The 57,671-nt window shown below is 67.5% G+C and carries 52 protein-coding genes and 2 tRNA genes (1 of these 54 only partly in view); 35 read left to right on the forward strand and 19 right to left on the reverse strand.

Annotation, left to right across the window (positions count from 1 at the left end):
* Window positions 1–131 precede the first annotated feature (131 nt).
* Window positions 132–1,586, reverse strand: coding sequence for a CCA tRNA nucleotidyltransferase (locus tag PV766_RS14105; protein ID WP_064064237.1), 1,455 nt, complete (start codon window positions 1,584–1,586; stop codon window positions 132–134).
* 75 nt (window positions 1,587–1,661) lie between these two features.
* Between PV766_RS14105 and PV766_RS14110 the strand changes: the two genes are divergently transcribed.
* The 5 genes from PV766_RS14110 (at window position 1,662) to PV766_RS14130 (ending at window position 10,069) form a co-directional block, all read left to right on the forward strand.
* Window positions 1,662–2,267, forward strand: coding sequence for an NUDIX hydrolase (locus PV766_RS14110; RefSeq protein ID WP_064064238.1), 606 nt, complete (start codon window positions 1,662–1,664; stop codon window positions 2,265–2,267).
* Window positions 2,264–4,744, forward strand: a complete 2,481-nt coding sequence (locus PV766_RS14115) for a glycoprotein (RefSeq protein WP_421097250.1) — start codon at window positions 2,264–2,266, stop codon at window positions 4,742–4,744. Before PV766_RS14110 ends, PV766_RS14115 begins: the two co-directional genes overlap by 4 nt.
* The gene (gene murJ, locus PV766_RS14120) at window positions 4,741–8,583 is read left to right on the forward strand and encodes a murein biosynthesis integral membrane protein MurJ (RefSeq protein WP_129975079.1); all 3,843 of its coding nucleotides are present in this window, start codon (window positions 4,741–4,743) and stop codon (window positions 8,581–8,583) included. Before PV766_RS14115 ends, murJ begins: the two co-directional genes overlap by 4 nt.
* Before the next feature lie 157 nt (window positions 8,584–8,740).
* A complete protein-coding gene (gene sigM, locus PV766_RS14125; RefSeq protein WP_064064269.1) occupies window positions 8,741–9,289 on the forward strand; it encodes an RNA polymerase sigma factor SigM in 549 nt (182 codons plus the stop codon).
* A 54-nt stretch (window positions 9,290–9,343) separates the two neighbouring features.
* Window positions 9,344–10,069 carry a hypothetical protein gene (locus tag PV766_RS14130; protein WP_242496595.1) on the forward strand — a complete coding sequence of 242 codons (726 nt, stop codon included), beginning with the start codon at window positions 9,344–9,346 and terminating at the stop codon, window positions 10,067–10,069.
* A 17-nt stretch (window positions 10,070–10,086) separates the two neighbouring features.
* Here PV766_RS14130 and PV766_RS14135 read toward each other — a convergent pair whose 3' ends face one another.
* Window positions 10,087–10,644, reverse strand: coding sequence for a TetR family transcriptional regulator (locus tag PV766_RS14135; RefSeq protein WP_016931538.1), 558 nt, complete (start codon window positions 10,642–10,644; stop codon window positions 10,087–10,089).
* Between the two features lie 107 nt (window positions 10,645–10,751).
* Between PV766_RS14135 and PV766_RS14140 the strand changes: the two genes are divergently transcribed.
* The 4 genes from PV766_RS14140 (at window position 10,752) to PV766_RS14155 (ending at window position 14,798) form a co-directional block, all read left to right on the forward strand.
* A complete protein-coding gene (locus PV766_RS14140) occupies window positions 10,752–11,951 on the forward strand; it encodes an NADH:flavin oxidoreductase (RefSeq protein ID WP_129975075.1) in 1,200 nt (399 codons plus the stop codon).
* A 189-nt stretch (window positions 11,952–12,140) separates the two neighbouring features.
* Window positions 12,141–13,106, forward strand: coding sequence for a thioredoxin-disulfide reductase (gene trxB, locus PV766_RS14145; RefSeq protein ID WP_016931536.1), 966 nt, complete (start codon window positions 12,141–12,143; stop codon window positions 13,104–13,106).
* A gap of 44 nt (window positions 13,107–13,150) precedes the next feature.
* Window positions 13,151–13,486, forward strand: a complete 336-nt coding sequence (trxA, locus tag PV766_RS14150) for a thioredoxin (RefSeq protein ID WP_016931535.1) — start codon at window positions 13,151–13,153, stop codon at window positions 13,484–13,486.
* A gap of 133 nt (window positions 13,487–13,619) precedes the next feature.
* Window positions 13,620–14,798: an N-acetylmuramoyl-L-alanine amidase gene (locus PV766_RS14155; protein WP_016931534.1), complete on the forward strand. Its 1,179-nt coding sequence runs from the start codon at window positions 13,620–13,622 to the stop codon at window positions 14,796–14,798.
* Window positions 14,799–14,892: 94 nt separating this feature from the next.
* Here PV766_RS14155 and PV766_RS14160 read toward each other — a convergent pair whose 3' ends face one another.
* The 9 genes from PV766_RS14160 to rpmH form a co-directional block, all read right to left on the reverse strand.
* Complete coding sequence (locus tag PV766_RS14160) at window positions 14,893–15,582, reverse strand: GNAT family N-acetyltransferase (protein WP_207213455.1); 690 nt, start codon at window positions 15,580–15,582, stop codon at window positions 14,893–14,895.
* 58 nt (window positions 15,583–15,640) lie between these two features.
* Window positions 15,641–16,858, reverse strand: a complete 1,218-nt coding sequence (locus tag PV766_RS14165) for a ParB/RepB/Spo0J family partition protein (protein ID WP_242496594.1) — start codon at window positions 16,856–16,858, stop codon at window positions 15,641–15,643.
* Entirely contained in the window at window positions 16,855–17,826 is a 972-nt protein-coding gene (locus PV766_RS14170; protein ID WP_064064242.1) for a ParA family protein, read from the reverse strand. Before PV766_RS14170 ends, PV766_RS14165 begins: the two co-directional genes overlap by 4 nt.
* A 606-nt stretch (window positions 17,827–18,432) precedes the next feature.
* On the reverse strand, window positions 18,433–19,113 hold the full coding sequence (rsmG, locus tag PV766_RS14175) for a 16S rRNA (guanine(527)-N(7))-methyltransferase RsmG (RefSeq protein ID WP_129975071.1): 681 nt from the start codon (window positions 19,111–19,113) through the stop codon (window positions 18,433–18,435).
* Window positions 19,114–19,221: 108 nt separating this feature from the next.
* Window positions 19,222–19,770, reverse strand: coding sequence for a protein jag (locus PV766_RS14180; RefSeq protein ID WP_129975069.1), 549 nt, complete (start codon window positions 19,768–19,770; stop codon window positions 19,222–19,224).
* A 22-nt stretch (window positions 19,771–19,792) separates the two neighbouring features.
* Window positions 19,793–20,890, reverse strand: a complete 1,098-nt coding sequence (gene yidC / locus PV766_RS14185; protein ID WP_421097251.1) for a membrane protein insertase YidC — start codon at window positions 20,888–20,890, stop codon at window positions 19,793–19,795.
* Window positions 20,891–20,959: 69 nt separating this feature from the next.
* Window positions 20,960–21,250: a membrane protein insertion efficiency factor YidD gene (gene yidD, locus PV766_RS14190; RefSeq protein ID WP_129975065.1), complete on the reverse strand. Its 291-nt coding sequence runs from the start codon at window positions 21,248–21,250 to the stop codon at window positions 20,960–20,962.
* Complete coding sequence (rnpA, locus tag PV766_RS14195) at window positions 21,247–21,642, reverse strand: ribonuclease P protein component (RefSeq protein ID WP_084421784.1); 396 nt, start codon at window positions 21,640–21,642, stop codon at window positions 21,247–21,249. The genes yidD and rnpA overlap by 4 nt, the downstream gene beginning before the upstream one ends.
* 20 nt (window positions 21,643–21,662) lie before the next feature.
* Complete coding sequence (gene rpmH, locus PV766_RS14200; protein WP_006550910.1) at window positions 21,663–21,806, reverse strand: 50S ribosomal protein L34; 144 nt, start codon at window positions 21,804–21,806, stop codon at window positions 21,663–21,665.
* 640 nt (window positions 21,807–22,446) lie between these two features.
* Between rpmH and dnaA the strand changes: the two genes are divergently transcribed.
* From dnaA to PV766_RS14285, 17 genes are all read left to right on the forward strand, one after another.
* Entirely contained in the window at window positions 22,447–24,126 is a 1,680-nt protein-coding gene (dnaA, locus tag PV766_RS14205) for a chromosomal replication initiator protein DnaA (protein ID WP_421097285.1), read from the forward strand.
* 499 nt (window positions 24,127–24,625) lie between these two features.
* Window positions 24,626–25,810, forward strand: a complete 1,185-nt coding sequence (gene dnaN, locus PV766_RS14210; protein WP_026002735.1) for a DNA polymerase III subunit beta — start codon at window positions 24,626–24,628, stop codon at window positions 25,808–25,810.
* A 22-nt stretch (window positions 25,811–25,832) separates the two neighbouring features.
* Entirely contained in the window at window positions 25,833–27,065 is a 1,233-nt protein-coding gene (recF, locus tag PV766_RS14215; RefSeq protein WP_421097252.1) for a DNA replication/repair protein RecF, read from the forward strand.
* Window positions 27,062–27,616 carry a DUF721 family protein gene (locus PV766_RS14220; protein WP_064064249.1) on the forward strand — a complete coding sequence of 185 codons (555 nt, stop codon included), beginning with the start codon at window positions 27,062–27,064 and terminating at the stop codon, window positions 27,614–27,616. The genes recF and PV766_RS14220 overlap by 4 nt, the downstream gene beginning before the upstream one ends.
* A gap of 214 nt (window positions 27,617–27,830) precedes the next feature.
* Entirely contained in the window at window positions 27,831–29,867 is a 2,037-nt protein-coding gene (gene gyrB, locus PV766_RS14225) for a DNA topoisomerase (ATP-hydrolyzing) subunit B (protein ID WP_016931521.1), read from the forward strand.
* 350 nt (window positions 29,868–30,217) lie between these two features.
* A complete protein-coding gene (locus PV766_RS14230; RefSeq protein ID WP_129975061.1) occupies window positions 30,218–33,772 on the forward strand; it encodes a sensor histidine kinase in 3,555 nt (1,184 codons plus the stop codon).
* Window positions 33,769–34,185: a roadblock/LC7 domain-containing protein gene (locus tag PV766_RS14235; RefSeq protein WP_006550917.1), complete on the forward strand. Its 417-nt coding sequence runs from the start codon at window positions 33,769–33,771 to the stop codon at window positions 34,183–34,185. Before PV766_RS14230 ends, PV766_RS14235 begins: the two co-directional genes overlap by 4 nt.
* Window positions 34,186–34,198: 13 nt before the next feature.
* Window positions 34,199–34,573, forward strand: coding sequence for a DUF742 domain-containing protein (locus PV766_RS14240; RefSeq protein ID WP_016931519.1), 375 nt, complete (start codon window positions 34,199–34,201; stop codon window positions 34,571–34,573).
* Between the two features lie 13 nt (window positions 34,574–34,586).
* Entirely contained in the window at window positions 34,587–35,141 is a 555-nt protein-coding gene (locus PV766_RS14245) for a GTP-binding protein (protein WP_016691076.1), read from the forward strand.
* On the forward strand, window positions 35,141–35,953 hold the full coding sequence (locus PV766_RS14250; RefSeq protein ID WP_064064251.1) for an MHYT domain-containing protein: 813 nt from the start codon (window positions 35,141–35,143) through the stop codon (window positions 35,951–35,953). Before PV766_RS14245 ends, PV766_RS14250 begins: the two co-directional genes overlap by 1 nt.
* A gap of 146 nt (window positions 35,954–36,099) precedes the next feature.
* A complete protein-coding gene (locus PV766_RS14255; protein ID WP_129975059.1) occupies window positions 36,100–36,939 on the forward strand; it encodes an MHYT domain-containing protein in 840 nt (279 codons plus the stop codon).
* Between the two features lie 132 nt (window positions 36,940–37,071).
* On the forward strand, window positions 37,072–37,905 hold the full coding sequence (locus PV766_RS14260) for an MHYT domain-containing protein (protein ID WP_242496592.1): 834 nt from the start codon (window positions 37,072–37,074) through the stop codon (window positions 37,903–37,905).
* A 149-nt stretch (window positions 37,906–38,054) separates the two neighbouring features.
* Entirely contained in the window at window positions 38,055–40,559 is a 2,505-nt protein-coding gene (gyrA, locus tag PV766_RS14265; RefSeq protein ID WP_421097253.1) for a DNA gyrase subunit A, read from the forward strand.
* Entirely contained in the window at window positions 40,560–41,786 is a 1,227-nt protein-coding gene (locus PV766_RS14270; protein ID WP_255161937.1) for a DUF3566 domain-containing protein, read from the forward strand.
* A 75-nt stretch (window positions 41,787–41,861) separates the two neighbouring features.
* A tRNA-Ile gene (locus tag PV766_RS14275) sits at window positions 41,862–41,935 on the forward strand.
* A gap of 137 nt (window positions 41,936–42,072) precedes the next feature.
* Window positions 42,073–42,145 (forward strand) — tRNA-Ala (locus PV766_RS14280).
* A gap of 97 nt (window positions 42,146–42,242) precedes the next feature.
* Window positions 42,243–42,680 carry a class I SAM-dependent methyltransferase gene (locus tag PV766_RS14285; protein ID WP_129975055.1) on the forward strand — a complete coding sequence of 146 codons (438 nt, stop codon included), beginning with the start codon at window positions 42,243–42,245 and terminating at the stop codon, window positions 42,678–42,680.
* A 36-nt stretch (window positions 42,681–42,716) separates the two neighbouring features.
* Here PV766_RS14285 and PV766_RS14290 read toward each other — a convergent pair whose 3' ends face one another.
* Genes PV766_RS14290 through PV766_RS14300 form a run of 3 tightly spaced genes read right to left on the reverse strand, consistent with a single transcriptional unit; the run spans window position 42,717 to window position 45,128 of the window.
* The gene (locus tag PV766_RS14290; RefSeq protein WP_129975053.1) at window positions 42,717–43,289 is read right to left on the reverse strand and encodes a TetR/AcrR family transcriptional regulator; all 573 of its coding nucleotides are present in this window, start codon (window positions 43,287–43,289) and stop codon (window positions 42,717–42,719) included.
* A gap of 31 nt (window positions 43,290–43,320) precedes the next feature.
* Entirely contained in the window at window positions 43,321–44,001 is a 681-nt protein-coding gene (locus PV766_RS14295; protein WP_006550926.1) for an ABC transporter ATP-binding protein, read from the reverse strand.
* On the reverse strand, window positions 43,998–45,128 hold the full coding sequence (locus tag PV766_RS14300; RefSeq protein ID WP_064064257.1) for an FtsX-like permease family protein: 1,131 nt from the start codon (window positions 45,126–45,128) through the stop codon (window positions 43,998–44,000). Before PV766_RS14300 ends, PV766_RS14295 begins: the two co-directional genes overlap by 4 nt.
* 142 nt (window positions 45,129–45,270) lie before the next feature.
* On the opposite strand from PV766_RS14300, the gene PV766_RS14305 reads away from it, so the two are divergent.
* The 4 genes from PV766_RS14305 to PV766_RS14320 all read left to right on the forward strand — a co-directional run bounded on the left by PV766_RS14305 (window position 45,271) and on the right by PV766_RS14320 (window position 48,546).
* A complete protein-coding gene (locus PV766_RS14305; RefSeq protein WP_064064258.1) occupies window positions 45,271–45,771 on the forward strand; it encodes a hypothetical protein in 501 nt (166 codons plus the stop codon).
* A gap of 77 nt (window positions 45,772–45,848) precedes the next feature.
* Window positions 45,849–46,355 (forward strand): copper chaperone PCu(A)C, encoded by a 507-nt coding sequence (locus PV766_RS14310; RefSeq protein ID WP_024102556.1) that lies wholly within the window; start codon window positions 45,849–45,851, stop codon window positions 46,353–46,355.
* Window positions 46,348–47,523, forward strand: coding sequence for a Dyp-type peroxidase (locus tag PV766_RS14315; RefSeq protein WP_255161938.1), 1,176 nt, complete (start codon window positions 46,348–46,350; stop codon window positions 47,521–47,523). The genes PV766_RS14310 and PV766_RS14315 overlap by 8 nt, the downstream gene beginning before the upstream one ends.
* Window positions 47,524–47,568: 45 nt before the next feature.
* A complete protein-coding gene (locus PV766_RS14320) occupies window positions 47,569–48,546 on the forward strand; it encodes a R2-like ligand-binding oxidase (RefSeq protein WP_064064261.1) in 978 nt (325 codons plus the stop codon).
* A gap of 28 nt (window positions 48,547–48,574) precedes the next feature.
* On the opposite strand, the gene PV766_RS14325 is transcribed toward PV766_RS14320, so the two are convergent.
* Window positions 48,575–49,681, reverse strand: coding sequence for a hypothetical protein (locus tag PV766_RS14325; protein WP_129975049.1), 1,107 nt, complete (start codon window positions 49,679–49,681; stop codon window positions 48,575–48,577).
* 214 nt (window positions 49,682–49,895) lie between these two features.
* Here PV766_RS14325 and PV766_RS14330 point away from each other — a divergent pair, with 214 nt between their 5' ends.
* The gene (locus PV766_RS14330) at window positions 49,896–51,188 is read left to right on the forward strand and encodes a lipase family protein (RefSeq protein WP_084421788.1); all 1,293 of its coding nucleotides are present in this window, start codon (window positions 49,896–49,898) and stop codon (window positions 51,186–51,188) included.
* A gap of 72 nt (window positions 51,189–51,260) precedes the next feature.
* Here the strand turns inward: PV766_RS14330 and PV766_RS14335 are convergent, their stop codons facing one another.
* Both PV766_RS14335 and PV766_RS14340 read right to left on the reverse strand, forming a co-directional pair.
* Window positions 51,261–53,216 (reverse strand): acyl-CoA dehydrogenase family protein, encoded by a 1,956-nt coding sequence (locus PV766_RS14335; RefSeq protein ID WP_421097254.1) that lies wholly within the window; start codon window positions 53,214–53,216, stop codon window positions 51,261–51,263.
* A gap of 371 nt (window positions 53,217–53,587) precedes the next feature.
* Window positions 53,588–54,040 (reverse strand): hypothetical protein, encoded by a 453-nt coding sequence (locus tag PV766_RS14340; protein WP_084421790.1) that lies wholly within the window; start codon window positions 54,038–54,040, stop codon window positions 53,588–53,590.
* Between the two features lie 102 nt (window positions 54,041–54,142).
* On the opposite strand from PV766_RS14340, the gene PV766_RS14345 reads away from it, so the two are divergent.
* Together PV766_RS14345 and PV766_RS14350 are read left to right on the forward strand one after the other, a co-directional pair.
* Entirely contained in the window at window positions 54,143–54,670 is a 528-nt protein-coding gene (locus tag PV766_RS14345) for a peptidylprolyl isomerase (RefSeq protein ID WP_016931501.1), read from the forward strand.
* Between the two features lie 10 nt (window positions 54,671–54,680).
* Window positions 54,681–55,607, forward strand: a complete 927-nt coding sequence (locus PV766_RS14350) for a rhomboid family intramembrane serine protease (RefSeq protein ID WP_421097255.1) — start codon at window positions 54,681–54,683, stop codon at window positions 55,605–55,607.
* Here the strand turns inward: PV766_RS14350 and PV766_RS14355 are convergent.
* Both PV766_RS14355 and crgA read right to left on the reverse strand, forming a co-directional pair.
* On the reverse strand, window positions 55,592–56,050 hold the full coding sequence (locus PV766_RS14355; protein WP_371053427.1) for a PH domain-containing protein: 459 nt from the start codon (window positions 56,048–56,050) through the stop codon (window positions 55,592–55,594). The two genes, PV766_RS14350 and PV766_RS14355, sit on opposite strands and share 16 nt — an antisense overlap.
* A 104-nt stretch (window positions 56,051–56,154) precedes the next feature.
* Entirely contained in the window at window positions 56,155–56,418 is a 264-nt protein-coding gene (crgA, locus tag PV766_RS14360; RefSeq protein WP_421097256.1) for a cell division protein CrgA, read from the reverse strand.
* A gap of 103 nt (window positions 56,419–56,521) precedes the next feature.
* On the opposite strand from crgA, the gene PV766_RS14365 reads away from it, so the two are divergent.
* Both PV766_RS14365 and PV766_RS14370 read left to right on the forward strand, forming a co-directional pair.
* Entirely contained in the window at window positions 56,522–57,247 is a 726-nt protein-coding gene (locus PV766_RS14365; RefSeq protein WP_255161942.1) for a DUF881 domain-containing protein, read from the forward strand.
* Between the two features lie 75 nt (window positions 57,248–57,322).
* Window positions 57,323–57,671, forward strand: partial view of an aminodeoxychorismate/anthranilate synthase component II gene (locus PV766_RS14370; protein ID WP_255161944.1) — the 5' portion only. Its footprint extends 314 nt past the window's final position; 349 of the gene's 663 nt are visible here — the first part of the coding sequence; its start codon is at window positions 57,323–57,325; the stop codon falls past the right edge of the window.

Raw genomic sequence — 57,671 nt, forward strand, 5'->3', positions numbered from 1 at the left:
TCTCGACTACGCCGGTGTCCATGCTGGAGAACAGGTGTTGCCGTGGCGTCACCCGCGGTGAGCACACGGTGACATCTGGCTCACCTCGCCGTCACGGCGGTGTGAGATGACGCCGTCACGGCGGTGTGAGGTCAGGCCTTCTGCTGGTGCGCCCACCACTCGAGCAGGGCGGCCTCGGCCTCGTCGCGCTCGAGCGGACCGCGATCGAGCCGGAGCTCCTTGAGATAGGTCCACGCCTTGCCGACCGTCGGGCCTGCGGGGATCCCGAGAAGCTCCATGATCGCGTTGCCGTCGAGATCGGGCCGCACCTTGGCGAGATCCTCTTCGGCGGCGATCCGCTCGATCCGTTCCTCGAGTCCGTCGTAGGTGGACCGCAGGGCAGCGGCACGACGCTTGTTGCGGGTCGTGCAGTCGGCGCGCACGAGCTTGTGGAGCTTCGGCAGCAGCGGCCCGGCATCGTGCACGTATCGGCGGACCGCCGAATCCGTCCACTGGCCCTTGCCGTATCCGTGGAAGCGCAGGTGCAGGAACACCAGGCGGCTCACGTCCTCGATCATCTGCTTCGAGTACTTGAGCGCGCGCATGCGCTTGCGCACGAGTTTCGCGCCGACCACCTCGTGATGATGGAAGCTGACGCCGCCGTGCGGCTCGTTGCGCTTGGTGCCGGGCTTGCCGATGTCGTGCAGCAGCGCGGCCCATCGTAGGACGAGATCGGGGTCGCCGTCCTCGAGGTCGATGGCCTGCTTCAGCACGGTCAGCGAATGCCAGTAGACGTCCTTGTGCTGGTGGTGCTCGTCGATCTCGAGTTTCATCGCGGGGATCTCGGGGATCACCCGCTGCGCGAGCCCCGTCTCGACCATCGTGTCGATGCCTTCGATCGGGTAGTCGCCGAGGATCAGCTTGTCGAGCTCGGCCTGCACCCGTTCCGCGCTGATCCGCAGGATCTCGTCGGCCATGGCGACGATCGCGGTGTGCACGCGCTCGGTGAGGGCGAATCCGAGCTGGGAGACGAAGCGCGCCGCACGGAGCATGCGCAACGGGTCGTCGTGGAAGGAGTCCTCGGGCTTCGCGGGGGTGTCGAGCACGCCGGCGAGCAAGGCGTCCATGCCGCCGAGGGGGTCGACGAACTCGCCCGCGCCGTCCGCTCCGATGCGCACGGCCATCGCGTTGACGGTGAAGTCGCGGCGCACGAGATCGTCCTCGAGACTCGTGCCGTACTTCACGATGGGGTGGCGCGTGACACGGTCGTAGGCGTCGCTGCGGAAGGTGGTGATCTCGAGTTGCTCGAGTCCCTTCACCGCACTGATCGTGCCGAAGTCGATGCCGGTGTCCCACTGATGGTCGACGAATCCGCGCAGCAGCTCCTGCACGACCTCCGGACGCGCGTCGGTGGTGAAGTCGAGATCGGTGCCGAGGCGACCGAGCAGCGCGTCGCGCACGCTGCCACCGACGAGATACAGCTCGTGTCCGGCGTCGGCGAACCGCGCACCCAGCGGGGCGAGGATGTCGGACAGATCACGCAGAGTGGCCTCGGCTCCGGCGAGCAGCCGGGTACGACGGTCGGTGTCCGCGGTGGGGGAGTTCACGTCTTTGCACCTTACCGAGCAGCACGTTCGTGTGGTTGAGCCGGGACCGACGTCGGTCCATCTACTATCTATGAGGTGTCGCCCGCCGAACGTGCCAACCGTAACCGCCGCAGCTCGCGGCGGCGTGGCGCGGGCACCAAGAAGACCGCTCACGGCGCTTCACCCGGTTCGTCCGCTTCGCCCGGACCCCGCATGCGGACCGTCCGCGAGACCTCCGCGGGAGGTCTGGTGGTCGACGGACTCGGCGGTCCGCCCGAGAAACTCTGTGCCGCGCTGATCGGCCGCACCGACCGCCGGGGCCGCCTGCTGTGGTCGTTGCCGAAGGGTCACATCGAGCAGGGTGAGACCGCCGAGGAAACCGCGATGCGCGAGGTCCACGAGGAGACCGGGGTGCGCAGTACGGTCCTGGCCGAGCTGGGCAGCATCGACTACTGGTTCGTCACCGAGGGGCGCCGGGTCCACAAGACCGTGCACCACTACCTGCTGCGCTATCTGGGCGGAGAACTCTCCGACGCGGACGTCGAGGTCACCGAGGTGGCGTGGGTGCCGCTGCGGGAACTGCGGAACCGTCTGGCATACGCCGACGAGCGCAAACTCGCGGACATCGCCGATCGGCTCATCGCCGAGATGGATCAGAAGCGACTTCCCGACGTCGACGAACCGGGGGCCCCACGCGGATGACGGTGGTGGTGTCCCGGGCGGGCGCCGCGGTGCTCGCCGTGCTCGTACTCGTCCTCACAACGGCAGGCGTGACGCCTTTCCTGCCGGCGGCTCTTCTCCCGACGGCGACGGCGGATCCGGCGGCGGCGCAGACCGACCCCGACCAGCCGCGTTTCCTCGAGCTGAGCATCGACGAGGTGACGCCGCAGACCGTCACGCTCACGAGTGGGTCCGTCGTCAGGGTCCGCGGCACGGTGACGAACATCGGCGACCGGGACGTCGAGGACGTCTGGGTGCGGCTGCAGCGCGCACCGGTGATCTCGGATTCTGCGGCCCTGCGCACCTCGCTGTCCCTCGACCAGGCCGGATTCGACACCGTCGGCGAGTTCGAGGAGGTCGCCGACCGGCTGGAACAAGGTGAGCGCACCGACTTCGAACTCGAACTGCCGCTGCGCTCCGACCTGGTTCCCTCGCTCGACATCGACACTCCCGGCGTCTACCCGCTGCTGGTGAACGTCAACGGGGTCCCCGAGTACGGCGGCGCGGCCCGGCTCGACGATGCACGCTTCCTGCTGCCCGTCCTCGCGGTTCCCGCGAGCGACGAGATCGCCGAGGAGACCGAAACAGGGAACGGCGGGTCGCGGGGCACGACCCGCTCGTCCGACGGCGGTCTGCTCGACAGCGACGAGAAGTCGTTCCCCGCCGTGCCTCCCGATGTGTCCCGCCCCGCCGCGGTCACGATGCTGTGGCCGTTGGCCGACCGGCCCCGGCTCGCCGCCGGCGTGGCCGGTTCCGGCGCCGAACCTGTACGGCTGATCGACGACGACCTCGCGGTCTCGCTCGCCGAGGGCGGGCGGCTGGACGGCCTGCTGCGCGCCGTCGAAGACACCGCTCGCACCGAGCCCCGCGTCCTCGAGGGACTGTGCCTGGCCGTCGATCCGGATCTCCTCGTGACCGTGGCGAACATGACACGCGACTATCTGGTGGTCGACGACCCGAGCGAACCGACCGGCGACGCACGGCCGGGAACGGGCACGGACGCCGCGGTCGCCTGGCTCGGGCGGTTGCGCGCCCTCGCTGCGACGACCTGCACGATGGCGGTGCCGTTCGCCCAGGCCGATCTCACCGCCCTCGCCGATCTCGCCGACTCGTCGCTCACCGAATCGGCGCTCGGGTCACCGGCAGCGATCGTCGATTCGATCCTCGGCATCACCTCCACCCCGGGCGTGGTGTGGCCCGACGCCGGTGTCCTCACCGAGAAGACCGGATCGATGCTCACCGCCGACGGCCCGGTGACCGCCCTGCTGTCCGACAACGCCGTCGAAGGCGGTCGCGCCCTGCTCGCCGGCACCACATCGGCGTCCACCGCGCCGGGTGGCAACGGCTTCCGGATCTCCGGTGTCTCCGGCCTCACCGCCGCCCTGTTCGACTCGTCCGGTTCCGCGGCGCTGGCGGGAATGGGCACCGACCCGCAGACACCCTCCTTCGTTCCCGCCGCGGCGCGCTACGACCTGACCCGCGATTCCTCCACGGCCCGCCTGCAGGATTCCCTCGGGGCGCTGGCCTGGCCCGCCCTGGTGCCGACGGTCAGCGAGGCCACCGGGGAGGCACCGCCGGCCGCGGGCCGATCGGTGCTGTTCGCGCCGCCGCAGAACTGGTCGGCGTCACCGGACGACGCCGCCGCCGTGCTGTCCATGCTCTCCACGCTCGTCCGGTCGGGTCTGACCACGCCCCGCCCCTTCGCCGCGCTCGTCGACGCGGCCGCGAGCACCGCGAACGATCCGACCGCCTCGCTGCTCGTCTATCCCGAGCAGGCGATCACCGACGGTGCCTCGGCTGCCGTCGTGTCCGAGGCCGAGGAACAGATCCACCGCCTCGACGCGATCCAGACCGCGCTGGTCGAGGACCCGCAGGCCCAGCTCACCCCGCAGCAGTTCACCGCCCCGCTGCGCGAGGACCTGCTGCGCGCGATGACCCTGGCCGGTCGTCGCGGCGACGACGCCGACGGCGCCTATGCGACCGGCGAGCACCGTGCCGCCGAGGTGCGCGAGGCCGTCGACGACATCTACGACGCCGTGACGGTGATCTCCACCGGCGGTGTCTACACCCTCACGTCCGAACAGAGTCCGCTGCTGCTGACGGCCCGCAACGACCTGCCCGTGGGCATCACCGTGCGCCTGCAGGTGGACGTGCCCGCCGCGGTGGACGTCACCGATATCGGGCCCACCCAGCTCCCGCCGCGCGGCAGCCGCACCCTCACCGTGCCGGCGCAGATCAGCGACTCGCGGAAACTCGAACTGGAGTTCGCGCTCACCACCGAGTCCGGCCTGCCGCTCGGCAGCCCGACGACGGTGACGGTACGTTCCAATGCGTACGGCCGGATCCTCGCCGTCGTCACGGGGTGTGCAGGAGCGCTTCTGCTGTTCCTGGCGGGCAGGCGACTTCTGCACCGGTTCCGGGGAGAGCCGGACCCAGCCGACGAAGGGTATGAGAAATGACCGGGAACTCCACACGGGACGACGTGGAGACACACCCGAACCCGGGGCCACCCGACTCGCCCACCACGTCACCGGACGTCACGGGTGCCGGTGCGGGTCGCCGCAAGCCGCAGAGTCTGCTGGCGGCGACCGGCTCCATCGCCGTCGCGACCCTGGTCAGCCGTATCACCGGCTTCCTCAAGCAGCTGCTCGTCCTCACCCTGCTCGGTGCGAGCGTCGCGTCGTCCTTCACCGTGGCGCACCAGATCCCCAACATGATCTCCGAGCTGGTACTCGGTGCCGTCCTGACCTCGATCGTCGTTCCGGTGCTGGTGCGGGCCGAGAGGGAGGACCCCGACGGCGGTGAGGCCTTCGTCCGCCGGTTGTTCACCGCGGCGCTCGTGCTGCTCGGTACCGCCACGGTTCTCGCCGTGGCCGCGGCACCGGTCCTCACCACCCACGTCTTCCTCGACGAGTCCGGCAAGGTGTCGACGTCGCTGACCACGGCGCTGTCGTACCTGCTCCTGCCCGCGATCATGTTCTACGGGTTGTCGGGCCTGTTCACGGGCATCCTCAACACCCGGCAGGTGTTCAAGCCGGGCGCGTGGGCCCCGGTGTGCAACAACCTCGTGGTGCTCACCGTGCTGGTGATCTACTACCTGATGCCGGGTGAGATCACCCTCGATCCGGTCCGGATGAGCGATCCGAAACTGCTCGTCCTCGGTGTCGGTGTGCTGCTCGGCGTGATGACGCAGGCGATGTGCCTGGTACCCGCGCTCCGCCGCGAGGGCATCGATCTCAGGCCGCTGTGGGGTCTCGACGACCGGCTCCGGCAGTTCGGTGGCATGGCCGCCGCGATCGTGCTGTACGTGCTGATCAGCCAGGCCGGCATGGTCTTCGCGACCCGCGTGTCGTCGGGCGCCGACGAAGCCGGTCCCGCGATCTACAACAACGCGTGGCTGCTGCTGCAGCTGCCCTACGGCGTCCTCGGTGTCACCGTGCTCACCGCGATCATGCCGCGGCTGAGCCGCAACGCCGCCGCGGACGACACCCCGGCCGTCGTCGACGACCTGTCCGTCGCGACCCGTCTCACCATGATCTCGCTCATCCCGATCGTCACCTTCCTGACGATCGCGGGCTCGCAGGTCGGCGCCGCGCTGTACGGCTACGGCAACTTCGGCGGCAGCAACGCCGAACGTCTCGGCCAGGCGGTGAGCTGGTCGGCGTTCACCCTCATCCCGTACGCCCTGGTCCTCATCCACCTGCGCGTGTTCTACGCACGTGAACAGGCCTGGACCCCCACCTGGATCATCCTCGGCATCACCGCCGTCAAGATCGGTCTGTCCGCACTGGCGCCCGTCGTGGCGGCGAACGACGAACAGGTGGTGCTGCTCCTCGGCGCGGCCACCGGCATCGCGTTCACCGTCGGAGCGTTCATCGGCGGCTATCTGCTGCACCGCACGCTCGGCGACCTGCAGATGGCGAACGTCGGCCGGACGGTCTGGCATGTCGTGCTCGCGTCGCTGGCCGCGGCGATCGTGGTCCTGATGACCGACCGTCTCCTACAGCTCGACGCACTCGCCGACCGCTTCGGGGGCATCGGCTCACTGGTGCGGGTCGGGCTCGACGGTGTGCTGATGGTGCTCGTCGCCCTGGTCGGGATGTACCTGCTCAAGGTGCCGGAGATCCTCGCGATCGAGGCCGCCGTCCGCCGGAAGGTCGCGGCGCTGCGCGGTACCGCCCCGGCCGAGGAGGCACCGGCCGAACCCGACACCGGAACGACCGCCGGCGAAGCACCCGCCCGCGTCCCGCGCCCGCGCTACCCCGAATCGGATGCCGAGAAGACCGTCGTCCTGCCGCGTATCGACTACGGCGAGTACGGCGTCGGACCTTATGACGCCATCACAGAGGTCATGCCCGTCATCAGGGACGTGCCCGGTCGCAGCAATGCACACGGACAACTCCCGTACCCTGATCAGCAGCAGGTACGGTCCGGGAGCCGGCGACCACGGTTCTTCGCGGCCCCCAGCGGCGACCCGCGTCTGCACACCGGAAGTGGACGAGTCGACAACGAAGGAGTGAGGGTGAGCGACGACCACGCTGCCGGCAAGTCCACCATCGATGCCGCCACGCGGCAGACACCTGCCGATGCCGCCGCACGGCAGAAACCTGCCGGCAAGGACGGTGGCCGTCCGCCGCGCGATCCGAACCTCGACACGGGTGTCATCCCGGTCGGATCCCCGCAGCTCCCGCCGATGCGCGTCACGGGTCCGGCCTCCCAGCCGCGCCGCCCGATGCGCGGCCCCGACCTCATCGCCGGCGCCTCGGTCGCCGGTGGTCGCTACCGGCTTCTCGCGCCGCACGGCGGAGCGCGCGGCCTGCGCTTCTGGCAGGCACTCGACGTCAAGCTCGACCGTGAGGTAGCGCTGACCTTCGTCGACGCCGAACAGCGTGCAGCCGACGGCACCGGCCCCGATTCCCCGCAGGCCGTGCTCTCGCGCACCCTGCGTCTCGGCCGGATCAACTCGCCCGGCCTCGCCCGCGTCCTCGACGTGGTGCGCGGCAGCTCCGGCGGCATCGTCGTCTCGGAGTGGACCCCCGGCCGGTCGTTGAAGGAGATGTCCACCACCGAGCCGTCGCCGATCGGTGCGGCCCGCGCGATCCGCGCACTCGCGGCCGCGGCCGAGGCGACGCACCGTGCGGGCAGCGCCCTGTCGATCGACCACCCGGACCGTATCCGGATCAGCGTCGCCGGCGACGCCGTGCTGGCCTTCCCCGCGACGTTCTCCGATGCCGACGCGATGGCCGACGTCCGCGGACTGGGTGCGAGCCTCTACGGACTCATGACCGGGCGGTGGCCGCTGGGTGAGCCGACGGCTCCGGGCGGTGCCCCCGCCCCGCACCACAGCGGTGCCACCATCGGCGGGATGCCGGAGGCCGACCGCAACGCGGACGGTGTCCCTGTGGAACCGCGCATCCTGCGTCCCGATGTCCCGTTCGAGATCTCGGCGGTCGCGGTGCGCGCCCTGTCCGAGGACGGCGGCATCCGTACCGCCGCCACCGTGCAGCACATCCTCGATCAGGCCTCGGTCGTCGACCAGAAGACCGAGATGATCCCGGCGCTGCGGATCGGGCAGCGCGCTGCCGCCGCCGAGTCCCATGCGCTCGCGGATCCCGAGGCGCTGGAACAGAAGAAGAAGCACTCCCAGCGGATGCTCATCGCGCTCGCCGCGCTCGGTGTCACGACGGTGCTGCTGCTCGCGCTCATCGGATGGTGGATCGCGAACCTGCTCGCCGGCGACGCCGACGATGCCCCGCTGACGAGTCAGGAGTTCGGCCTGACCTCCACGGCCGAGGCACCCGCAGAGGACGGGCCGGGTGACGGGCAGGCCGAGGCTGCGCCGCCGCGGCCCGCCGCGACCGCTCCGGTCTCGGCGCGCTCCGTGTCGGTGTTCTCCCCGCAGGGCACACCCGACTCGCCGGCCACCGCGTCGCAGGCGATCGACGGCGATCCGTCCACCTCGTGGAGCACCGACGCCTATTTCGATCCGTTTCCGTCGCTGAAGAACGGTGTCGGACTTCTGTTCACGCTCGCCGACGCATCGGAACTCTCCTCGGTGACCGTGACCACCGACATGCCGGGCACCGTTCTCGAGGTCCGCAGCGCTCCCTCCGAGTCGACGTCGCTCGATCAGACGCAGGTGATCGGTTCGGGCACACTGGCTTCCGGTGAGACCACCATCCCGGTCGAGTCGGACGGGCAGACCTCGCACGTGCTGCTGTGGATCACCGATCTGAGCTCGAGCGGCGGAAGCAACAAGAGTTCCATCTCCGAAGTGGAATTCACCACCGCAGGCTGACCGCGGACAGCCGGGCGGAACCGTCCGGATCGGCTACCATCCGCGCGTGCGAATTTTCGGGGGGATCGCAAAACTCGCCGTGCCCGACGGGGGTATGAACGACGGCTGTGCTGTGCCGGACGGGGTGTCGGCGGACGGGGTGGCGTCCGATCGTGTGGTGTCGGATGTCGAACTGCTCGCAGCACACGTCGCGGGCGACCGGCACGCCTTCTCCACCTTGCTGGCACGACATCACGACCATCTGTGGCAGGTCGCGCGGCGGACCAGTTACTCGAACGAGGACGCAGCCGACGCCTTGCAGGAGGCGCTGCTGGCGGCGCATCGGCGGGCGTCGAGCTTCCGGGAGGACGCCGCGGTACGCAGCTGGTTGCATTCGATCGTCGTCAACGCGTGCCTCGATCGCATCCGCCGCAATCGCGTACGCGTGACGGTCCCGCTGTTCGAGGACGATTCGCACGACCTGCGTACGGCCCGCGACCCCATCCGCGACGCCGAGGTCGCACTCGACATCGAGTCCGCCCTGTTCGCACTGCCACCCGAGCAACGAGCGGCTGTCGTCGCGGTCGACGTCGAAGGTTTCTCCGTCCGGGAGGCCGCGCGGCGCCTCGGCATCCCGGAGGGCACGGTGAAGAGCCGGTGCGCCCGCGCGCGGAGCCGGCTCGCGGTCCTTCTCGACGACCTTCGCGCCGACGGGAACCGATTGTGATCCGCCTCCGTCTTACTCTGGTGAGAGATGCCGAGCCGCGGAGGAGAGTCGCGCATGAACGAGGACGATATGCGCCCGTCGTACTCGGCCGAGGTGCCTCCGTCGTACTCTGCCGGGATGCGTCCGCCGTTCTCCGCCGAGTTGCTCGCCGATCTGCATGCGGGTGTCCTCGAGGAGGCGTTCGCGGACCGGTTGTGGCCGCTCGTACGTCGCGATCCCCAGGCCGTCGCGTATCTGGCGCGGCTCGATGCGACGCAGGCGCGGTTGTCGGCCCTGCGCGACGCTCCGTCGAAGGGAGCGATTCCGCCCGAGATCGCCGCGCGGATCGAGTCGGCGCTCGCGGAAGACCGGCCCACCCCGTCCCGGACGCTCGCGCAGCGTCGAGGGTGGGCGATGGCCGGTGTGGGGGTGGCTGCCGCGGTGGCGGTGATGCTCGTGATGGTCGTGCGCGGAACTGTTCTCGGCAACGATGATCCGGCCCGGATTCCCGTCGCGGCCGCGGAGGACGAGACCCTGCTCGAGCCCTCCGCTCTGCGGACGATGATCGGTGAGACCGAGCCCGGTCTTCTCGGCGGCCCCGATCGTCTCCGGGAATGTCTGGACGCGAACGGTTTTTCCGGGCAGGCACCTCTCGGTTCACGCACCGTGCGGTTCGGGGACGACGATGCCGTCCTCGTCCTGATGAGCGGCGCCGACGCTCCGGCATTGACGGCGCTGGTGGTCGGAACCGACTGCGACGCAGACAATCCCGCAACGTTGGCCCGGAAGACGATCGGCTGACGGCGCACCGCCTCCGGTCAGCGTTCCGCCACCGTGGAGAGCAGTTCCAGGATCCGGGTGCGCAGGGCGGGCGTGTCGTCCTCCGCGGCGATGAGCCCGGCGAACAGCGCCGACCCCGCCGCCATCACGAGCACTGCCTTGGCATCGATCTCGACGTCCGAATCCTCACCGTCGACGAACAGGGCGGTACTGGGCCCGCTGAACGTGCGCCAGAGCGTGTTGCGGAGGTCGTCGTGGTCGCGCAGTGCCGCGAGGAGCCCTGGCAGCGCTGCGCGGACCTCCGCTCGTGAGAACAGCTCGATGCTCCCGGCGACCACCCATTCGATCCAGCCCTTGCGATCGATGCCGTCGTAGGGCGTCAGGTCGGGTGCGGATCCGAGCAGCGCGTCGAGCACCAGGTGGGCCTTGGTCGGCCATCGGCGGGTGAGAGCGGCGCGGCCGACACCGGCGCGGGCGGCGATGGCACGCAGGCTCAGTCCGTCCCAGCCGTGACTGCGGAGCATGTCGCGGGTGACGGTGAGGACGTCGTTGTCTATTCGGGGGTCGCGAGGACGCCCGGGAGTGGTGGTCGGCATGGGATCCGTGATGTCGCAGGGCTGAGTGGGAATCGATCTGGCGCAGACTGTGACGAGCGTTATAGTCGAAACGTAATTACGGTACCACTGGCATCGAAAGTAGGGGCATGTCTTCGCCGCGACCCACCGTGTTCGAGCCGGCCCGACTCGGGCCGCTCACCCTCCGCAACCGCATCGTGAAGGCAGCGACCTTCGAAGGTGTGATGCCCCGCGGAACCATCACCGACGAACTCGTCGAGTTCCACGCCGAGGTCGCCCGCGGCGGTACCGCCCTCACGACCGTGGCGTACTGCTCGGTCTCCCACGACGGCCGCGTCCACCGCGACACCCTCGTGCTCGACGCCGACGCCGTGCCCGGCCTGACCCGGCTCACCGACGCCGTGCACTCCGCCGGCGGTCTGGCGTCCGCGCAGATCGGCCACGCCGGACTCGTCGCCAACCAGATCTCCAACAAGATGAAGACGCTCGCACCGTCCACGCGCATCAGTGCCCCCGCCATGGGGCTCGTCCGCGGCGCGACACTCGAGCAGCTCGACCGGGTGGTCGAGAACTACGCCCGCGCCGCGCGCTTCGCCGTCGAGGCCGGATTCGATGCCGTCGAGGTCCACCTCGGCCACAACTATCTGCTGAGCTCTTTCATGAGCCCGAATCTCAACAAGCGCTCCGACCAGTACGGCGGCAGCATCGCCAACCGCACCGCCTTCCCGCGTCGTGTGCTCGAGGCCGTCCGCACGGCAGTGGGGGAGAGGGTGGCCGTCATCGCGAAGTTCAACATGACCGACGGCGTACCCCAGGGTCTGTGGCTCGACGAGTCGCTGCCCATGGCCAAGCTCATCGAGTCCGACGGCACCATCGACGCCATGCAGCTCACGGGCGGCAGCTCGCTGCTCAACGGGATGTACTTCTTCCGCGGCGACGTGCCGATGAAGGAGTTCCAGGAGTCGCAGCCGAAGGTCGTCGGCTGGGGACTCAGGGTCTACGGACCGAAGATCTTCCCGAAGCTCCCGTTCGAGGAGGCCTTCTTCCTGCCGATGGCACGTCAGTTCCGGTCCGAGCTGTCCCTGCCACTGATCCTGCTCGGCGGCATCAACCGACTCGACACCATCGAGACGGCACTCGACGAGGGATTCGAGTTCGTCGCCATGGGCCGCGCGCTGCTGCGTGATCCGTATCTCGTGCGCAAGTTCGAGGACAACTCGGCCCGGGAAGGTCTGTGCATCCACTGCAACAAGTGCATGCCGACGATCTACACCGGTACGCACTGTGTGATCCGCGAGACGCTGCGGGACGTACCCGACGCGGTCTGAGCGAGCGGCGGTCGCATCGAGCGCGACCGTCCGAGCTCCGTACAGGACGTCTGTGGCGGGACGCACGGTCGGAGGGGAACAACACCGTTTACCCTGGTGTTGACAGTATCTGTAGGCTGCCGTCCGGTTTCGGCCGGACCGCCGGCAGTTCTTGCGCCCCCGAATCACCCAACCGGAAGGCTTCGCCGCATGACGACCTCGCCCACGATTCACGACCTCATCATCGTCGGTTCGGGACCGGCCGGATACACCGCCGCGGTCTACGCGGCCCGCGCCGAACTCTCCCCGCTCGTCTTCGAGGGAACCCAGTTCGGTGGGGAGCTCATGACCACCACCGAGGTCGAGAACTTCCCGGGTTTCAAGGACGGGATCATGGGCCCGGAGCTCATGGATCAGATGCGCGAGCAGGCACTGCGTTTCGGCGCCGATCTGCGCACCGAGGACGTCGACGAGATGGACCTCACGGGCTCGGTCAAGACGGTCGTTGCCAACGGCGAGACCTACCGCAGCCACGCCGTCATCCTCGCGATGGGTGCCGAACCGCGTTATCTCGGCGTGCCCGGTGAGTCGCAGCTGCTCGGCCGCGGCGTCTCCGCCTGCGCCACCTGCGACGGCTTCTTCTTCCGCGACCAGGACATCGCCGTCGTCGGCGGTGGCGACTCCGCGATGGAGGAAGCGACCTTCCTGACGCGCTTCGCCCGCAGCGTCACCCTCATCCACCGCCGCGAGGAGTTCCGCGCGTCGAAGATCATGCTCGAGCGCGCCCGTGCCAACGAGAAGATCCGCTTCGTCACCAACGCGAGGGTCGCCGAGGTGCAGGGCGAGAACAGCGTCACGAACCTCGTCCTCGAGGACACGGTCACCGGCGAGCGCAGCGACCTCCCGGTCACCGGCCTGTTCGTCGCCGTCGGCCACGACCCGCGCAGCTCGCTCGTCAAGGGTCAGGTCGACCTCGACGACGAGGGCTATGTGAAGGTCTCGGCGCCGTCCACCGCGACGTCCGTGCCGGGTGTCTTCGCCGCCGGCGACCTCGTCGACCACACCTATCGTCAAGCGATCACCGCCGCCGGCACCGGATGCTCGGCGTCCATCGACGCAGAGCGTTGGCTGGTCGCGAATCGCGAGGTCGCCGCCCCCACGCTCGCCGAAGCCTGATCCACCCCCGTTCCACATTCCATCCCCAGATTCAGGAGACCTACGTGGCCGACAACAACGCCAACACCGTCACCATCACCGACTCGTCGTTCGTCGAAGACGTACTGCAGTCCGAGAAGCCCGTCCTTGTCGACTTCTGGGCCACCTGGTGCGGTCCGTGCAAGATGGTCGCTCCGGTTCTCGAGGAGATCGCGGCCGAGCACGGCGACAAGCTGACCGTCGCCAAGCTCGACATCGACGCCAACCCGTCGGCCGCCCGCGACTACCAGGTCATGTCGATCCCTACGATGATCCTCTTCTCCGGCGGCAAGCCCACGAAGACGATCGTGGGGGCCAAGGGTAAGGCGGCGTTGCTTCGGGACCTCGCGGACGTCCTGTAGTACCGTCCCAGGATCAACGCTCGGATGTGCCCGTGAGTCCGTTTGCACGGGCACATCCTTCATCCACCCCCGTTCGATGCTGCCCAGCCCTCATGCCGGGCACCGATCCGGTCAGCACGGAAAGGCCCGATACATGCGCCCTCTTCGTCACGGCGACCACGGTCCGGCTGTCGCCGAGATCCGGAGCACCTTGGCCGGCCTGGGATTCCTTCACAACGAGCCCGAGGAGTCGGGCGACTGGATGGGATCGGACGTCCCGTTCGATCGTGAACTCGACGGAGCTGTGCGTGCATTCCAGCAGCAGCGCGGTCTGCTCGTCGACGGGATCGTCGGACCCGCGACCTATCGCTCGTTGAAGGAAGCGGCGTACAAACTCGGTGCGCGCACCCTGATGTATCAGCTCTCCGCTCCGCTCTACGGAGACGATGTCGCCGCCCTGCAGACCCGTCTGCAAGATCTCGGCTTCTACGTCGACCGCGTGGACGGTTACTTCGGTCCGAAGACCCACGAAGGGCTGTGTTCCTTCCAGCGCGAGATCGGCCTCGCCTCCGACGGCATCTGCGGTGCCGAGACCCTGCGCGCGCTCGAACTGCTCGGCACCCGCGTGTCGGGTGGTTCGCCCCACGCGATCAGCGAGGAAGAAATCGTCCGCCGCTCCGGGCCACAGCTCAGCGGCAAGCGCATCGTCATCGACCCCGGTCTCGGAGGCAACACCCACGGCATCATCGTGCCGAGCCCTCACGGCCCCATTTCGGAGGCCGACATCCTGTGGGATCTCGCGCGGCGACTCGAGGGCCGGATGGCGGCGACGGGCATGGAGACCTTCCTGTCGCGGCCGTACCACGTGAATCCGACCGACGTCGAACGCGCGGGCACGTCCAACGCCTTCGGCGCCGACCTCATGCTTTCGCTGCGCTGCGATGCGAGTCGCAGCCCCGCCGCGAACGGAATCGCGAGCTTCCATTACGGCAACTCGCACGGTTCCGAATCGATGATCGGCCAGGTGCTCTCCGGCTACATCCAGCGCGAGATCGTCGCCCGCACGACCCTGCAGGACTGCCGTAGCCACGGCCGCACCTGGGACCTGCTGCGCCTGACCAACATGCCCACGGTCCAGATCGACCTCGGTTACCTCACCAACGAGCACGACGCCACGTTGCTCGCCGATCCGCGCAGCCGCGACATCATCGCCGAGGCGATCCTCATCGCGGTGAAGCGGCTGTACCTGCTCGGCCAGGACGACCAGCCGACCGGCACCTACACCTTCGCCGAGTTGCTCGCCGAAGAGCTCTCCATCTCGGACAGTCGCTGACCGGACCACACACGAGAAAAGGACCGCTCCGCAGACGCTGCGGAGCGGTCCTTTTCCTCTGTGTCCCGGAGGGCGATCGATGTCCCGGAGGACGTCAGTGGGCGCCCACCGGCGACCCTGCGGTCAGATCCGCGATGGTGAGAGAGGACTCCTCGAGGAGCCTGTCGAGCGCGGCCTCCACGGCGATCTTCCATTCGTGGTCGCGGTCGAGTTCGAGACGCAGACGCGGATATCGGTGGTGCGGTGCGACGACCTCGAAGCCCATGTCCTCGAGGAAGTCGGCGTCGATCATGCACTCCGTGTCGGAGCATCCGAGTGCGGCCGTCGCATGCGGCACATCGCCGGCCTCGGCGTCGGCGCCGTGCCGGATTCCGAAGGCCTCGATGGCACGAACATTGCGCCGAACGAGATCGGCGACGACACCCCGAACAAGGTCGGCACCGACGTTCAGGTCGGCGGCGTGCGGCTCGGTCCGCATCGACGTCAGTAGGATCGCGTCGGCGCTGACGGGTGCGGTGGGGAAGGCCTGTGAGCGGGGAACCATGCCCGGGGGAGCGTAGAGCGCGCACCCCGCGGCCTTGTCGCCGATCGTCGCGATCTGGCCGCACGACCCCCATTCGAGAAGGACCATGGACAGCCATGCTTCCTTCTCGAACTCGGGGTCGGCGAAGTGTTGCAGGTCGGGTGACGCGGTGGGATCGATCTCCCAGAACACGCATCGCCGCGCATGAGCAGGCAACTGCTCGATCGCACTCAGCGTGAGCGGTGACACTCGAGTCGACACGGGATAGTTCGCCTCCACGTCTTTCGTCTACAGACTGTTGTCCTGCCCCGACGAGGAGTCAAGAAAGGTCGGTCTGCGACTCCATCATCTTCACGATGCGTTCGAGGTCGTCGACCGAACCGAACTCCACCACGATCTTGCCCTTGCGCTTGCCGAGACTCACGGTGACGCGCGTATCGAAGGAGTTCGACAGCCGCTCCGCGACATCCTGCAGTCCGGGCATCTGGATGGGTTTCCGGCGCTTCTGCTGCGGAGCGTCGGGGGTGTCGTTGCGGTTGGCGAGCACGACGGCTTCTTCCGTCGCACGCACGGACAGACCCTCGGCGACAATGCGTGCGGCGAGTGCTTCCTGGGCGTCGGCACCGGCCTCGAGCGCCAGCAGGGCGCGCGCATGCCCGGCCGACAGCACCCCGGCCGCCACTCGCCGTTGCACCGCGACCGGCAGCTTGAGCAAGCGGATCATGTTCGTGATGACCGGTCGCGATCGACCGAGCCGGCCGGCAAGTTCCTCGTGGGTGACCTCGAACTCCTCGAGCAACTGCTGATATGCCGCTGCCTCTTCGAGGGGGTTGAGTTGCACCCGGTGGATGTTCTCCAGCAGCGCGTCGCGCAACAGCGACTCGTCCTCGGTGTCGCGAACGATCGCGGGGATCGTGTCGAGCCCGGCTTCCTGGACGGCACGCCAGCGACGTTCGCCCATCACGAGTTGGAAGCGGTCGCCGTCGAGACGGCGGACCACGACCGGTTGCATGAGCCCGAACTCACGGATGGAGTGGACGAGCTCCGCGAGTGCTTCCTCGTCGAAGACCTGACGCGGCTGCTTCGGATTGGGTTCGATCCGGCCGATCGGGATCTCGAGGTATACCGCTCCGGCGGGGGAGGGGAGGGGTTCACTCTCGATGGTCGCTGTGGACGACTCCGCCGAGTCGTCGGACGGCCGGGCCGCCTCGTTCCGGAACACCGGTGTCGTCGGCTTGCCGTCGCCGATGATGACGTCGGCGGCGGCCGTGCCCAGACCGGACGACGGCAGGTTCAGGACCGACGACGCTGCGCGACGCGCAGCGGCCGACTTGGTGGGCTGCCCGCCCCCAGCAGGCTTCGCAGGTGCGGACGCTGCGGGCTTGGTGGACGCAGGGGCAACCGGGTCCGGCTCGGCCGGGGCGGTGGCCGTAGTGGTGGTAGCGGGGGCCGGCTTCTGCTCTGCGTCCACCGGCGGTCCGGTAGGGATGAGAGCTGCCAGACCTCGACCGAGCCCGCCCTTGCGTGTCGCGCTCATCCGTTCCCCTGATTCTCGTGTGCCCCGCGTGCCGCCAACTCGCGCCCGGCGTCGAGGTAGCTCATCGCGCCGCGCGATCCAGGATCGTAGTCGAGAACTGTCATCCCGTAACCGGGAGCTTCGGAGACTTTTACGCTACGGGGGATGACGGCACGCAGCACCGCGCTGCCGAAGTGGGCACGTACCTCTGCAGCGACCTGATCGGCCAGTTTGGTTCGCCCGTCGTACATCGTCAGGAGAACGGTCGAGACGTGCAGTTCGGGGTTGAGATGGGATTGGACGAGCTCGATGTTGCGCAGGAGCTGCCCGACGCCCTCGAGTGCGTAGTACTCGCACTGGATGGGGATGAGGACTTCCTTCGCGGCAACGAGAGCGTTGACCGTGAGCAAGCCGAGCGAGGGCGGGCAGTCGATGATCACGTAGTCGAAGTCGCGATCGCCGAGAGCTTCCTTCGTGAGGGCGTTCCGGAGACGGTTCTCTCGGGCGACCATCGAGACGAGTTCGATTTCGGCGCCCGCGAGGTCGATGGTGGCGGGGATGCAGAAGAGGCGTTCGTTGTGAGGGCTCTGTTGCACGGCCTCGGCGGCACTGATCTCCCCGAGGAGGATCTCGTAGCTCGAGGGAATGCCGGAGTAGTGCGGCACGCCCAATGCGGTGCTCGCATTGCCCTGCGGATCGAGGTCGACGACGAGAACGGAGAGACCCTGGACGGCGAGAGCGGAGGCGATATTCACCGCCGTGGTGGTCTTACCCACCCCGCCCTTCTGATTGGCGATCGTGAAGACGCGACGCTCGCGAGGCTTGGGTAGGGAGTTGGCTTCGCTCGGATGCAGGACCTGGGTGGCGCGATGAGCGGCCGCGCCGATAGGCGTGTCGATAGCGGAGAAACCGTCGAAGGGCACAGGGGAGAAGTCGTCCTCGACGCCTCCGGTTTCACGTGAAACAGCGGATTCAGATCCACCCGTCATCGAACACTCCTTACACGTAGATCCGCTCGGTTCGCACGCTACATCTTCGTCGCTTCCCGGTCCCGGCTTCGAAGCGGGCCGAGGCGCCGACGAGAGAATGCGAGCCCCTGGCCCGGAGCTGTCCCGGCTTCCCGAGCACGCGCACGCATTCTCGGTTGGTCCAGTATTCCATCCGCATTCCAGGTTCCGTCGACGACATGGCCGGGCGCCGTTTCACGTGAAACGACGCGGCGGTTGTTTCACGTGAAACACAGCGAAAGGAATCGCCATGTTTCACGTGAAACGTCGACAGCGGTCAGCGAAGGGGAGAGGACGATAGAAGGAGGAAAATGAATTGCTGTGCATTGCAACAACAGTCATGGCACTCATCTCGAAATTCATTGCGTAGAAGCACTTTCGGAAAATCCTACGCTCGCAGTCGAGCCAAACATCACAGTGACGAAACTACCTGGGGTGAATGGGTCTGGTGTGACAACGATGGAAATGGCCCTTTCATCCCGGAAAAGCACTCGAGTAGATTCCTCGAGTCGTCCCGAAAAGACAACACCCTCCCGACCCGGTGGGGGAGGGAGGGTGATGAGGGGTTGCCGAACGCTCGATCCTGCGTCAGCGCTTCTTGCGACGTCTCGCCGGACGCGGGATCCGCTCGGCCTTGACGACGAGTGTAGGAACGGGAAGAAGATCACCTCCGCACTCGAGCACCTCGAGATTGCCGGCGCCCAAGCGAGTGAGTTCGTCGCGATCCCGCTCGATCTCCTCTCGAGCGGATGAGCCCTTCAATGCCAGCATCCGTCCTCCCTCATGGACGAGGGGCAGTGACCACTTGGCGAGTTTGGCGAGGGGTGCGACTGCACGCGAGGTGACGACATCCGCACCGCCGGCTTCCTGGAGCACGCTCGGCTGCTCGGCTCGGCCGCGGACCACGAGGACATTCTCGATCCCGTTGGATTCCACGAATTCCGCCAGATAGACGGTGCGACGCAGAAGCGGCTCGACGAGAGTGACCTGGAGGTCGGGACGGGCGAGCGCGAGAGGAATACCCGGCAGGCCGGCGCCACTGCCCACGTCGACGACCGTCTCACCCTCCTGGATGAGTTCACCCACCACAGCGCAATTGAGAATGTGCCGCTCCCACAGGCGCGGTACCTCGCGCGGCCCGATGAGTCCCCGCTCGACACCCGCCGTCGACAACGACTGGTGGTATCGCTCGGCAAGGTCGATTCGATCCCCGAACACCTGCTGTGCGATCGCCGACAGTTCCGCCTCGTGCTGTTCCACGTGAAACATCCTTTCCTGTGGACCCACCCGAGACAACATCGGGGCCCACAGCATCGATACGAAAAACGAAGAGGGACCCTGGCGACGCAGAGTCCCTCTTCGGTCGGCGCGGCCGACTCAATCCTTGACGATCACCACACGGCGGTTCGGCTCCGCACCCTCGCTCTCGCTGGACACACCGTCGATCTTCGCCACGGCGTCGTGCACGATCTTGCGCTCGAACGGCGTCATCGGCTCCAGCTCTTCACGCTTACCGGACTCGAGCACGCGCTTCGCGGCCGACGCACCCAGCGAGGACAGTTCGTTACGTTTACCCGCGCGCCACCCCGCGATATCGAGCATGAGCTTGCTGCGCTCACCCGTCGCCTGCTGCACGGCGAGGCGGGTGAGTTCCTGGAGAGCGTCGAGAACCTCACCGTTGCGACCCACCAGCTTGGTGAGATCCTTGCCGCCATCGATACTCACGACAGCGCGGTCGCCCTCGACGTCGAGGTCGATGTCGCCGTCGAAATCGAGAACGTCGAGCAACTGCTCCAGGTAGTCGCCGGCGATTTCGCCTTCCTCGATGAGGTAATCGTCGTCATCGAGATCGGCGTCCGCCGCGGGGTCGCTCTCCTCGGGTGCCACCGCGAGGTCCTCTTCCACCTTGTCCAGGTCACTGGCCATGTTCAGCTCTCTTCTACTTCGGTCAGCGCCGCTTGCGCTTGGAGTTCTTGGGGCGGCTGCCCGGCTTGGGAGCGGTCGCACCGGGCTTCGGAGCCGATGCTGCCGTGTCCGCGTCACCCGCGGAGTCCTTCTGCAGCGACACTTCGCCGGTCTCGTCGACCGGGGCGTCACCGGCATCGGACACTGCCGCTGCGGCCGTGCCCTTCTTCTTGGACTTGTCTGGTCGGGCACCCGGCTTCGGTGCGTTCTCGTTCCGGCGTGCCAGGGCGGCAGCCTTCTTCTCCTCTTCCTCCTTGTCGATACGTCGGAAGACGAGGTGCTGCTGTCCGTAGGTCCAGATGTTGTTACTGACCCAGTAGAGGATGACGGCGATCGGGAGGAACGGGCCACCGACGAGCACACCCAGCGGGAAGACGTACAGGGCCAACTTGTTCATGATCGCGGCCTGCGGATTCGCGGCGGCCTGAGCACTCTGGCGGGCGACGGAGGCGCGCGCATTGAAGTGCGTGGCGATACCGGCGACGACCATCAACGGCACTGCGACGGCGGCGATCTCCCAGCGCGTCGGAATGCCGCCGAACGGCGCGAAGGCTTCGAGCGACGCCATCGGCTGCGTGATCCACGACGAGATCGGAGCACCGAACAGACGGGCACTCAGGAAGGACTGGACGTCTTCCGGGCTGAACGCGTAGTTGCCGAGCTGCGCGTTCTGTTCGGGGCTCAGACCGAGCTGGCCGACACCCGTGCCGGTGCGGTTGAACGAACGCAGCACGTGGAACAGGCCGATGAAGACAGGAACCTGGAGCAGGACGGGCAGGCATCCCATCAGAGGATTGAAGCCGTGCTCCTTCTGGAGCTTCTGCATCTCCAGCGCCTGGCGCTGCCGATCCTTCGAGTACTTCTTCTGGAGCGCCTTGATCTGCGGCTGCAGTTCCTGCATCTGACGCGTCGTGCGGACCTGCTTCACGAACGGCTTGTAGAGGATCGCACGCAGCGTGAACACGAGGAACACCACCGACAGCGCCCATGCCCAGCCGCTGTCGGGCGCCAGCACGAACGAGAACACTTTGTGCCAGACCCACAGGATCCAGGACACGGGATAGTAGATGAAGTCGAGCACGGCTCTATGTACTCCTCTGGTCGTCCATGATCGCCACGAAGAGGCGTCGGTCTCGGGTCTCGGCTCCGGTCAGGTACCCACTGGGGACGACCGAGGTTTCCGTTCGGGTACCGGATCCCACCCACCAGGGTGCCAGGGGCCGCACTTGAGCAGTCTCACCGATGCCAGGACCGAACCGACGACGACACCCCGCGTGCGCAGCGCCTCCACGGCGTACTCGCTACAGGTCGGGGTGAAGCGGCAGGTCGGCATCCGCGTGGGCGACACATAGGTGCGATAGAGCTCGATGCAGAAGATCAGTGCCCGGGCCGGGGCGGACCGCAGCGATCGCCACCACGACCTCGGCTCCGCCTCGTTCATGCGCGGGCACTCCCACTCGGGACCGGAGCAGCGGGGTCGAGCAGCCCGAGGCGAGCGAGACCCGATCGCACCTGCTTGTCGAGTTCGCGGGATTCCGCGGTGGCGGCGCCGGGTAGCGCGCGCAACACGATGTCGGTCTCGGAGGGCAGAGCCTCGACGAGGCCTGCACAGATATGACGAAGCCGGCGTGCGACTCGATGTCGAATCACCGCCGGCCCGACAGCCTTGCTCACGACCAGTCCGAAACGCGGACCGCCGACACTCACCAAGGACTCGGTGCGATCGCGTTCGAGAACGTGAACGACCAGATCCCGCCGCCCCTGACGACGCCCTCGGCGGACGGTGTCCGAGAAGTCCGAGTGGCGCCGCAGTCGATACGGCTCAGGTAACACCCCGAGCTCCGGTTAGGGAATCAGGCGGTGAGAGAAGCGCGGCCCTTACGGCGACGCGCCGAAACGATTGCGCGACCCGCACGGGTCCGCATCCGGAGACGGAAGCCGTGAACGCGCGCGCGGCGTCGGTTGTTCGGCTGGAACGTCCGCTTGCCCTTGGCCACGGTCGACACTCCTCGATAATTCTGCGACGGCACGGGTGAGCGCCGTCGTTCCAACGTGTACGTGAATTCGCAGGATCCGATTGCCCGGAAGAGCAGGACGAACCCATCACCTCAGTATGAGTGACTGTTCGAGGCTACTCGGACGCGGGCGCGAAATCAAACCGCGACCATCACCGGCAATCAACGCGACACGCCGGACGCGTCGACGAAAACTACACCCCGAGAAGGTATGTGATCCAGGGCACAGCTCGGGTACGCTGTGGGCCATGTCTTCGACGGCGCATCGCGACTACCTGTGCAGTCCCGCGTCACGCTCCGTTCGACGACGATGTGCCGGCCGGTGACGGCCCGCTGCCCCGCGCCTGCACGGGCGCCCTCGCGCAGCTTCTCCGGGCGCATTCGCGGCGTACGAGCCCGGATCGCATCGCACCGTGTGTCACACTGATCCCCGCAGACCGCCCGGGCCCACGAACCCGCTGAGCGAATACACAACCTCCCATCCACATATCCACCGGGTGATTCCCCCGGTTGTCCACACCTGTGGATAATCGTGTGGAAAACCGGTGATCAAAGGGAGGGAAGCTGCGTGAGCGACGAGCCGAACGCGCTGGCCGATGTGTGGACGGACGTCGTATCCGAGCTGACCATCGACGACGGATTGTTGACGAAGAGCCAGAAGGCATGGCTCGCGCTCGTCAAACCGATCACGCTCGCACAGGGATTCGCCCTGCTCTCGGTGCCTTCCACGCTCGCCCAGCAGTCGATCGAACGCGATCTGCGCGAACCCATCCTCCGCACCCTCAACCGGCACCTCGGCCACCGGGTCGAGGGTCTCGGTGTGCGCGTCGAGCCGCGGGAACGTGTGGATGATCCTGCCGAGGATCCCTACGCCGAACCTCGCGACACACTGCCCCTCGAAGGCCTGCCGGTCGATGCACAGCCTGTGAATCCGCGCACCGCGGAGACACGCAGCCGTGATCTGCGCCGGGAGGCTCCGATACCCCGCGATGCCGGCGGTCCGCGCGACGGGGCGATGCCTCGGGACGGCGCCGTGTCCAGGGACGGCGTCGGACCGAGGGACGGGGAATTCACGCGCGACGGCATGCTTCCCGGTGAAGGTGCCGCCTATCGGCGACGCCTGATCTCCTCGCGTGAGCACGACATGCTCGAGGCCGACCACGGCGAACTCGAGGAGGTCGACGACGACCGGGAGGCGATGACCGCCGTGCGCGAGTCGTGGCCGTCCTACTTCACCCAGCCCCCACCGCCCGAGACGCCGCCCATGGGCAGCAGCAGCCTCAACGCGAAGTACACCTTCGACACCTTCGTGATCGGTGCGTCGAACAGGTTCGCGCACGCCGCAGCGGTGGCGATCGCCGAAGCACCGGCACGGGCCTACAACCCGCTCTTCATCTGGGGTGCGTCGGGCCTGGGCAAGACGCATCTGCTGCACGCCGCCGGCCACTATGCCCAGCGGCTCTTCCCGGGGATGCGGGTGAAGTACGTCTCCACCGAGGAGTTCACGAACGACTTCATCAACAGCCTCCGCGACGACCGCAAGGTCGCGTTCAAGCGGCGCTACCGCGAGACCGACATCCTGCTCGTCGACGACATCCAGTTCATCGAGGGCAAGGAAGGTATCCAGGAGGAGTTCTTCCACACTTTCAACACCCTCCACAACGCCAACAAGCAGATCGTCGTCTCGTCCGATCGCCCGCCCAAGCAGCTCGCGACGCTCGAGGAACGACTGCGGACCCGGTTCGAGTGGGGCCTGATCACCGACGTCCAGCCGCCGGAACTCGAGACGCGCATCGCGATCCTGTCGAAGAAGGCGCGCATGGACGGCCTGAACGTGCCGCACGACGTGCTCGAGCTGATCGCGAGCCGGATCGAACGCAACATCCGCGAACTCGAGGGTGCCCTGATCCGCGTGACGGCCTTCGCGTCGCTCAACAGGCAACCACTCGATCTCACCCTCGCCGAGGTGGTGCTGCGGGATCTGATGCCGGACTCGTCCGCGCTCGAGATCAACGCAGCCACGATCATGGCCGTGACCGCGGAGTACTTCGGCACGTCGATCGACGACCTGTGCGGCCCCGGGAAGGCACGCCCGCTCGCGCAGGCACGCCAGATCTCGATGTATCTGTGCCGCGAGCTCACCGATCTGTCGTTGCCGAAGATCGGGCAGACCTTCGGTCGCGACCACACCACGGTCATGTACGCGGACAAGAAGATTCGCAAGGAGATGACCGAGCGTCGCAAGGTCTACGACCAGGTGCAGGAGCTCACCGCGCGCATCAAGCAGCGGTCCAAGCGCTGATCCTCGAGCCTCGAGTATCCATCCACAGGGAGCGTCCACAGGGCGCTCCCTGTCCCGTATCTCGAGAAATTTCGGCTTCCCACACCTGTGGACAAGGGTGTGCAGAACGTGGGATCTTTGTGGACGAACGGTGGACAAAGGATGAACAGTCTCGAGGAATCCACATTCATCCTCGAGAACTCCTCGAGTTCATCCTCGAGTTCGTACCCCTCGAGAACATCGCCCACCAGCCTAGACGGTCGTTCGTCCACAGATTCCACAGGCCCTATTACTACTTCTGTGAGTTCTCTTCAGAAATCTTCTTTCAAAACAGGTGTGTGGAGAGCTTCGGTCCACAGGCCCTCGAGTGAGGGTCACGCCTCGAGCCTCCCGGCTTTCCAAGCAGCGACGGAAGGCATAACGTGGACCCGCATCCCCCGGCTCCGCCTCATCGGTGTCGGGGTTCTGTGACAGACTTCGTAGACTTGTCGAGACCACGATCGAAGGGATCCACCGGGCGATGGAGCTGGGAAGTATGAAGTTTCGTGTGCCTCGCGAGGACTTCGCCGATTCCGTTGCATGGGTTGCCCGAAGCCTTCCGTCGCGACCCCCCGTTCCGGTTCTGGGCGGTGTCCTGCTCGGTGCCGACGAACGCGGGCTGACGGTCTCTGGCTTCGATTACGAGGTATCCGCGCAGGTCCACGTCTCGGCCGAGGTCATCACTCCGGGCCGGGTGCTGGTGTCCGGCAAACTGCTCGCCGACATCACCCGCGCGTTGCCTCACAAGCCTGTGGATGTCGTGCTCGACGGCACCCGCGTGCTCATCACGTGCGGTAGCGCCAAGTTCTCACTTCCCACCATGCCTGTGGAGGACTACCCGCAGCTGCCCGAGCTCCCGCAGCAGACCGGTGCGCTGTCCGGCGATCTGTTCGCCGAGGCCATCAGCCAGGTCGCCGTCGCAGCCGGCAAGGACGACACGCTCCCCATGCTCACGGGCATCCGGGTGGAGATCGAGGGCACCGACATGGTGCTCGCGGCCACCGACCGGTTCCGTCTCGCGGTGCGGAAGCTCGAGTGGATGCCCACCGCGGAATCCACGAGTTCGGCCGTGCTCGTACCCGCCAAGACCCTCTCCGAGGCCGCGAAAACCGTTGGCGGGTCCTCGAACTCCCCGGTCCAGCTGGCTCTCGGCAGCGGGTCGTCGGTGGGTGCCGAGGGTCTGCTCGGCATCGTCGCCGAAGGTCGCCGCACCACGACGCGCCTGCTCGACGCCGAATTCCCCAAGTTCCGCCAGTTGCTCCCCAACGAGCACACCGCGATGGCGACCGTCGAGATCGCACCGCTCGTCGACGCGATCAAGCGCGTGGCGCTGGTCGCCGAGCGCGGCGCGCAGGTCCGACTCGAGTTCACGGAGGGTAGCGTGCTGCTCTCGGCTGGTGGCGACGACGCGGGCCGGGCCGAGGAATCCCATCCCGCCGAGTTCTTCGGGGAGCCGCTGATCATCGCGTTCAACCCGGGCTACCTGCTCGACGGACTGACGTCGCTGCACACCGACAAGGTCTCGTTCGGGTTCACCACCTCGAGTCGGCCCGCCGTGCTGCGCCCCGCGCTCGACGAGGAACCCGTGCCGGACTCGTCGGGCACCTTCGCCGCTCCGGACAGCGATTACACCTATCTGCTGATGCCGGTGCGCCTGCCGGGCTGACCGGCCCCGAGACTGGACCCCCGTGTACGTTCGCACCTTCTCGCTGCGCGACTTCCGTTCGTGGAGAACGGTTTCCGTCGACCTCACTCCGGGGGCGACGGTCTTCGTCGGGCGCAACGGACACGGGAAGACCAATCTGCTCGAGGCCCTCGGATATCTGTCGACGCTGTCGTCGCACCGGGTGTCCTCCGACGGTCCGTTGCTGCGGGCCGGCGCATCACGGGCGTTCGCCGGGGCTCTGGTCGTCAACAACGGCCGTGAACTCGGCATCGACATCGAGATCAACGAGGGCAAGCAGAACCGGGCGCGGATCAACCAGTCGCCGGCCCGCCGGCCCCGTGAGATCCTCGGCATCCTCCGCACGGTGCTCTTCGCACCGGAGGATCTCTCCCTCGTCCGCGGCGACCCGGGCGATCGCCGCCGGTTCCTCGACGAACTGCTCAGCACGCGATTCCCGCGGATGAGTGGGGTCCGCGCCGACTACGACAAGGTGTTGCGCCAGCGGTCCGCGCTGCTCAAGACGGCGGGTGGGGCGCTGCGGCGGGGAAACCGCTCCGACGACGGGGCGAGCGCTCTGGCCACCCTCGACGTGTGGGACGGCCACCTCGCGGCCCACGGGGCCGAACTGCTCGCGGCGCGCATCGCGTTGCTGCACGAACTGGCCCCGCATGTATCCGAAGCGTACCGATCGATCGCACCCGAGTCGCGTCCGGCGAGTCTGTGCTACCGCAGCAGCCTCGGTGACGCGCTGCCACCGGAGTTCTCCGATCCGGCCCGGATGCCTGCACGGGACGATCGCGAGTTTCTCGAGACCGTCTTCCTCCACCGGCTCGCGGAGATGCGGTCCAGGGAGATCGAACGCGGAGTCTGCCTCGTCGGACCGCACCGCGACGATCTCGAGCTGATGCTCGGCGCCGAGCCGGCGAAAGGTTATGCGAGCCACGGCGAATCGTGGTCGTTCGCGCTCGCGTTACGGCTCGGGGCGTTCGCCCTGCTGCGCACCGACGGCACCGATCCGGTTCTCATGCTCGACGACGTCTTCGCCGAACTCGATCGTCGCCGGCGGTCCGCGCTCGCCGAGGTCGCCACGACGGCCGAGCAGGTGCTGATCACGGCGGCCGTGCCGGAGGACGTGCCCGCCGAGTTGAACGGTGCCCGGTTCCCCGTCCACGTCGAGGACACCGGAGAAGGTCGTATCTCTGTGCTGGGATCGGTGCAACGGGAGACGGACCGGATCACCGGGGAGGTCGGATGAACGACGAACGGACAGGTGCCGAGGGCGGTTCGAACGAGCCGGAGCTGAAGGGCATCGACCTGGCCCGTCGCGCGCTCGAGGAGGCTCGGGCCGCCGCGAAGGCGAGCGGCAAGGCCGTCGGACAGGGACGCGCGTCGCGGGGCCGGCTGCGCCCGAAACGCCGGCGTCGCGGCTGGTCGGGGCCCGGACCGGACGACCGCGACCCCCAGCCGCTCGGTGCCCTCGCGCAGTCGCTGTCCAAGCAGCGGGGGTGGTCGACGCACGTGTCCGAAGGCACCGTCATGGGGAGCTGGGCCCGGGTCGTGGGTGACGACATCGCGAGCCATGCCCAGCCGACCACACTGCGCGACGGAATCCTGCACGTCTCGGCCGAGTCGACGGCCTGGGCGACGCAGTTGAGGATGATGCAATCGCAGATCCTCGCGAAGATCGCCGCGGCCGTGGGGCACGGAGTGGTGAAGGAACTGCGGATCACCGGCCCGACGGCTCCCAGCTGGCGGAAGGGTGAACGTCACATCCGCGGCCGCGGACCACGCGACACCTACGGGTGATTCCCGGATCGCTCGCGGCCCGTACACGGGGCGAAAATCCGGGTGCCTAGGAAATCACGTCGTCCCGCTCGCGAAGGGGCGGCTACGGGGACGTCAGCGGTGCGGATGCCCGCATTCGTGTCGACCCCGGTGCAGGGCCTGAGGGCACGTAGGATGGACAGGAATGCGTCGCGCGCGTGCGCGGGGCCGATCGGAGAAGGAGAGCTACCCACCCGTGGCTGCCCAGAAGTCGAACAACAACAAGAATGAGTACGGTGCGTCGTCCATCACCGTCCTCGAGGGTCTCGAGGCGGTGCGCAAGCGCCCCGGCATGTACATCGGTTCCACCGGAGAGCGTGGTCTGCACCACCTGATCTGGGAGGTCGTCGACAACTCGGTCGACGAGGCCATGGCCGGTTACGCGTCGAAGGTGGAGGTCACCCTCCTCGCCGATGGTGGCGTCCAGGTCGTCGACGACGGCCGCGGTATTCCCGTCGGTATGCACGCGTCCGGTGTCCCTACCGTCGAGGTCGTCCTCACCCAGCTCCACGCCGGCGGCAAGTTCGACTCCGACGCCTACGCCGTCTCCGGCGGTCTGCACGGTGTCGGTATCTCCGTGGTGAACGCCCTGTCCACAATCCTCGAGGTCGAGATCGACAACGACGGGTACCACTGGGAGCAGACGTACACCGCCTCGAAGCCGGGCGAGCTGGTCAGAGGAGAGGCCACCAAGCGCACGGGTACCACCGTCCGGTTCTGGCCCGACCCCGAGATCTTCGAGACCACGACGTTCAACTTCGAGACCGTCGCGCGTCGCCTGCAGGAGATGGCGTTCCTCAACAAGGGATTGACCATCACCCTCACCGACGAGCGGGTCGCACCCGAAGAGGTCACCGAGGAAGACGTCCCCGACACCGCGGACGCCCCCAAGACCGCGGAGGACCAGGCCGTCGAGGCCGCCGAACCCGAGGTCCACAAGGTCAAGGTCCGCACGTACCACTACCCCGGTGGTCTCGAGGACTACGTGCGGCACATCAATCGCACGAAGACGCCCATCCACAACTCGGTCGTCGGGTTCACGGCCAAGGGCACCGGCCACGAACTCGAGGTCGCGATGCAGTGGAACTCGGGTTACTCCGAGTCCGTCCACACTTTCGCCAACACCATCAACACCCACGAGGGCGGCACGCACGAGGAAGGCTTCCGCGCGGCGCTGACCACCGTCGTCAACCGCTACGCGAAGGACAAGAAGCTCCTCAAGGAGAAGGACCCCAACCTCACGGGCGACGACATCCGCGAGGGCCTGGCAGCGATCATCTCCGTCAAGGTCGCCGAGCCGCAGTTCGAGGGCCAGACCAAGACCAAGCTCGGCAACACCGAGGTGAAGTCGTTCGTGCAGAAGGCGTGCAACGAGCACATCTCGCACTGGTTCGAGGCCAATCCGGCCGACGCGAAGACGATCGTCACCAAGGCCGTGTCGTCGGCGCACGCACGTGTCGCCGCCCGAAAGGCCCGCGAGCTCGTCCGCCGCAAGAGCGCGACGGACATCGGTGGTCTGCCCGGCAAGCTGGCCGACTGCCGGTCGAAGGATCCGAGCAAGTGCGAGATCTACATCGTGGAGGGCGACTCCGCAGGGGGGTCCGCCAAGTCGGGTCGCGACTCGATGTACCAGGCGATCCTTCCGTTGCGCGGCAAGATCATCAACGTCGAGAAGGCCCGTATCGACAAGGTGCTCAAGAACGCCGAGGTCCAGTCGATCATCACGGCGTTCGGTACCGGCATCCACGAAGAGTTCGACATCGCGAAGCTGCGCTATCACAAGATCGTCCTGATGGCCGACGCCGACGTCGACGGTCAGCACATCGCGACGCTGCTGCTCACGCTGCTGTTCCGTTTCATGCGCCCGCTGGTCGAGGAAGGTCACGTCTTCCTGGCGCAGCCGCCGCTGTACAAGCTCAAGTGGCAGCGCAGCGAGCCGGAGTTCGCGTACTCGGACCGTGAGCGCGACGCCCTGCTCGAGGCGGGTCTCGCCGCGGGCAAGAAGATCAACAAGGACGACGGTATCCAGCGTTACAAGGGTCTCGGTGAGATGAACGCCAAGGAACTGTGGGAGACCACGATGGATCCGAGCGTCCGCGTCCTGCGTCAGGTGACCCTCGACGACGCCGCCGCGGCCGACGAGTTGTTCAGCGTCCTCATGGGCGAGGACGTCGCGGCACGACGGAGCTTCATCACCCGTAACGCGAAGGATGTCCGCTTCCTCGACGTCTGATCACGGCCGGCAGCGCCGGAGAACTGCATGCGAATCCCCGCTGTGTCGTACATCACGGCGGGGATTCGCATGTCGTGCGCCCGGAAGTGGGAAGGGCCGTTAGCCTTCTTCGTTACTCGTGAGTACACTCCTATCGGCCATCTGTACGTGTGGCTGCCGACGAGGGGGCCGGGGCAGCGCGGGGGTACGGGAAGAACTCACTCTTCCGTATCCGCTGTATGTCCCGATATGGTGCCCTCACCCGAAACGTCTCGTTCGACTGCACTCGATCGAAAGCGCGCTCATCGGAGTGCAGTGCCGACTGGTGTTCGTCGCCCGGCGCGGACGGGGTGGAAGGAGAGCTGTGATCCATGAGTGACAAGTCGCCGCCCCAGCAGCGGTGGTGGAACATCGAGGGGTGGGGTCTTCGCAGGAAGGTCACCGCCGTTCTCGCTGTCCCCGTGACCGTGGCAATGGTCCTCGGTGGTCTTCGGGTCGAGAACGAGCTCAGCAACGCCGTCCACTTCTCGTCCGCAGCCGATCAGGTCGCAGCCGTGCCGGACATCGTGGATTTCTCGACGGCGTTCGCCACCGCCACCGCGGGTGCCGCGGCCGGAACGGCGACCCCCGAGGAAATGGCGGCTCTCGGTGACGCTTTCGGCACGATCGCCTCGGTCACGGAGAACCCCGAACTCGATCCCGCGGTGACCGCCGACCTCAGCCGCACCGCCGCCACGGCCCAGTCGCTCTACACGAAGATGCAGGCCGGTCCGGTGCCGATCCAAGAGATCGGTGCCGTCACGAGCGAGGTGCGCGACAGCCTCAACCGTATCGTCGAGGCCATCCTCGGCGAGGTCGACGATCGCGAGATCCTCGGCTACGGCGACCAGCTGATCAACGCGTGGTACTCCCAGCGCTACCTCTTCGGTCAGGTACTCGGTCTGCTCCAGCTCCTCGGCGACCCCACTCAGCCCGGCACCGCCCTGGTGTCGGCGTCCGGCGCCGAACTCGCGATGCTCGATCTGCTCGCCCGCTCCTACCCGATGGCCGATGCTCAGATCGCCGAACTCCGTGCCGGCGTCCAGGAGCGTGCCGACATGGTCGACGCGGCCGGCTCGGATCCGCTCCCGATCCTCAACCTCCGCGCGTCGTTGCTCAACAGTGTCGACATCTACGGCACCATCATCGAAGAAGCGTCGAACCAGGTCAGCACCACCATTCAGGAACGCGCGGCGCAAACCCGCTCGGCCGCGCTCCGCGATACCGCGATCGTGCTCGCGGCCCTGCTCGCGGCACTCGTGCTCGCACTGCTCGTGTCGCGTTCGCTCGTCGGACCGATCCGTCGTCTGCGCTACGGCACCCTGAAGGTGGCGCGGCAGGAGCTTCCCGAGGCGATCGACCGAATCAAGGTCGGCGACAACATCGAGGACATCGAGTTCACCCGCGTCCCGGTGCACACCACCGAGGAGATCGGGCAGCTCGCTCGCGCGGTCGACGACATGCACGGGCAGGCTCTGCGCCTCGCCGGCGAGCAGGCCCACCTGCGTCTGCAGATCAGCGACATGTTCGAGACGCTCGCGCGTCGGTCGAAGTCGCTCGTGGAGCAGCAACTCGGTCTCATCGAACGACTCGAGTACGAGGAGAAGGACCCCGCTCGACTCGAGAGCCTGTTCCGTCTCGACCACCTCGCCGCGCGTATGCGTCGTAACGGCGACAACCTGCTGATTCTCTCCGGTACGCGCATGCGTCGCGGTCACTCCGCGCCCGTTCAGCTCGGCGACATCCTGCGCGCCGCGATGTCGGAGGTCGAGGATTACCAGCGCGTGCAGATCGGCTCGACGCCCGACGGTGCTCTCAGTGGCGCGGTCGCGACCGACATCGTGCACCTCCTGGCCGAGCTGGTCGACAACTCGTTGCGTGCGTCACCGCCCGACAGCAACGTCACCTTCAGCTTCGCGCGTGCCGTCGACGGCGGTCTGCTCGTCGAGATCGCCGACCGCGGTATCGGTATCCCGGCCGACGAACTCGAGGTCATCAACCAGCGTCTCGCCAAGGGCGGCGAGGTCGGTCCGGACACCGCACGCCACATGGGTCTGTTCGTGGTGTCGCGACTCGCCGAGCGGCACGGTCTCACCGTGCGTCTGCGCCCGACCTTCGACACCGCACGCAACCCGGGTATCACCGCGAGCGTCCACATCCCGGACGTGCTGCTGGTGTCCCCGCTTGCGTTGTCGCACACCGGTCCTCAGCCCCCTCTCGAACTGGAGCCGGAGGAGTACTCGGCACCGCAGGCGATCTCGGCGCCCGTCGCACGGCAGGGTCTTCCCGAGGCCGCGAACGACGATGTCCGGGCCGGCGAGTCCGACGACGCGTACGCGAAAGCCGGCTACGCGAACGACAGTTACGCGAGCGATGTCGACGAAACTCCTTCCGCTGCGCGGGACACGGCGCCGTCCTACCAGGACGAGCGCCGGGACGAGTTGCAACGCGAATCGGGACGGAACGAGTTCACCCCGCCTCCGTCGTCACTTCCGGCACCCTCGCTGCGCGACTCTCGAGCACCCTCGTCCGACGACCGGACACCGTCGGCCTCGCGTGAGTTCGGGCCGTCGGGTCTTCCGCAACGTCGCCCCGGCGGAACTCCGGGTCTGCCCACTCGTCAGCCGGGTGGGACTCCGGGTCTGCCGACTCCGCCCAGGTCACCGCAGCCGCGCCGGATCGAACCGGATGCCGCAGCAGCGTTCGCGTCGTCCCTGCCCCCGCGCGGTCCTCGCCGCGGACCGGAGGAGACCAACGGGCACTCGACCGACGGTCGCAATGGTGAGGGACACAACGGTTCCACTCCGCGGCCCGACGCCGATCCCGCTCGTCGTGAAGGACTTTCGGGTCTTCCGCAGCGTCGCCCCGGTGCCACGCCGGGTCTGCCGCCGACGAATTCCGCGCCCGCACGCGACAGCCGGCAGGATCAGTCGCAGGCATGGGACTCGCAGCAGTCCCTGCCGGTCCGCGAGCCGCAGCAGGACTCGGCACATCGTGCGCCCGCCCCGCAGCAGCGCCCCGCTTCCCCCGGTCTTCCGCAGCGTCGTCCGGGCGCGACTCCCGGGCTTCCGGGACGGGCTTCCGGATCGTCCCCCTCGGTTCCGCAGAACCGGCCGCAGCAGCCGATGGCGGGTCCGCTCGCGGGTGGCGAATCCACGGATCGGACGGAGGCACCGAGCCGTTCCGACCTGCCGCAGCGCGCGCCGGCCCCGGATGCGGGCCGTCGTCAGTCGGAACTCTTCCAGGGTCTTCCGCAGCGGCGTCCGGGAAGCGCGCCCGGTCTGCCGCGCCGTCAGCCGGGCAGCACTCCGGGGCTTCCGCAGCGACCCGCTGCGGCGACCAACGGTGCCGGATTCGATTCGGCCGCAGGGGCGTCCGGGCCCAGTATCGCCGACGGTGGTTCCGTGTCGCCGCGCAGCGACGCGCAGCAGGCGGCCCGGCACCGCTACCGGACCAACTCGGCGAAGACGGCGTCGTTCTTCCAGCCACGGTCCGACCTGGCGTCGGCCCGTCCGCAGCCGGCCAACACTCCGATCTTCACCACGATGATGTCGGATTGGCTCGTCGACCCGACGAGCCTTCCGGAGGATCGCAGGAAGCGGGAATGGCACTCCGCCGCGGACGCGGGTTGGGAAGCAGCTCAGCGTGCTTCGGAAGCCCCCGTGGAGGAGCACACCACCGCGGGTCTTCCGCGGCGTGCCCCCGGCGAACGCCTGGTGCCGGGTGCCGTACGGGCGCCGGCAACGGGTGAACTGCCGAGGACCATTCGACGTCGAGACCCGGAAGCCATCCGGGCCAACTTGAGCCGCCATCAGCAGGGTGTCCGCGACGGACGCGCCTCGGCGAATACCAGCAATCGCGAGAACGACGAACAGGGAGTTCGATGAATATTGATCATGGATCCGACGCAGCTCGTCCATTGGACTGGTTGGTTTCCAACTTCGCGCGCGAAGTCCCGGGTGTCTCGCATGCCGTACTCGTGTCCGCCGACGGCCTTCTCATGGCCGCCAGCGCCCACCTCCCGGTGGATCGTGCCGAGCAGCTCGCTGCGGTGACCTCGGGCCTGGCGAGTCTGTCCAACGGTGTGTCGCAGCTGTTCGACGGGGGAGGTGTGCTGCAGTCCGTCGTGGAGATGCAGCACGGCTACCTGTTGCTGATGAGTGTCGGCGACGGCTCCCACCTTGCGGCTCTGACGGCCTCCGAGTGCGACATCGGACAGGTCGGTTACGAGATGGCGCTCTTGGTCGATCGAGTGGGTGCTTCGGTCGAAGCCACGCCGCGGGTCGGTCTAGGGTCCTGACGTCGAGGTGGCCATGGAATCGCGGAAGCCGGAGTCGGTGCCGGATCAGCCCAGTCTGGTCCGGCCCTACTCCCTGACTTCGGGACGTACGAGTCCTGCGGTCGAATTGGCGTTGGAGGCGCTCATCCAGGCCATTCCGGGGACCGACGATCGGTCTCGGGATCTGGACAACATCAACGCCACGATCCTGGAGCTGTGCAAGGAATCACCCTCCGTCGCGGAGATCGCCGCGCGCGTGGGGTTGCCGATCGGCGTGGCACGCGTGCTCGTCGCCGATCTCGTCGAAGCCGGACACGTACAGATCCTGGCCACGCTGAAAGACGATTCGAGCGACGCGGAGCGTCGTGAGCTGATTGAAAGGGTCCTCAGTGGACTTCGCGAACTCTAACGCCACGAAGCGCGTGACCTCGACCAAGATCGTCATTGCCGGAGGCTTCGGCGTCGGTAAGACGACTCTGGTCGGGGCGGTGTCGGAAATCGTGCCGCTTCGCACCGAGGCGCTCGTGACGAACGCCAGCGACGGCGTCGACAACCTCTCTGCGACACCGCAGAAGGCCACTACTACGGTCGCCATGGACTTCGGTCGTATCAGTCTGGCCGACGACCTCGTCCTCTACCTGTTCGGCACCCCCGGACAGCATCGCTTCTGGTTCATGTGGGACGACCTCATCCGCGGCGCCATCGGTGCCATCGTGCTGATCGATACGCGTCGCCTGGACGAGAGCTTCGCCGCCGTCGACTTCTTCGAGGCGCGCAATCTCCCGTTCATCGTCGCCATCAACGAATTCGACGATGCTCCCCGGTACCCGCTCGAGGACATCCGGCAGGCGATGGCGATCTCGGCTGATGTGCCGATCGTCTCCATCGACGCCCGAGCACGGGAATCGGCGAAGCAGGCGCTGGTCACCGTCACCGAATATGCCCTGCGCAAGTTGCACCAGCCGGTGACCCAGTAATGGGGGAGGGCCTCGAACTCTTCACGATGGGGTCGTGGGTTACGGTCCTCGCTTATCTGACCTCGGCGATCGGGGTGTTCGTCGGGGGCACCGGTGCTCGGCGTGTACGAACCACCTCCAGTGATCGATTGCGTTCGTACTGGATGATTCTCGCGGCGCTGGTGAGCGGCGGTGTGGGTGTCTGGCTCGCCGTCTTCCTGCCCATGGCGGGCTTCAACGTCGACGACAGCGTGGTGCGGTACGACACCGTCACCATCGTGTTCTCGATACTCGTCGCGATGGTGTCGGTGTACGTGGCTCTGCTCGTCGCGATTTCCGGCGACAGCCCTGCCACCCTCGGCCGCACGGTCATGGGGGCTCTGGTGCTGGGCGCCGGCCTGGCAGCCGTGCCGTTCACAGTCCTCGCCGCGGTGCGGATCCGGGGTTCACTGACGTTCGATCCCGTCTGGGTCGTCGCGGCGGTGGTGCTGGCGGTCGTGACCGCCGTGGGTTTCCTGGCGCAGGTGAAGACCGCGGACACGTGGCCCAAACGTCTGCTCAGTAGCGCGCTGGCCGGTGCTGCCGTGATCGCCGTGCACTTTCTCGCCGCCGCGTCGGTGCGTGTGAAGATCGATCCCGCGGTGGTGGTCTCGGGTGGGATCGAGGTCTTCTCGATTCTCTTCCCGCTCTTCGTCGGTGGTCTGTTGTTGCTGGCCGTACCCATCGTGTTGGTGCTTCAGGCGCCGGATCGGGTTGCGGCGGAACTGGAAGCGGAGTCCGAGCGGTGGGCTGCGGAAGGACCGGTGGAGTCGGTCGACGGACGGACCTTCTGAAGATTTTCCGAATATATTGTCACCCAGCACATCTGGTTGAAACCGGAAAAGGGGAGTACGCTGCTGGATAGCGTCGGGGGGCGCTGTCGGTCTACTCGGCACGACACGAACCGATGCGTCGTGCGTGCCGCTCTCCTGGGGGCAACATGTCGCACGAGGTTCACCATTTTTCCATGGGTGTATGGGTTTTCGCCCTCGCCTACATCACTTCCGCGGTCGGATGTTATGCCGGTCTGTCCTGCGCGCGCAAAGCCGCGAACGCATGGACATCGGTCGCCCGAACCCGATGGACGCTCATGGCAGCCCTGTCCATCGGGGGCGTCGGGATCTGGTTGATGCACTTCATCGGGATGATGGGATTCGACGTACCCGGTTCCACCATCCGCTACGACCTCGGACTGACGCTGCTGTCGGTCGCGCTCGCCGTCGCAGCCACCCTGTTCGGCTTACGGATCGTCGACACCGACGTGCAGTGGCTCCGCGCGATGCCGTCCGACGTGCGGATTCTCATCGGCGGAGTGATCATGGGGTTCGCCGTCGCCGGCATGCACTACAGCGGCATGGCCGCGGTGCGGGTCCAGGGCGAACTCGAGCAGGGACGGTTGTACATCGCAGCGTCCGTGGCCATCGGTGTCGTCGCGTCGGTCGTGGCGCTGTGGTTGTCGCGGGTCGCGGAACGGCCCGCCGTACGGGTCCCGGCCGCTGCGGTCATGGGATGCGCTGTCGTGGCGTTGCACTACACGGGAATGGCCGGGATCGCGGTGACCGTCGATCCGTCCGCTCCGAACCCGGAGGGGATGACCATCATGACTCTGCTGTTCCCCGGATTCATCATCGGCGTCGCGCTGCTCGCTGTCCCGGTCGTCGCTCTGATGGCGTCGGCGAGCACCCAGGACCTCGAGCAGGAACGAGAAATGGCGAGCTGGCTGGGCGAGGACCGCTCCGATGTTATGTCCGGTCCCGACGAACGACGTGTGGAACGGTGATGTGATGTGAACGCCCACAGTGCGATAAGGTCTCTTACGCTGCTGGACAGTCGGGGTGCAGCTCGCATCGGGTAGGTCGTGGCGCGCGCCCTCCGAGCGCGGTGGTGACAGCGTGCCACTGTGAGGGCCCACGTGTCACACGACGTACACCACTTCTCCATGGGGATGTGGGTATTCTTCCTGTCCTATGCCACTGCGGTAATAGGGTCGTTCGTCGGGTTGTCCTGCGTTCGACGGTCGCTCGACGAGCCCCGGCGCAGCGGCAACTGGTGGCTCCTCATGGCGTCGCTGTCCATCGGTGGCGTGGGTATCTGGCTCATGCACTTCATCGGCATGATGGGTTTCTCCGTGCCGGGCACAGCCATCCGGTACGAGCTGGCACCGACCGTCTTCTCGGTCGTTCTCGCCGTCGTCGCGACTCTCGTGGGGTTGAGGATCGCCGACGTGCACGCCGTCAGCAAGCGCCAGGTGGCGGAATCGGTGCGTCTGCTCGTCGGCGGTCTGCTGATGGGCGCCGCGGTGAGCATGATGCACTACAGCGGCATGTTCGCCATCCGCATCCGGGGCACGATCGAACACGAGACGGGCTACGTGATCGCGTCGGTGATCATCGGTGTCGTCGCCTCCACGGTTGCCCTCGCACTCGCGCGCCGGGCGCGGCGGCTCGAGATCCGCATCGTCGCCGCGGTCGTCATGGGGTGCGCGGTCGTGGCGTTGCACTACACCGGTATGGCGGGGGTGCGGGTCACCCTCGACCCGAGCCTGCCCGCGCCGGAAGGCATGACCGTGTTGTCGCTGCTCTTCCCCGCGTTCGTTCTCGGCATCATCGTCCTGGCCGTGCCGATCACCGCGCTGCTGCTCGCCTCCGACCCGGAGGACGCCGTGCGCGACGCCCGGCTCGAGCAGTGGGCGGCAGAGGTGGAACGGCAGGTCGACCGCGACCCCGTGACCGGATCCCACATGTGAGAGCCCCGTTCCGGACAGATCTCGGCATGTGAAGTGCCTGTCCTTCGCGGCACCAGCTGACCTGCACCTATAGACTCGTGTGGTTGCGAGACGTCCGTCCGGCCGAAGGCCGGAGCCGGGGCGTGCGAGCCGAGTAGAAGAAGGAGCTCATGACCGACACCACGTTGCCTCCCGAGGGGCCGGGGCACGACCGCATCGAGCCCGTCGACATCCAGCAGGAGATGCAGAGCAGCTACATCGATTACGCGATGAGCGTGATCGTCGGCCGTGCTCTGCCCGACGTGCGTGACGGCCTCAAACCGGTGCATCGTCGCGTGCTCTACGCGATGTTCGACAACGGCTTCCGCCCCGACCGCGGGTACGTGAAGTCGGCACGCGCGGTCGCCGAGACCATGGGCAACTATCACCCGCACGGCGACTTGTCGATCTACGACACGCTGGTGCGTCTGGCCCAGCCGTGGTCGATGCGCTATCCGCTCGTCGACGGCCAGGGCAACTTCGGTTCCCGCGGCAACGACGGCGCGGCCGCCATGCGGTACACCGAATGCCGGCTCACGCCGCTCGCGATGGAGATGCTGCGCGAGATCGACCACGAGACGGTCGATTTCCAGCCCAACTACGACGGCCGCACGCAGGAACCGACGGTTCTCCCCAGCCGTATCCCCAACCTGTTGATCAACGGTTCGGGTGGCATCGCGGTGGGTATGGCCACCAACATTCCTCCGCACAACCTTCGCGAAGTCGCCGAGGCCATCTACTGGGCGCTCGAGAACTTCGAGGCCGACGAGGAGACCACCCTCGCCGCTGTGATGGAGCGGATCAAGGGACCGGACTTCCCGACGGCCGGCCTCATCACCGGCACCCAGGGCATCCACGATGCGTACACGACCGGTCGCGGCTCGGTGAAGATGCGCGGCGTCGTCGAGATCGAAGAGGACGCCAAGGGTCGCAACACCATCGTGATCACCGAGCTGCCGTACATGGTCAACCCGGACAACCTGATCACCTCGATCGCCGAGCAGGTCAGGGACGGCAAGATCGCCGGCATCTCCGACATCCACGACGAGTCGTCGGACCGCGTGGGAATGCGCATCGTCGTCACGGTGCGCCGCGACGCCGTCGCAAAGGTCGTCCTCAACAACCTGTACAAGCACACGCAGCTGCAGACCAGCTTCGGCTGCAACATGCTGTCGATCGTCGACGGGGTGCCGCGCACGCTGCGCCTCGACCAGATGATCCGGTTGTACGTCAACCACCAGGTCGAAGTCATCGTCCGGCGCACGCGCTACCTGCTGCGCAAGGCCGAGGAACGCGCCCACATCCTGCGCGGCCTGGTCAAGGCGCTCGACGCGCTCGACCAGGTCATCGCGCTCATCCGTGCGTCGCAGACCGTCGACATCGCGCGTGCCGGCCTGATCGACCTGCTCACGGTCGACGAGATCCAGGCCGACGCGATCCTTGCGATGCAGCTCCGTCGCCTCGCCGCTCTCGAACGGCAGAAGATCATCGACGACCTCGCCGAGATCGAGCGCGAGATCGAGGACTACAAGGACATTCTCGACAAGCCCGAGCGGCAGCGCGCGATCGTCCGCGACGAGCTGAAGGAGATCGTCGACAAGTACGGCGACGATCGTCGCACCCGGCTGGTCGCGGCCGACGGCGACGTCAACGACGAGGACCTCATCGCACGCGAGGACGTCGTCGTCACCATCACCGAGACCGGCTACGCCAAGCGCACGCGCACCGACCTGTACCGCTCGCAGAAGCGTGGCGGTAAGGGCGTCAAGGGAGCCGAGCTCAAGCAGGACGACATCGTCAAGCACTTCTTCGTGACGTCCACGCACGACTGGCTGCTGTTCTTCACGACGAAGGGCCGCGTCTACCGGGCGAAGGCGTACGAGCTGCCCGAGGCGAACCGCACTGCGCGTGGCCAGCACGTCGCGAACCTGCTGGCCTTCCAGCCCGACGAGCGCATCCAGGGCGTCATCCGTCTCAAGACCTATGAGGACGCCCCCTACCTGGTGCTCGCGACCCGCAACGGTCTGGTGAAGAAGTCGCGCCTGTCGGACTTCGACTCCAACCGCTCGGGCGGCATCGTCGCGATCAATCTGCGCGGCGACGACGAGATGGTGGGCGCCGTACTGTGCTCCGCCGACGACGACCTGCTGCTCGTGTCGGAGCAGGGCCAGTCCATCCGCTTCTCGGCCACCGACGAGGCACTGCGTCCGATGGGCCGCGCGACCTCCGGTGTGCAGGGCATGCGTTTCAACGGCGACGACAGGCTGCTCTCGCTCAATGTCGTCAAGGAAGGCACCTATCTGCTGGTCGCAACGTCCGGTGGTTACGCGAAGCGCACCGCGATGGAGGACTACCCGGTGCAGGGTCGCGGTGGTAAGGGCGTCCTGACGATCCAGTACGACCGGAAACGTGGCACCCTTGTCGGCGCACGCATCGTCGAGGACGACGACGAGTTGTACGCCATCACCTCGAGCGGCGGTGTCATCCGCACTGCGGCGAAGCAGGTGCGCAAGGCAGGCCGTCAGACCAAGGGCGTGCGGCTCATGAATCTGGCCGAGGGCGATACATTGCTCGCGATCGCACGCAACGCCGACGAGCCGGACGAAGCCGACGCAGCCGGAGCTAAGGAGTCGTAAGTGAGCACTCCCCAGGGACCGAACGGGGCCGATCGCGGGCAACCCGGTCGGAAGCCGGAGGACCGTACAGAGAACGAGGTGACACCCGAGAAATCGGGTCGGCAGCAGGGCACGGCACCGGAGCAGAAACCGGCGCCGGAGAACCCGCCGTCCCAGGCGGCCGGGGCACCGGCGAAGGACTCGTCCGGTCCGACAGCGGGGGCGCCGGAGCAGCCGCGTCGCGACGATTCCCCGGCAGATACGGCACCCGCGCAGAAGGCCGCCGAGGCACCGGCGAAGGCGACCCCGGAGAAGCCGGTCCAGGAGGGCGCGCCGAAGTCCGGTGGTGCCTCCGTGGCCGACGGTCAGGGGCGCCCAGGTCAGTCGCCTCGCTCCGGTGGCCCGACCCCTCCCTGGCAGCGGGGAACGGCCTCGGCGCAGTCGGGTGCCCAGCAGAACGCTCCGCAGACGAACGTTCCCGGTGTCGGCCCCGGTCTCTCCAAACAGGGCGGATCGCCTCAGCGTCCCGCTGCGTCCGCGGGTAAGGGTGCTGCGCCCGGAGGTGCGAATCCGTCGACGCGTCCCGTCGTGACGGGTACGGCCGCTCCCAAGGCCGCCGGAGGGGCTCGCCCCGCCGGTTCCGGAGATGCCGCTCGGGCGGCGGCCGACCGGGTCGCTGCGGCGAAAGCGGACCGTGCCGCTGCGGCGAAGGCGAAGTCCGCGGTCATCGACGGTCCGACCCGGCACATCGAGCGCAAGGATCTCGCCAAGGATCTGCCTGATCTGTCCGCCGTGAAGCATCCGTCGTCCGGTTCGCCGAGCACGGGGGAGACCCCTCAGGTGAGCGCGGCTGCAGCCACGACTGCGGTTCCCACGGCGATTCCTGCCACGGGACCGCTGCGAGCCACCGTCCAGATCCGCCGTATCGACCCGTGGTCGATGCTGAAGATCTCGTCGGTGATCTCGGTGTCGCTGTTCTTCGTGTGGATGATCGCGGTGGGCCTGCTCTACGGCGTGCTGGCCGGTATGGGGGTGTGGGAACGCCTCAACAGTGCGTTCACCGACATCGTCTCCGACTCCGGTAGTGGTGCGCTCGTTTCGGCCGGCCAGGTGTTCGGCTACGCGACGATCATCGGCATCGCCAACACGGTGTTGCTGACGGCTCTCGCGACTCTCGGTGCGTTCATCTACAACCTCTGCACCGATCTCGTCGGGGGGGTTCAGGCGACCCTCGCCGACCCGGATTGACCTGCGGGAACGCTGCCCCGCCGAGGCGATTTGTTTCTGGCGGCTTCGGTGGGGTAGTGTTCCATCTCGGTTCGAGGGCCTATAGCTCAGGCGGTTAGAGCGCTTCGCTGATAACGAAGAGGTCGGAGGTTCAAGTCCTCCTAGGCCCACTCCCGTGCCGGAAGGGTGATCGGAATGAAGGTTCTCGCACTCGTGGGAACCGGGTTCCTGATCGTTCTCGGAATTGCTCGCATGCTTCGGAGCGAAGACGAATGGCACGCGGTTCCCAGTCGCTGAAGCGGCGGACGGGGCCTTAGCTCAGTTGGTAGAGCGCTGCCTTTGCAAGGCAGATGTCAGGAGTTCGAATCTCCTAGGCTCCACAAGAAAATATTCAGGTAGAGGGCGTTTCCGGGATTCCGGAAGCGCCCTTTCTCTGTTGCTGCCCCGGCTGGTGTGCCTACATCCCACACTCGAAGGGTGACGCCTCGCCTCTCTCCGCGACTCGCCGAGATCGTCGCGGCCCTGCCTCTGGAGCCTCACCTGAGGGTGCTGGAGATCGGCTGTGGGCCCGGGGCCGCAGCGCGTGCGGTCGCCGAACGGTTGACCACCGGACACATTCTCGCTCTCGACCGGTCCCCGGTGGCGATCGACCGGCTGACCTCGTCGTCCGGAGATCTGATCGCTGCGGGCCGGTTGAGGGCGCGCTGTGTCGCCGTCGAGGACTTCGTCCCGGGCGTGGACGAGGAGCCGTTCGACCTCGTCTTCGCAATCAGGGTCGGCGCCCTCGACGGACGGCACCCCGAAGCCGGTAGGGCAGCTCTGGCACGCATCGCGGCGGCGACGTGCCCGGATGCGCGACTGTTCATCGACGGTGGTGATCCGTTGAGGGAACTTCCGATCCCGAGAGGATCGTGAAGAGTCCCTAATCGGTGCGCCGTTTCACGTGAAACATCAGGACAGGGCGGTGGTGAGGATTCTTCGGATCGAGGCACGTACGTCGTCGAGCCCGCGACCGGCCTCGATCAATTCCGTTCCCTTGTGCACGAGCGCGGTGACGAGCTCGGCATCGAGTTCGGGATCCGCGACTCCGAGGACCCGCAGCGACTCGACGAGGGGGAGGACGAGGTCCTGATGCATGGCGTGCATGCTCTCGTCACTGAACGCCTGAGGGGTGAAAGCGGCGAGAGCACCGACGATCGCGTGCTCTCCTTCGGCGACCAGCTGCAGATTGACGTCGATGTACGTCAGCACCCGCTCCGTCGGATCGGACACCTTCTCCATCGCCTCGACCACGCGCGTGTTCCAGCGCGGGAACATGTCGACGACGACCGCGTGCAGCAGGTCGTCGCGCGAATCGAAGTAGTTGTAGACGCTCGACCGGGCCAGACCCGCACGACGCGCCACGTCGCCGAGCGAGGGTGCCTGTTCCGGTTTCTCGGCGAGGAGTTCGAGCGCCGCGTCGAGGAGGGCACGGCGCTGCGCTGCGCGGTGCTCCGCGACCGTCGCTGCGGAAATCTTCGGCACCGCCGGCCCTCCTCGTTCGGCTGTCGACCGTTCAGTCGTGTGGTCGAAGTCTTCCGTCGACCATTTCGAGCACGCGGTCGCAGTGCCGCAGGATTTCGTGGTCGTGGGTGACCATGATCGTAGCCACTCCACTGGTGTGGGTTTCCCGTGCCAGCAGTTCGACGACCTCGTGGCTGCGTTTCCGATCGAGGGCGGCGGTGGGTTCGTCGACGAGCAACAACGACGGTTCGGCCATCAGGGCCCGCGCGATGCCGACACGTTGACGCTCACCGCCCGAGAGCTGCCCGGGTCGCCGCTGGGCGCGGTGCTCCATACCCACCGAGGCGAGCAGCTCGTCAGGGTTCCGTCCGGGGCGTCCGGCGATCTTCTCGACGAGGAGCAGTTGATCGCGTGCGGTCAGGGCGGGGAGGAGATTGCCGGACTGGAATACGAACCCGACCCGCTCTCGGCGCAGCTTCGCGGTCGCCCGCGGGTCGAGTGCGGTCACCTCGATACCGTCGACACTCACGGTGCCGGAAGTGGGTCGGCCGAGGCCACCGGCGACCGCCAGCAGACTCGATTTGCCGGCACCGGACGGCCCGACGACGGCGACCAGTTCACCCGGCTCGACGCCCAGGTCGACGTGATCGAGGGCGTGGACCGTGCTGTCGCCGTCGCCGAAGGACAGGCAGACGTCGGACAGTGCGAGGCCGGTGGAGGTGGTGACGGTCATCTGTTCTCTCCCAGGGCAGCGAGCGGATCGACACGGACGATGCGGACCACGGCGAGGGCGGCGCCGAGCAGGCCGAGGACGACGAGCAGAACGGCACCTCGAGCGACGGGGCCGGATTCGAGGACGAACGGCATGCCGCTGCCCTCGAGGCCCGACCCGAGTCCGAGACCGACGAGCACACCGAAGGCGACCGAGCCGACGAGCACGATCACGGCCTGCAGGAGGGCGTCGCGCAGGAGGAATCCGGTGGAGGCGCCCATGGCGCGGAGGACGGCGATCTCACGGCTGCGCTGCACGGTCCAGATCGTGAAGAACGCTCCTACGACGAGGGCTGAGATCGCGTAGAGGAAGGCGGTGATCATCGACATCGTCATCATCTCGGCGCTGTAGCCGGGGGAGGAATCGAACGATTCCTCCAGGATCTTCGCTGTCGTACCGGCCGCTGCGTCACCCGCGGTGAGATCGGGTAGCGCTCCGTCCACACCCTCGATCGCGACCACACTGGCTTCGGTGTACGCGCTCGGAGGGACCTGTTCACCGAGCCGGACACCGGCGTGGATCTCCTGCCAGGTGCTCAGGGGAAGGTAGGCGACGTCGACGTGACCGAAGGTGCGCTTGTCGGAGGTGAACCCGACGACGTCCAACCGGGTACCGAGACGATCGACGACGATCGTGTCGCCGAGTTCGACGCCGGTGGCGCGGGCGCTGTCGCTGAGGACGACATCGGTGTCACCACCGAGCGGTGCCCCCTCGGCGACCGAGGGTTCGAGGAACGAGCCCGGCCGGATGCCGAAGAGTGTGAGGTCCACGGGGACCCCGCTCTCGGTCTTCGCGTTGACGATGGTGTTGCCGAACAGTTCGGCCCGAGCGACGTCCGGGCGGGCACGCCAGGCATCGGCCTGGTCCTCCGTGACCACGGATCGGGAGAATGCGGAGTCGGCCTTGGTTCCTTCGGCGAAGGCGAATGCCTGCACCGGTGTGCGCTGCAGTGCGGAGACGCCGTCGACGACGAGACCGGACGACAGACCGGACAGGATCACCATGAGGATCGAGATGAGCGCGACGACGGCGCCCATCAACAGGAAGCGGGTGCGCGCGAACCATAGTTCGCGCATGGCAAGAAACATGCGGAGTCCTTCGTGGGCTGGACCGGATATGTGCCCAATCTTCTCGACGGCACGTCGATATCTTACCGACGCGCTGTCGTTATATTTCGTGATGGTTACTACATGGGGTAGTAATCGCAGGTGAGGGAAGTATTCTGACTTCATGGCCGAGGTGAACACCGTGATGCGCATGCGCGCGGTCTTCGTGAGCGGAATCTCGGCCGCACTGAGCATCGCCGCGCACGCCTTCGCCGGCGGAGCGATTCCCCACCAGGACGCCCTGGTGTTCCTCCTCGGGCTTGCCTTCGCCATCGGAGTCCTCACCGGCGAAACCAGGCTTCCGGTGCCGCTCGTCCTCGTCCTCGGGCAGGTCGCCGGCCACCTCGTGCTGGGACTCCACGACGGTCACCTGCACACACCGGGATCCGGAATGATGTCCGCCCACGCGGTTGCCGTCCTCCTCGCCGCAGTGCTGGTACGGGGCGCCGAGAAGGGCTGCGAAGCAGCACTCGCAGCGCTGCGCCGGATCGTTCCCGAGACGTACCGCACGCTGCCCGTGGCCGTCGCCGAACCTGTCCCGACGATCCACCGCCCCGATATCGGTCCCGGCGTACTACTCGTCGGCGGAACCGGCAGCCGCGCACCTCCCGTTGTTCTCCGCTAGGTCAACCTTCTCGGTCGCCGCCGCCGGCGACCGCTCGTTCCGTGTGCCCGCAGAGGCACCGACACTTACGGAGAATCATGAAGAAGACCATGTTCGGCACTGCGATCGCCGCAACGGCCCTGCTCGCCGCCGCCTGCGGTTCCGACACCGGCACCACCGACTCGGCCGAGGCCGTCGTCGTGTCCGAGGCCTGGGTCAAGGCATCCGACACCGGGATGACCGGCGCCTTCGCCGAGATCGAGAACACCGGCAGCAGTGACGTGCACATCGTCGGCGCGTCCAGTCCTGCATCCGCCACCACGGAACTGCACGAGATGGTGTCGTCCGGCGGCGCCTCGATGGTGATGCAGGAGATGGGGGACGGGCTCGTCATCCCCGCGGACACCGTGCACAGCCTCGCGCCCGGCGGCGACCACCTCATGCTCATGGACCTCGTGGAGCCTCTGCGACCCGGGAGCACGGTGACCTTCACACTCGAGTTCGCGGACGGATCGACCGAGGAGTTCACGGCCCAGGTCCGCGACTTCGCCGGGGCGCAGGAGGAGTACGTGCCGTCCCACGACGGGGCAGCCCACGATGGCTAGGTTCACTCGACGCACCCTGCTCGGTGGCGGTGTCGCCGCGCTGGGTGCGGCCGGGCTCGGTGCGGTCGGCGGTGGCACAGCGGTCGCGTCCCGTGCGCCCGAACCGAGGGGCTCGCAGACCGTCGAGATCCACGGCGCCCATCAGGCGGGTATCGACACCCCCGCGCAGTCGTTCGTGTCGTTCGTGGCACTGGACCTCGCCGACGGTGTCGATCGTGACGGGCTCGTCGGGATCATGCGGGTGTGGGCCGAGGATTCGCGGCGACTCACCACCGGGACGCCGGCGCTGGGCGACACCGAGCCCGAACTCGCCGTCGACCCGGCCCGTCTGACGATCACGGTCGGCTACGGTCCCGCGGTCTTCGCCGCCGCGGGCCTGACCGACCGGCGACCGGCGTGGCTGAAGCCGCTGCCGGCCTTCCCGATCGACCGGCTCGAGGAGCGATGGTCCGGCGGTGACCTGCTGGTGCAGGTCTGCGCAGACGACCCGGTGACCGTCTCCCACGCGGTGCGCACACTCACCAGGAGCGTGCGATCGCTGGCGACGGTCCGGTGGATCCAGCGCGGATTCCGGCGTGCGGCCGGTACGCGGCCCGACGGGACGACGATGCGCAACCTCATGGGACAGGTCGACGGCACCGTCAATCCCGTCCCGCGCAGCCCGGACTTCGACCGGCAGGTGTGGAATCCCGGCGACCCGCCGTGGATGGCCGGTGGCACCTCGCTCGTGCTGCGCCGGATCCGCATGGAACTCGACACATGGGACGAGCTGGACCGTCCGGCTCGCGAACTCGCGCTCGGCCGGCGACTGTCGAACGGCGCTCCGCTGACGGGTTCGGAGGAACACGACGACGCCGATTTCGAGGCCACCGACCGGTTCGGTATCCCGGTGATCCCACCGGAATCGCACGTCGCGCGGGCACGTCCCCGCACCGGCGACGAGCAGTTCCTGCGACGCGGCTACAACTACGACGATCAGGACGGCGCCGGTCTGTTGTTCGCCGCCTATCAGGCGGATGTGGACCGTCAGTTCGTCCCGGTGCAGCAGCGCCTCGCCGAGCACGACGCGCTGAATCCGTGGATCACGCCGATCGGGTCGGCGGTCTTTCTCGTCCCTCCGGGATTCGGTCCGGAGGGGTATCCCGGCGACACCTTGCTGGGTGTCTGAGACAAGACCGCGACGTATGTGGAATCGAGGTCTAGCCTCGAGGGTGTGACCGAGATTACACAGATACGTCAGGGTTTCGCGTCGCTGCGGGAAGGCGGCCTGAACTGGGACGCCTTCCCGCTCCGGCTCTTCGCGAAGGGCAACGCAGCGCACTGGGATCCGATGGACATCGATTTCTCCCACGACGCCGAGGACTGGGCGTCGCTCAACTCGGAACAACGCCGCAGTTCGACCTATCTGGTCGCGTTGTTCGTCGCCGGCGAGGAGGCCGTCACGCAGGACATCCTTCCGTTCCTCCGCGCCATGGAAGCGGAGGGCCGGTTGGGTGACGAGATGTACCTGACCCAGTTCTGCTACGAGGAGGCCAAGCACGTGCAGGTGTTCCGTCGCTGGATGGACACCGTGGGACTGACGTCCGACCTGCACCCGTTCGTTGCCGAGAATCCCTACTACCGGCGGCTGTTCTACGAGGAGCTGCCGCACAGCCTGCGCGTGCTCGATCGAGATCCGTCCCCGGCCAATCAGGTCCGCGCGAGTGTCACCTACAACCACGTCATCGAGGGCAGTCTCGCGCTGACGGGCTACTACGCGTGGCAGAAGGTGTGCACCAAGTACGGGATCCTGCCGGGCATGCAGGAGATCATCCGGCGGATCGGCTCCGACGAGCGCCGGCACATGGCGTGGGGGACCTTCACCTGCCGACGGCATGTGGCAGCGGACGACTCGAACTGGAACGTCGTGTTGCAGCGGATGGAGGAGTTGCTTCCCCTCGCGACCGGCATGATCCAGTGGCAGAACGAGCAGTTCGACGAACAGCCCTACGGTCTCGACAACGACGAGTTCATCTCCTATGCGGCCGACCGGGCACAGAGACGGCTCGGTGCAATAGAATCCGCGCGCGGACGCCCGCTGGAGGAGATCGATCTCGATTTCGCTCCCGCCGTGCTCGAGGATCGTTTCGGGGACGAGGACGCCGCCGCGCTCGCTGCGGTTCCGGCTCCCGACCGCACCCCGACGGACTGAGCAGGGTCGATCGGAGACAGGAGATCGGTCAGAGCAGCATGCCGGCGAGGATCGCGATCAGCACGAGAACGGCGACCACCCCGATGACGACCGTTCTCGTGTTGCCGGTGTTCTCGTCCGTGGTGCCCGTGGTGAGTACCGGAACGGGCGCGGCCTCCTTCCTCGCTGCTCCGCTGTTCTCGGCGGTGCTCTCGGCCCCGAGACGTCTCTCCTCGAGTTCGCGGAGCCGAGCGAAACCGCCGGTGAGCACGTCGGTTTCGTCGTAGGAGGGTGGAAGTCCGATCCGGGTCTTGGTGGTCTCGCGTGCCGGCGTGAATCCGGCCGCGAGGATCGCGGCGCCGAGCGCCGCCGTCTGTTCCGGGCCCGGCCCGACGAGGCTGCGCACCGTGAGCTTCGTGGCGAGGCTGTTCGCGATCTCCTGGATGTGGGTGCGATCGCGTGCGACGAGACCGTCGCCCATGACGACGACGGCCTCGAGATTGTCCGGTATCCAGCCGAACGATCCGAGGGCCGTGGCGAGTTGGGCCGCCGGGGACGGAGCGCCCTGAGCGGGAGTGCGGTAGGCCTTGCCGGCGGGCACGCCCGAGCGTACGAGGGTGACGGTCGAACCGCCGTCGTCGAGATGGAAGACCCCCACGAGTTGGCCTGGGGTCTCGGAGATCTCGGAGGCGTACCAGGCGGCGGCCGCCTGCGCGTCGGACACGAGATCCACGTGCCGCAGATCCGCGTAGTCCAGGGCGGCACGCAAGGTCGCGATGGTGTCCGGATCCCAGTGCGACGGGTAGGTGGCGGCGTAGCCGGGATCGCTGTCCCGGTCCATGCCGCCGAAGGTCGGCAACGGGTGGCACTCCCGCAACAGGCAGTGGATGGCGGTGGCCATCGCGTCCTCGGCGCGGTACATGCGACCGTCGCTCGCGGTGATGCCCGAGGCGTCGCCGACCCGGGTGAGGAACCCCGCGATCGTGCGTGCTTCGTCTCCGTGCGCCACGCTGCCGAGCGACGTGGTGCCGTCGTGGTCGACGTGCAGGACGGTGTCGCGGGCGAGGACGACAGGGTCGGGAGTGCCGGGTTCGTTGGATGCGATGACCGCCGTGGACACGACTCGCCCGATCCGGAGGCCGACACCGATCGCCATGTCTTCCCTTCCTCGAGAGGCTGTCCGCCCGTCGTGCTGCCGAGGACCCGACCCGTTGCGGGTAGGCCGGACAAATACACCGCTTCGGGCGCGAAGAACGATTGTGGCAGACCGGCCGGAAAGTGCCGACCCTACTGGCGGGTAGGTGCGTGTTACAGTCCGTACCACCGTGACGAGGGACACACAGTGCCGGTGTGTCCAGTGGGAGGAACACATGGTGGGGCGTGCTCGGACATGGATGACCGCGGCGGTGACGACGATCGTCCTCGCGGGTGGGCTTCTCGGAACCGCGACGACCGCGGGAGCCGAGACGGATTTCTACCTTCCCCCCGACCTGTCGCCGGCGGGCGCTCCCGGCGACGTCCTGCGCGCAGCACCGTCCGATCTGGCGCTGCGCGTGCCGGTCGCCGACGGCGTCTTCCCCGGTCAGGGCACCACGCTCCTGTATCGCAGCAACGATGCGAAGGGTGCACCCAACGCGGTGAGCGGCACCTACATCGAGCCGTCGACCCCGTGGAACGGTCCCGGCGACCGTCCGCTCGTCGCGCTGGCCGTCGGCACCCACGGTCAGGGCGACCAGTGTGCGCCGTCGAGAAATCTCGGGGCGCTCGTCAACTACAACCCACCGCTCGACTTCTTCACCGAGTACGAGGTGCTGTCGATCAACGCGTTGCTGTTGCGGGGCATCGCCGTGGTCGTCACCGACTACGACGGTCTCGGTACGCCGGGGCACCACACCTACGTCAACCGGGCCGCAGAGGCGCACGCGGTCCTAGACTCGGTGCGTGCGGCGCTGAAACTCGAGAACGCCTCGGTGACCGAGAACAGCCCGGTCGGCCTGTTCGGCTACTCGCAGGGGGGCGGCGCATCGGGCGCGGCGGCCGAGCTCGCTCCCGAGTACGCCCCCGAACTGAACCTCGCCGGTGCCTACGTGGGTGCTCCGCCTGCCGATCTCGTGGCCACACTGAAGCAGATCGACGGCACGCTGCTCACCGGTGCGATCGGTTACACGATCAACGGTCTGGGCGAGGCGTACCCGGAACTGCGCGACGAGATCGACGCCGAGATCGGGGATCGTGGCCGGCAGATGCTCGCGGCCGTGGCGAACCAGTGCGTCCCGGAGACGGTGGCGAACTTCGCGTTCCAGCGCACCGGCGACTACACGCGTACGGGCGAGCCCCTCGACATCGTGCTCGGTCGCCTCCCCGAGGTCCGGAAGATCCTCGAGGAACAGCGCATCGGCAAGCGCACCCCGGCCGTGCCCGTCCTGCTGCAGCACGGTACGCAGGACGACACCGTTCCCTACGGTCAGGGCCGGGAGCTGGCGCTGGACTGGTGCGGCAAGGGCGCGACGGTGCAGTTCCTGCCCAACACGACGCCGCCCGTCCTTCCCGGCTTCGTCATCAACCACGCGGTGCCGATGATCGCCGGGCTGCCCGAATCCGTCGCGTACATCGAGGCGCGACTGCGTGGTGAGCCCGCACCGTCCAACTGCGGAACCTTCTGACGCTCCGGCCGATTCACGACCCATCCGGCCCGTACTCCCTCCCGGGGTGCGGGCCGGATCCGTACGAGGGGTCTACACCGAGTGACGGGTGTCGATGATCCGGCGCGCGACGTTCGTCTCCGACGACGGACCCGGTTCCCAGCGGGCGATCCACGGGCCGGTGCCCTCGCTCGGATCGAGCACACCGCGCTCGAGCCACTCGTATCTGCCCTCGAGAACGCCCACCGCGGTGTGCCGGTCCTCGGAATCGGTGTTCGTCCACAGGGCGTCGAACAATCTGTCCACCCGCAGCCGCGACTGCCGGCAGAAGGTATCGGCCAGCTCGAAGGCCGCGTCGGCTCCGGGATGCCCGTCGACGCGTTGCCGTTCGGCGCGTACACACACGGCGGTCGCGGCGAACAACTCGGCTCCGATGTCGACGATCCGTCCGAGGAAGTTCTCCCGCTTCTCGAGTCCGGCCTGCCAGCGGGCCATCCCGTAGAAGGTCGAGCGGGCCAGCTTGCGCGAGCTGCGTTCGATGTATCGAAGATGTGCTGCGAGGGAACCGAATTCGCTGTAGGTCCGCGGTAGCTGTCCCTTGCCGGCGACCAGCTTCGGCAGCCACCGGGCGTAGAACCCGCTCGCCCGTACCGCGGCCTGGGCCTTGGCCTTACCCGTCGAGTCGGGGTCGGCGAGTTCGCCGGCGGCGCGCAGATGAGCGTCGACCGCCTCGCGGGCGACGAGCAGACGCATGATCTCACTCGACCCTTCGAAGATGCGGTTGATCCGCAGGTCGCGGACGAGTTGTTCTGCGGGAACGGCTCGTTCACCGCGCGCCGCGAGCGACGCGGCGGTCTCGTAACCGCGGCCCCCGCGGATCTGCACGAGTTCGTCGGCGATGACACAGCCCATCTCGCTCGCCCACAGTTTCGCCAGTGCGGCCTCGATGCGGATGTCGTTGCGCTGCTCGTCGTTCATCTGTCCCGACAGTTCCACGACGGACTCGAGCGCGTAGGTGGTTGCGGCGATGAACGAGATCTTCGCGGCGACGGCCTCGTGCTCACCGACGGGTCTACCCCACTGGACCCGCGCCGACGACCATTCACGAGCGATCTTCAGCGCCCACTTCCCGCCGCCCGCGCACATCGCGGGAATGGCGAGCCGGCCGGCGTTGAGCGTCGTCAGCGCGATCTTCAGACCGTCTCCTTCGCGCCCGATGAGGTTCTCCTTCGGGACACGCACCGCGTGCAGCCGGGTCACGCCGTTCTCGATACCGCGCAACCCCATGAAGGCGTTGCGGCGTTCGACAGTGATGCCGGGGGAGTCCGCTTCGACGACGAATGCGGAAATCCCTCCGCGGTGCCCCTCGCTCTTCGGTACGCGTGCCATGACGACGAGCAGTTCCGCGACCACCCCGTTGGTGGTCCACAGCTTGACGCCCTCGAGTTCGTAGGCGTTCCCGTCCTCGATCGGGGTGGCGGTGGACGCGAGTCGGGCAGGGTCGGAACCGACGTCGGGCTCGGTGAGCAGAAAGGCCGAGATGGCGCCGCGCGCGCATCGCGGCAGGAAGCGTTGCTTCTGTTCGGGGGTGCCGGCGAGTTTCAGCGGTTCCGGCACCCCGATCGACTGATGCGCCGACAACAGTGCACCGATGGTGGGATGTACCCCGGCGACCACGGTGAGCGCCCGGTTGTAGGCGACCTGCGACAGGCCGAGGCCGCCGTATTCCGCGGGGATCTTCATGCCGAAGCAGCCGAGTCCGGCCAGGTCGCGCACGTACTCGTCGGGTACCCGCGAGTCGCGCTCGATGCGGGCGCCGTCCATCGAGCGGCACACCGCGCGGAGCCGGGTGAGGAACTCCTCGGTGCGGGCGTCCTCGTCGGGCGTCGGACGTGGGAAGGGATGGACGAGGTCGAGGGTGAGACGTCCGAGGAACAGTTCCTTCGCGAAGGACGGCTTGTTCCATTCGGTTTCGCGGGCCTGCTCGGCCACTTCTCGGGCCTGCCGCTCGGTGACCTGTGGGGTTCGGACATCGGCGCTGTCTGCCATGACTGCCTCCGGGTCGCGTGCCTACTGGTGAGTATGCACCCGGATGTGTCGCTTATCACAGCTTCCGGAAAGTCGATCATGAAGCCACGGGAGTGTGAACGAGATCACCGCCCGGGACAGGGTCCGGGACGTGCCGGGTCTTCCGGACACGCCTACGCTCGAACCGTCATCGACGACGCGCCCGCCCGTTACTCGCCGGTCCCACCACGGATCGGAACGGAGGTGGCCATGGAGTTCCTGGCCTTCGTCCCCGTCCTATTCGCTCTGCCGACGGTGTTCTACTTCGCGGCCCGTCTCATCGTCGACTACGAGATCCGTTTGGCGGAACGAGAATTCGGACAGGCGGACGAGGTCTCGGCGGGTCCCGGCGGTCAGTCGCCCGACGCGTCGGTGGTCCCCGGCGACTCCACCGTGCCGGTCGTCGCCTCCGGCGACTCCGCAGGCCGCACGCGCGGCGGTTCCGGAGCGATCGGAGGGTGGGCCGGCCTGCGTCGCCGGTAGAGCACGACCCCTCCGGCTGCAGCGACGGCCACCACGCCTGCGATGACGAGACCGGTCCGCCTACCCCTGCGCTCGCGTCTCGCGGCCGACTTCGTGGCGCACCGCGCGGCCGCGGCGTGTCGTGTTGCCGTGAGCAATCCGCCCGCGACGTCCAGACCCTTGCGGGCCGCGAACAGTCCGGCGGCACTCGAACCCTGCGCGAGCGCGACAGCACCCTCGCCGGCCACACGGAGAGCACCCGCAAGATCGCCGGATTCGTCGTGGCGCCGCACGAATGCCGGAAGCCACACGTTGTCGGTGTCGGCATGAATCAGCTTGCTCATGCGTCCACTCTTCCATACGGTCCCGGCCTTGTGGCCGTGACCGGAGAGCGTGTCCTGCGCGGCCTGTCCTGCCCGGGAGGCGGGCAATGGCACCATGGGGGAGTGACTTCACCGCATCAGACAGCAACGGCCACGCTCCACACCAACCGCGGCGACATCGTGATTGCCCTCTTCGGCAACCACGCTCCCAAGACGGTCGAGAACTTCGTCGGCCTCGCCGAGGGCACCAAGGAGTACAAGACCCAGAACGCCAAGGGCGAGACCAGCGGCCCGTTCTACGACGGCGCGGTCTTCCACCGCGTCATCGACGGCTTCATGATCCAGGGCGGCGACCCCACCGGCACCGGCCGCGGCGGCCCGGGCTACCAGTTCGCCGACGAATTCCACCCCGAGCTGCAGTTCGACCGTGGCTACCTGCTCGCGATGGCGAACGCCGGCCCGGGCACCAACGGCTCGCAGTTCTTCATCACCGTCGGCCCGACCCCGCATCTCAACCGCCGCCACACCATCTTCGGTGAGGTCGTCGATGCCGACTCGAAGAAGGTCGTCGACGCGATCGCCACCACCGCCACCGACCGCGCGGACCGCCCGGTCGACGACGTCGTGATCAACAGCATCACCATCGCCTGAGAGAGTTCCCATGACGAACCCCGGCTGGGGCTCCGTGCCCGAGGGTGGTGGCCCGCAGCCCCAGCCGCGGTGCGTTCGCCACCCCGACCGTCCCACCCTTCTCGCCTGTTCCCGGTGCGGCCGGCCCTCGTGCCCCGAGTGCCTGCGCGACGCGTCTGTCGGACAGCACTGCGTGGACTGCGTCGCCGCAGCCGAACGGTCGGTGCCGCGGGCCCGCACGATCGCCGGCGCGCCCGTCCGTTCGGATCGGCCGTCGCCGATCGTGACGTACGTGCTCATCGCCCTGAACGTGCTCGTCTTCGGCATCACCGCCGCGCAGTCGGCGAGCGTGCTGAACAACGAGCAGGGTTCTGCGCTGTTCCTCGACTGGGCGCTGTGGCCGCCCCTCATCGCCGCGCAGGACGAGTACATCCGGATCCTCGGCAGCGGTTTCCTGCACTTCGGTCCGATGCATCTGGCCGTCAACATGTTCGCTCTGTGGGTGATCGGCCGCGACACCGAACTCGTGCTCGGACGCGTCCGCTACCTCTCGGTCTATCTTGTGTCGATCCTCGGCGGATCCGCCGCGGTGCTGTTCATGGAGACCGGTGCGGTCACGGCCGGTGCGTCGGGAGCGGTCTTCGGTCTGCTCGGGGCACAGGCCGTCATCCTGCTGCGTCTGCGCCGGAGCCCGGCACCCGTGCTCACCATCGTGGGCCTCAACGTGATCATCAGCATCACGATCCCGGGTATCTCGCTGTGGGGTCACCTGGGAGGTCTCGTGGCCGGTGCCGCCGCGACCGCGGCCCTGTTGTACGCCCCGCAGCATCTCGGCGCCGGCAACGACCGGGAACGCATCGTGCGCACCGGATGGATCGCGCTGGTCGCCGTCGTCGTGGTGACGCTGGTCGCGATCGTGCTCGCCGTGCTGCGGCTACGCGCTCAGTTGGGCGTCTGATCGGGCGCCAGATCGCGCACCGCGAGGGCCGCGTGCACGGTCCTCGGGTCGGTGCCCAGATCCCACCGGCCGAAGATCATCAGGCTCTCGGTGCCGGTCGCGGGGTCGACCGTGTCGATCTCGAGCATCGGCACGCGCCGCCCGAACCGCGGGTATTCGACGATCCGCACGCGGTGCAGGGCCCCGCGCGGGAACTCGCGACGACCGGTCAGCCGCATCGTCGCGATACCCGCCCCTCCCGGTAGCACCTCGAGACGCGGACGCTGTCGCAGTGCGAGCGCGACCGTCACGAGGACGAGCATCGCCGCGAAACCCACCAGCACGCGACCGGCCGCGTCGGGAACCGCGACTACCGCCGTGACGGCGAGGGCGATACCGGCGGCCGACAGGGCCGCGATCGCGGCGGGCGGGGTCGACCATCGCAACGGTGTGTCGTCGGGCATGCGCGTCCTCTTCAGCGTCCTCGTGCGGGGCCGATCATGGGGTTGTGCACAGTGTTATCCCCAGGTGGGGATGAATAACATCGGTGTAACCCGTGCGGGTGGAGTCAGCGCCATCTCATCGTCATGATCAGGCCGACGACCATGAACCCGAAGCCGATCAGGAAGTTCCAGGCTCCGAGATCGTTCATCCAGGCGATCTGCTCGGCCGCGAGGTAGTACACGACCAGCCACAACAGTCCGGTGACCATCAGGCCGAGCATCACCGTCACGTACAACGCGCTCGACGGCCCGGCCTTGACCTTCACCGGTGTGCGGCTCACGGTCCGGGTCGCGGAGACGTCCTTCTTGCGAACCTTCGACTTGGGCATGATGTCCTCGTTCTCACGACTCCATCCGTCGCATACGGATGGAGTGGTCGGTCGGCTACCTGTCGAGATCACGCTAACGTAAGGCCAGGATCGGAGGTACGACGTGTCGGAACGACGACTGCGCGCACCCGTGTGGGGTGTCGCGACCCTCGTCGTCTGCCTCGTGGCCGGTCTGCTCGTGGGCACCACCCGCGGAGTGTCCGACGGCGACGAACTGCGCGCCGGCGACTCCCCGCGACTGTCCGATCTGGTCCGCGCCGCGCAGGAGAAGGCCGACGAACTGGCCGCCACACGCGACGATCTCGCCGCCCGCATCGACGAACTCCAGAACCGCACCGCCGTGACGGACGAGGACGTCGCCGCGGTACTCGACGACCTGTCGGCGATCGAGGACCCGGCCGGGCTCGTGGCCCGGCGAGGCCCGGGCGTGACCGTGACCCTCACCGACGCACCCCGCGACGCGAACGGGCGGTATCCGTCCGGTGCGTCGCCCGACGATCTCGTCGTGCACCAGCAGGACGTGCAGAGCGTGCTCAACGCGATGTGGGCCGGCGGTGCCGAGGCCGTGGCCATGCAGGACCAGCGGATCGTCGCGACGTCCGCGCCTCGCTGTATCGGCAACACGTTGCTGTTGCACGGACGTACCTATTCGCCGCCCTATGTCGTCACCGCACTGGGCGACCCGGCGCGGCTGCAGGCCGCCCTCGACGCCGAACCCGGTATCCGCATCTACAAGCAGTACGCGGCTCGCTATCAACTCGGTTACGGGCAGCAGGTGTCGAACGACCTGTCGGTTCCCGCCTACACCGGCGGTTCGTCCGCGCGCTGAGCGGTGCACGGGCGGGTCGCCCGATTCGGATACCGGGCGGGTCGCCCGATACGGACCACTGAGTACCCTCGTCTCATGCGCATTCTCGTCGTCGACAACTACGACAGCTTCGTCTTCAACCTGGTCCAGTATCTGGGTCAGCTCGGAACGACAGCCGACGTGTGGCGCAACGACGACGCGCAGCTCACCGCACCGGGTGCTCTCACGCGGGTCGCGAGCGGGTACGACGGCATCCTGCTCAGCCCCGGCCCGGGCACCCCCGAACGGGCCGGGGTGAGCATCGACCTGGTCAGGGCATGCGCCGACACCGGCACTCCGCTGCTCGGTGTGTGCCTCGGTCACCAGTCCATCGGCGTCGCGTTCGGCGCGACCGTCGACCGCGCTCCCGAACTGCTGCACGGCAAGACCAGCCTGGTCCGCCACA

Source organism: Rhodococcus sp. As11 (genome assembly GCF_048957735.1).
Classification (GTDB): Bacteria; Actinomycetota; Actinomycetes; order Mycobacteriales; family Mycobacteriaceae; genus Rhodococcus; species Rhodococcus gordoniae.

What these genes read in the sequence shown, in the direction of transcription:
- PV766_RS14115 (WP_421097250.1), top strand. Translation starts at nt 2,264, where the DNA reads ATGACGGTGGTGGTGTCCCGGGCGGGCGCCGCGGTGCTCGCCGTGCTC.
- murJ (WP_129975079.1), top strand. Translation starts at nt 4,741, where the DNA reads ATGACCGGGAACTCCACACGGGACGACGTGGAGACACACCCGAACCCG.
- PV766_RS14130 (WP_242496595.1), top strand. Translation starts at nt 9,344, where the DNA reads ATGAACGAGGACGATATGCGCCCGTCGTACTCGGCCGAGGTGCCTCCG.
- PV766_RS14135 (WP_016931538.1), bottom strand. Translation starts at nt 10,644, where the DNA reads ATGCCGACCACCACTCCCGGGCGTCCTCGCGACCCCCGAATAGACAAC.
- PV766_RS14140 (WP_129975075.1), top strand. Translation starts at nt 10,752, where the DNA reads ATGTCTTCGCCGCGACCCACCGTGTTCGAGCCGGCCCGACTCGGGCCG.
- trxB (WP_016931536.1), top strand. Translation starts at nt 12,141, where the DNA reads ATGACGACCTCGCCCACGATTCACGACCTCATCATCGTCGGTTCGGGA.
- PV766_RS14155 (WP_016931534.1), top strand. Translation starts at nt 13,620, where the DNA reads ATGCGCCCTCTTCGTCACGGCGACCACGGTCCGGCTGTCGCCGAGATC.
- PV766_RS14165 (WP_242496594.1), bottom strand. Translation starts at nt 16,858, where the DNA reads ATGAGCGCGACACGCAAGGGCGGGCTCGGTCGAGGTCTGGCAGCTCTC.
- PV766_RS14170 (WP_064064242.1), bottom strand. Translation starts at nt 17,826, where the DNA reads ATGACGGGTGGATCTGAATCCGCTGTTTCACGTGAAACCGGAGGCGTC.
- rsmG (WP_129975071.1), bottom strand. Translation starts at nt 19,113, where the DNA reads ATGTTTCACGTGGAACAGCACGAGGCGGAACTGTCGGCGATCGCACAG.
- PV766_RS14180 (WP_129975069.1), bottom strand. Translation starts at nt 19,770, where the DNA reads ATGGCCAGTGACCTGGACAAGGTGGAAGAGGACCTCGCGGTGGCACCC.
- yidD (WP_129975065.1), bottom strand. Translation starts at nt 21,250, where the DNA reads ATGAACGAGGCGGAGCCGAGGTCGTGGTGGCGATCGCTGCGGTCCGCC.
- dnaN (WP_026002735.1), top strand. Translation starts at nt 24,626, where the DNA reads ATGGAGCTGGGAAGTATGAAGTTTCGTGTGCCTCGCGAGGACTTCGCC.
- PV766_RS14220 (WP_064064249.1), top strand. Translation starts at nt 27,062, where the DNA reads ATGAACGACGAACGGACAGGTGCCGAGGGCGGTTCGAACGAGCCGGAG.
- PV766_RS14230 (WP_129975061.1), top strand. Translation starts at nt 30,218, where the DNA reads ATGAGTGACAAGTCGCCGCCCCAGCAGCGGTGGTGGAACATCGAGGGG.
- PV766_RS14235 (WP_006550917.1), top strand. Translation starts at nt 33,769, where the DNA reads ATGAATATTGATCATGGATCCGACGCAGCTCGTCCATTGGACTGGTTG.
- PV766_RS14240 (WP_016931519.1), top strand. Translation starts at nt 34,199, where the DNA reads ATGGAATCGCGGAAGCCGGAGTCGGTGCCGGATCAGCCCAGTCTGGTC.
- PV766_RS14250 (WP_064064251.1), top strand. Translation starts at nt 35,141, where the DNA reads ATGGGGGAGGGCCTCGAACTCTTCACGATGGGGTCGTGGGTTACGGTC.
- PV766_RS14255 (WP_129975059.1), top strand. Translation starts at nt 36,100, where the DNA reads ATGTCGCACGAGGTTCACCATTTTTCCATGGGTGTATGGGTTTTCGCC.
- gyrA (WP_421097253.1), top strand. Translation starts at nt 38,055, where the DNA reads ATGACCGACACCACGTTGCCTCCCGAGGGGCCGGGGCACGACCGCATC.
- PV766_RS14295 (WP_006550926.1), bottom strand. Translation starts at nt 44,001, where the DNA reads ATGACCGTCACCACCTCCACCGGCCTCGCACTGTCCGACGTCTGCCTG.
- PV766_RS14300 (WP_064064257.1), bottom strand. Translation starts at nt 45,128, where the DNA reads ATGTTTCTTGCCATGCGCGAACTATGGTTCGCGCGCACCCGCTTCCTG.
- PV766_RS14305 (WP_064064258.1), top strand. Translation starts at nt 45,271, where the DNA reads ATGGCCGAGGTGAACACCGTGATGCGCATGCGCGCGGTCTTCGTGAGC.
- PV766_RS14310 (WP_024102556.1), top strand. Translation starts at nt 45,849, where the DNA reads ATGAAGAAGACCATGTTCGGCACTGCGATCGCCGCAACGGCCCTGCTC.
- PV766_RS14315 (WP_255161938.1), top strand. Translation starts at nt 46,348, where the DNA reads ATGGCTAGGTTCACTCGACGCACCCTGCTCGGTGGCGGTGTCGCCGCG.
- PV766_RS14325 (WP_129975049.1), bottom strand. Translation starts at nt 49,681, where the DNA reads ATGGCGATCGGTGTCGGCCTCCGGATCGGGCGAGTCGTGTCCACGGCG.
- PV766_RS14330 (WP_084421788.1), top strand. Translation starts at nt 49,896, where the DNA reads ATGGTGGGGCGTGCTCGGACATGGATGACCGCGGCGGTGACGACGATC.
- PV766_RS14335 (WP_421097254.1), bottom strand. Translation starts at nt 53,216, where the DNA reads ATGGCAGACAGCGCCGATGTCCGAACCCCACAGGTCACCGAGCGGCAG.
- PV766_RS14340 (WP_084421790.1), bottom strand. Translation starts at nt 54,040, where the DNA reads ATGAGCAAGCTGATTCATGCCGACACCGACAACGTGTGGCTTCCGGCA.
- PV766_RS14350 (WP_421097255.1), top strand. Translation starts at nt 54,681, where the DNA reads ATGACGAACCCCGGCTGGGGCTCCGTGCCCGAGGGTGGTGGCCCGCAG.
- PV766_RS14355 (WP_371053427.1), bottom strand. Translation starts at nt 56,050, where the DNA reads ATGCCCGACGACACACCGTTGCGATGGTCGACCCCGCCCGCCGCGATC.
- crgA (WP_421097256.1), bottom strand. Translation starts at nt 56,418, where the DNA reads ATGCCCAAGTCGAAGGTTCGCAAGAAGGACGTCTCCGCGACCCGGACC.